Annotated in this window: 52 protein-coding genes (2 of these 52 only partly in view); 24 read left to right on the forward strand and 28 right to left on the reverse strand. The window is 71.2% G+C overall.

Annotation, left to right across the window (positions count from 1 at the left end):
* Together DLJ49_RS09370 and DLJ49_RS09375 are read left to right on the forward strand one after the other, a co-directional pair.
* Positions 1 to 311, forward strand: the 3' portion of a protein-coding gene (locus tag DLJ49_RS09370; protein ID WP_115393274.1) for an ABC transporter permease. 622 nt of this gene lie to the left of the window's left edge; only the last 311 of its 933 coding nucleotides appear in the window; the start codon falls outside the window, past its left edge; its stop codon occupies positions 309 to 311.
* Between the two features lie 29 nt (positions 312 to 340).
* Positions 341 to 1,429 (forward strand): BMP family ABC transporter substrate-binding protein, encoded by a 1,089-nt coding sequence (locus DLJ49_RS09375; RefSeq protein WP_115393275.1) that lies wholly within the window; start codon positions 341 to 343, stop codon positions 1,427 to 1,429.
* A 311-nt stretch (positions 1,430 to 1,740) separates the two neighbouring features.
* On the opposite strand, the gene DLJ49_RS09380 is transcribed toward DLJ49_RS09375, so the two are convergent.
* A complete protein-coding gene (locus DLJ49_RS09380; RefSeq protein WP_115393276.1) occupies positions 1,741 to 2,247 on the reverse strand; it encodes a hypothetical protein in 507 nt (168 codons plus the stop codon).
* A 114-nt stretch (positions 2,248 to 2,361) separates the two neighbouring features.
* Between DLJ49_RS09380 and DLJ49_RS09385 the strand changes: the two genes are divergently transcribed.
* Both DLJ49_RS09385 and DLJ49_RS09390 read left to right on the forward strand, forming a co-directional pair.
* Positions 2,362 to 2,715 carry a carboxymuconolactone decarboxylase family protein gene (locus tag DLJ49_RS09385; protein ID WP_115393277.1) on the forward strand — a complete coding sequence of 118 codons (354 nt, stop codon included), beginning with the start codon at positions 2,362 to 2,364 and terminating at the stop codon, positions 2,713 to 2,715.
* A 170-nt stretch (positions 2,716 to 2,885) separates the two neighbouring features.
* The gene (locus DLJ49_RS09390; RefSeq protein WP_115393278.1) at positions 2,886 to 3,350 is read left to right on the forward strand and encodes a hypothetical protein; all 465 of its coding nucleotides are present in this window, start codon (positions 2,886 to 2,888) and stop codon (positions 3,348 to 3,350) included.
* Positions 3,351 to 3,673: 323 nt separating this feature from the next.
* Here the strand turns inward: DLJ49_RS09390 and DLJ49_RS09395 are convergent, their stop codons facing one another.
* Together DLJ49_RS09395 and DLJ49_RS09400 are read right to left on the reverse strand one after the other, a co-directional pair.
* A complete protein-coding gene (locus DLJ49_RS09395; protein ID WP_115393279.1) occupies positions 3,674 to 6,199 on the reverse strand; it encodes a GcvT family protein in 2,526 nt (841 codons plus the stop codon).
* A 236-nt stretch (positions 6,200 to 6,435) separates the two neighbouring features.
* Positions 6,436 to 7,779 (reverse strand): aspartate aminotransferase family protein, encoded by a 1,344-nt coding sequence (locus tag DLJ49_RS09400; RefSeq protein WP_115393280.1) that lies wholly within the window; start codon positions 7,777 to 7,779, stop codon positions 6,436 to 6,438.
* Positions 7,780 to 8,018: 239 nt separating this feature from the next.
* Between DLJ49_RS09400 and DLJ49_RS09405 the strand changes: the two genes are divergently transcribed.
* The 7 genes from DLJ49_RS09405 (at position 8,019) to DLJ49_RS09435 (ending at position 18,146) form a co-directional block, all read left to right on the forward strand.
* Entirely contained in the window at positions 8,019 to 9,143 is a 1,125-nt protein-coding gene (locus tag DLJ49_RS09405) for a THUMP domain-containing class I SAM-dependent RNA methyltransferase (protein ID WP_115393360.1), read from the forward strand.
* Between the two features lie 152 nt (positions 9,144 to 9,295).
* Positions 9,296 to 10,192 carry a DUF4214 domain-containing protein gene (locus tag DLJ49_RS09410; RefSeq protein ID WP_115393281.1) on the forward strand — a complete coding sequence of 299 codons (897 nt, stop codon included), beginning with the start codon at positions 9,296 to 9,298 and terminating at the stop codon, positions 10,190 to 10,192.
* Positions 10,193 to 10,910: 718 nt separating this feature from the next.
* Positions 10,911 to 12,482, forward strand: coding sequence for a glycosyltransferase (locus tag DLJ49_RS21755; RefSeq protein WP_369932509.1), 1,572 nt, complete (start codon positions 10,911 to 10,913; stop codon positions 12,480 to 12,482).
* Positions 12,479 to 14,551, forward strand: coding sequence for a glycosyltransferase family 2 protein (locus tag DLJ49_RS09420; protein WP_115393283.1), 2,073 nt, complete (start codon positions 12,479 to 12,481; stop codon positions 14,549 to 14,551). Before DLJ49_RS21755 ends, DLJ49_RS09420 begins: the two co-directional genes overlap by 4 nt.
* On the forward strand, positions 14,548 to 15,066 hold the full coding sequence (locus DLJ49_RS09425; RefSeq protein ID WP_115393284.1) for a hypothetical protein: 519 nt from the start codon (positions 14,548 to 14,550) through the stop codon (positions 15,064 to 15,066). Before DLJ49_RS09420 ends, DLJ49_RS09425 begins: the two co-directional genes overlap by 4 nt.
* A complete protein-coding gene (locus DLJ49_RS09430) occupies positions 15,063 to 17,219 on the forward strand; it encodes a hypothetical protein (protein WP_115393285.1) in 2,157 nt (718 codons plus the stop codon). Before DLJ49_RS09425 ends, DLJ49_RS09430 begins: the two co-directional genes overlap by 4 nt.
* Before the next feature lie 12 nt (positions 17,220 to 17,231).
* Positions 17,232 to 18,146, forward strand: a complete 915-nt coding sequence (locus DLJ49_RS09435) for a hypothetical protein (RefSeq protein ID WP_115393286.1) — start codon at positions 17,232 to 17,234, stop codon at positions 18,144 to 18,146.
* Positions 18,147 to 18,552: 406 nt separating this feature from the next.
* On the opposite strand, the gene ccoP is transcribed toward DLJ49_RS09435, so the two are convergent.
* The 4 genes from ccoP to ccoN are packed head-to-tail and all read right to left on the reverse strand — an operon-like array spanning position 18,553 to position 22,025.
* Positions 18,553 to 19,464 (reverse strand): cytochrome-c oxidase, cbb3-type subunit III, encoded by a 912-nt coding sequence (gene ccoP / locus DLJ49_RS09440; protein ID WP_115393287.1) that lies wholly within the window; start codon positions 19,462 to 19,464, stop codon positions 18,553 to 18,555.
* The gene (locus DLJ49_RS09445; RefSeq protein WP_115393288.1) at positions 19,461 to 19,658 is read right to left on the reverse strand and encodes a cbb3-type cytochrome c oxidase subunit 3; all 198 of its coding nucleotides are present in this window, start codon (positions 19,656 to 19,658) and stop codon (positions 19,461 to 19,463) included. The genes ccoP and DLJ49_RS09445 overlap by 4 nt, the downstream gene beginning before the upstream one ends.
* Positions 19,659 to 19,668: 10 nt before the next feature.
* Complete coding sequence (ccoO, locus tag DLJ49_RS09450) at positions 19,669 to 20,403, reverse strand: cytochrome-c oxidase, cbb3-type subunit II (protein WP_115393289.1); 735 nt, start codon at positions 20,401 to 20,403, stop codon at positions 19,669 to 19,671.
* 14 nt (positions 20,404 to 20,417) lie between these two features.
* Entirely contained in the window at positions 20,418 to 22,025 is a 1,608-nt protein-coding gene (gene ccoN / locus DLJ49_RS09455) for a cytochrome-c oxidase, cbb3-type subunit I (protein WP_115393290.1), read from the reverse strand.
* A gap of 217 nt (positions 22,026 to 22,242) precedes the next feature.
* Between ccoN and DLJ49_RS09460 the strand changes: the two genes are divergently transcribed.
* Entirely contained in the window at positions 22,243 to 23,079 is an 837-nt protein-coding gene (locus DLJ49_RS09460; protein ID WP_115393291.1) for a universal stress protein, read from the forward strand.
* A gap of 55 nt (positions 23,080 to 23,134) precedes the next feature.
* On the opposite strand, the gene fnrL is transcribed toward DLJ49_RS09460, so the two are convergent.
* Positions 23,135 to 23,881 (reverse strand): transcriptional regulator FnrL, encoded by a 747-nt coding sequence (gene fnrL, locus DLJ49_RS09465; RefSeq protein WP_115393292.1) that lies wholly within the window; start codon positions 23,879 to 23,881, stop codon positions 23,135 to 23,137.
* 63 nt (positions 23,882 to 23,944) lie between these two features.
* Here fnrL and hemN point away from each other — a divergent pair, with 63 nt between their 5' ends.
* Together hemN and DLJ49_RS22415 are read left to right on the forward strand one after the other, a co-directional pair.
* The gene (gene hemN, locus DLJ49_RS09470) at positions 23,945 to 25,300 is read left to right on the forward strand and encodes an oxygen-independent coproporphyrinogen III oxidase (protein ID WP_115393361.1); all 1,356 of its coding nucleotides are present in this window, start codon (positions 23,945 to 23,947) and stop codon (positions 25,298 to 25,300) included.
* A 266-nt stretch (positions 25,301 to 25,566) separates the two neighbouring features.
* Positions 25,567 to 26,409, forward strand: a complete 843-nt coding sequence (locus DLJ49_RS22415) for a c-type cytochrome (RefSeq protein WP_233488923.1) — start codon at positions 25,567 to 25,569, stop codon at positions 26,407 to 26,409.
* Between the two features lie 426 nt (positions 26,410 to 26,835).
* Here the strand turns inward: DLJ49_RS22415 and DLJ49_RS09480 are convergent, their stop codons facing one another.
* The 3 genes from DLJ49_RS09480 to DLJ49_RS09490 all read right to left on the reverse strand — a co-directional run bounded on the left by DLJ49_RS09480 (position 26,836) and on the right by DLJ49_RS09490 (position 31,060).
* Complete coding sequence (locus DLJ49_RS09480; RefSeq protein ID WP_199533337.1) at positions 26,836 to 29,010, reverse strand: esterase-like activity of phytase family protein; 2,175 nt, start codon at positions 29,008 to 29,010, stop codon at positions 26,836 to 26,838.
* A 144-nt stretch (positions 29,011 to 29,154) separates the two neighbouring features.
* Positions 29,155 to 29,382 (reverse strand): DUF1127 domain-containing protein, encoded by a 228-nt coding sequence (locus DLJ49_RS09485; RefSeq protein ID WP_115393294.1) that lies wholly within the window; start codon positions 29,380 to 29,382, stop codon positions 29,155 to 29,157.
* 193 nt (positions 29,383 to 29,575) lie between these two features.
* On the reverse strand, positions 29,576 to 31,060 hold the full coding sequence (locus DLJ49_RS09490) for an NAD-dependent succinate-semialdehyde dehydrogenase (RefSeq protein ID WP_115393295.1): 1,485 nt from the start codon (positions 31,058 to 31,060) through the stop codon (positions 29,576 to 29,578).
* A 121-nt stretch (positions 31,061 to 31,181) separates the two neighbouring features.
* Between DLJ49_RS09490 and DLJ49_RS09495 the strand changes: the two genes are divergently transcribed.
* Positions 31,182 to 31,967, forward strand: a complete 786-nt coding sequence (locus tag DLJ49_RS09495; RefSeq protein ID WP_115393296.1) for an alpha/beta hydrolase — start codon at positions 31,182 to 31,184, stop codon at positions 31,965 to 31,967.
* Here the strand turns inward: DLJ49_RS09495 and DLJ49_RS09500 are convergent.
* From DLJ49_RS09500 to folK, 7 genes are all read right to left on the reverse strand, one after another.
* Positions 31,964 to 32,983 (reverse strand): P1 family peptidase, encoded by a 1,020-nt coding sequence (locus DLJ49_RS09500; RefSeq protein ID WP_115393297.1) that lies wholly within the window; start codon positions 32,981 to 32,983, stop codon positions 31,964 to 31,966. The two genes, DLJ49_RS09495 and DLJ49_RS09500, sit on opposite strands and share 4 nt — an antisense overlap.
* Positions 32,984 to 32,990: 7 nt before the next feature.
* Complete coding sequence (locus DLJ49_RS09505; RefSeq protein ID WP_115393298.1) at positions 32,991 to 33,329, reverse strand: hypothetical protein; 339 nt, start codon at positions 33,327 to 33,329, stop codon at positions 32,991 to 32,993.
* Positions 33,329 to 34,066 carry a glucose 1-dehydrogenase gene (locus tag DLJ49_RS09510; RefSeq protein WP_115393299.1) on the reverse strand — a complete coding sequence of 246 codons (738 nt, stop codon included), beginning with the start codon at positions 34,064 to 34,066 and terminating at the stop codon, positions 33,329 to 33,331. The genes DLJ49_RS09505 and DLJ49_RS09510 overlap by 1 nt, the downstream gene beginning before the upstream one ends.
* A 120-nt stretch (positions 34,067 to 34,186) precedes the next feature.
* Positions 34,187 to 34,864 (reverse strand): DUF2062 domain-containing protein, encoded by a 678-nt coding sequence (locus DLJ49_RS09515; RefSeq protein WP_115393300.1) that lies wholly within the window; start codon positions 34,862 to 34,864, stop codon positions 34,187 to 34,189.
* A gap of 11 nt (positions 34,865 to 34,875) precedes the next feature.
* On the reverse strand, positions 34,876 to 37,071 hold the full coding sequence (locus DLJ49_RS09520; RefSeq protein ID WP_115393301.1) for a RelA/SpoT family protein: 2,196 nt from the start codon (positions 37,069 to 37,071) through the stop codon (positions 34,876 to 34,878).
* A gap of 50 nt (positions 37,072 to 37,121) precedes the next feature.
* Positions 37,122 to 37,478 carry a DNA-directed RNA polymerase subunit omega gene (gene rpoZ / locus DLJ49_RS09525; protein WP_115393302.1) on the reverse strand — a complete coding sequence of 119 codons (357 nt, stop codon included), beginning with the start codon at positions 37,476 to 37,478 and terminating at the stop codon, positions 37,122 to 37,124.
* 30 nt (positions 37,479 to 37,508) lie between these two features.
* Complete coding sequence (folK, locus tag DLJ49_RS09530) at positions 37,509 to 38,147, reverse strand: 2-amino-4-hydroxy-6-hydroxymethyldihydropteridine diphosphokinase (protein ID WP_115393303.1); 639 nt, start codon at positions 38,145 to 38,147, stop codon at positions 37,509 to 37,511.
* Between the two features lie 97 nt (positions 38,148 to 38,244).
* Between folK and DLJ49_RS09535 the strand changes: the two genes are divergently transcribed.
* Together DLJ49_RS09535 and DLJ49_RS09540 are read left to right on the forward strand one after the other, a co-directional pair.
* Entirely contained in the window at positions 38,245 to 38,847 is a 603-nt protein-coding gene (locus DLJ49_RS09535; protein WP_115393304.1) for a LabA-like NYN domain-containing protein, read from the forward strand.
* Positions 38,848 to 38,883: 36 nt separating this feature from the next.
* Positions 38,884 to 39,405, forward strand: a complete 522-nt coding sequence (locus DLJ49_RS09540) for a YqaA family protein (protein WP_233488925.1) — start codon at positions 38,884 to 38,886, stop codon at positions 39,403 to 39,405.
* Here DLJ49_RS09540 and DLJ49_RS09545 read toward each other — a convergent pair.
* Entirely contained in the window at positions 39,402 to 39,893 is a 492-nt protein-coding gene (locus tag DLJ49_RS09545) for a c-type cytochrome (protein WP_115393305.1), read from the reverse strand. The genes DLJ49_RS09540 and DLJ49_RS09545 overlap by 4 nt on opposite strands.
* 153 nt (positions 39,894 to 40,046) lie before the next feature.
* Between DLJ49_RS09545 and ispH the strand changes: the two genes are divergently transcribed.
* From ispH to rnhA, 4 genes are all read left to right on the forward strand, one after another.
* On the forward strand, positions 40,047 to 41,003 hold the full coding sequence (gene ispH / locus DLJ49_RS09550; RefSeq protein ID WP_115393306.1) for a 4-hydroxy-3-methylbut-2-enyl diphosphate reductase: 957 nt from the start codon (positions 40,047 to 40,049) through the stop codon (positions 41,001 to 41,003).
* Between the two features lie 387 nt (positions 41,004 to 41,390).
* A complete protein-coding gene (locus DLJ49_RS09555) occupies positions 41,391 to 41,852 on the forward strand; it encodes a DUF3429 domain-containing protein (RefSeq protein ID WP_115393307.1) in 462 nt (153 codons plus the stop codon).
* A complete protein-coding gene (locus DLJ49_RS09560) occupies positions 41,849 to 42,445 on the forward strand; it encodes a methyltransferase domain-containing protein (RefSeq protein WP_115393308.1) in 597 nt (198 codons plus the stop codon). Before DLJ49_RS09555 ends, DLJ49_RS09560 begins: the two co-directional genes overlap by 4 nt.
* A 134-nt stretch (positions 42,446 to 42,579) precedes the next feature.
* A complete protein-coding gene (rnhA, locus tag DLJ49_RS09565) occupies positions 42,580 to 43,029 on the forward strand; it encodes a ribonuclease HI (RefSeq protein WP_115393309.1) in 450 nt (149 codons plus the stop codon).
* A 241-nt stretch (positions 43,030 to 43,270) separates the two neighbouring features.
* Here the strand turns inward: rnhA and phbB are convergent, their stop codons facing one another.
* From phbB to DLJ49_RS09580, 3 genes are all read right to left on the reverse strand, one after another.
* Complete coding sequence (phbB, locus tag DLJ49_RS09570; RefSeq protein ID WP_115393310.1) at positions 43,271 to 43,993, reverse strand: acetoacetyl-CoA reductase; 723 nt, start codon at positions 43,991 to 43,993, stop codon at positions 43,271 to 43,273.
* A 97-nt stretch (positions 43,994 to 44,090) separates the two neighbouring features.
* Complete coding sequence (locus DLJ49_RS09575; RefSeq protein ID WP_115393311.1) at positions 44,091 to 45,266, reverse strand: acetyl-CoA C-acetyltransferase; 1,176 nt, start codon at positions 45,264 to 45,266, stop codon at positions 44,091 to 44,093.
* Between the two features lie 271 nt (positions 45,267 to 45,537).
* Positions 45,538 to 46,377, reverse strand: coding sequence for an EAL domain-containing protein (locus DLJ49_RS09580; RefSeq protein ID WP_115393364.1), 840 nt, complete (start codon positions 46,375 to 46,377; stop codon positions 45,538 to 45,540).
* A gap of 117 nt (positions 46,378 to 46,494) precedes the next feature.
* On the opposite strand from DLJ49_RS09580, the gene DLJ49_RS09585 reads away from it, so the two are divergent.
* On the forward strand, positions 46,495 to 47,061 hold the full coding sequence (locus DLJ49_RS09585; RefSeq protein ID WP_115393312.1) for a DNA-3-methyladenine glycosylase I: 567 nt from the start codon (positions 46,495 to 46,497) through the stop codon (positions 47,059 to 47,061).
* Positions 47,062 to 47,169: 108 nt separating this feature from the next.
* On the opposite strand, the gene DLJ49_RS09590 is transcribed toward DLJ49_RS09585, so the two are convergent.
* The gene (locus DLJ49_RS09590; RefSeq protein ID WP_115393313.1) at positions 47,170 to 47,736 is read right to left on the reverse strand and encodes a TlpA family protein disulfide reductase; all 567 of its coding nucleotides are present in this window, start codon (positions 47,734 to 47,736) and stop codon (positions 47,170 to 47,172) included.
* A 33-nt stretch (positions 47,737 to 47,769) separates the two neighbouring features.
* On the opposite strand from DLJ49_RS09590, the gene argH reads away from it, so the two are divergent.
* Both argH and DLJ49_RS22060 read left to right on the forward strand, forming a co-directional pair.
* On the forward strand, positions 47,770 to 49,170 hold the full coding sequence (gene argH / locus DLJ49_RS09595; protein WP_115393314.1) for an argininosuccinate lyase: 1,401 nt from the start codon (positions 47,770 to 47,772) through the stop codon (positions 49,168 to 49,170).
* Positions 49,167 to 49,340, forward strand: coding sequence for a hypothetical protein (locus DLJ49_RS22060; protein ID WP_199533338.1), 174 nt, complete (start codon positions 49,167 to 49,169; stop codon positions 49,338 to 49,340). The genes argH and DLJ49_RS22060 overlap by 4 nt, the downstream gene beginning before the upstream one ends.
* A gap of 18 nt (positions 49,341 to 49,358) precedes the next feature.
* Here the strand turns inward: DLJ49_RS22060 and DLJ49_RS09600 are convergent, their stop codons facing one another.
* The 5 genes from DLJ49_RS09600 to DLJ49_RS09620 all read right to left on the reverse strand — a co-directional run.
* On the reverse strand, positions 49,359 to 50,039 hold the full coding sequence (locus DLJ49_RS09600) for a lysophospholipid acyltransferase family protein (RefSeq protein WP_158547439.1): 681 nt from the start codon (positions 50,037 to 50,039) through the stop codon (positions 49,359 to 49,361).
* A 172-nt stretch (positions 50,040 to 50,211) separates the two neighbouring features.
* Complete coding sequence (locus tag DLJ49_RS09605; RefSeq protein ID WP_115393316.1) at positions 50,212 to 53,664, reverse strand: chromosome segregation SMC family protein; 3,453 nt, start codon at positions 53,662 to 53,664, stop codon at positions 50,212 to 50,214.
* Positions 53,665 to 53,870: 206 nt separating this feature from the next.
* Positions 53,871 to 54,182 (reverse strand): hypothetical protein, encoded by a 312-nt coding sequence (locus DLJ49_RS09610; RefSeq protein ID WP_115393317.1) that lies wholly within the window; start codon positions 54,180 to 54,182, stop codon positions 53,871 to 53,873.
* 147 nt (positions 54,183 to 54,329) lie between these two features.
* Complete coding sequence (locus DLJ49_RS09615; RefSeq protein WP_369932510.1) at positions 54,330 to 55,214, reverse strand: lysophospholipid acyltransferase family protein; 885 nt, start codon at positions 55,212 to 55,214, stop codon at positions 54,330 to 54,332.
* Positions 55,215 to 55,296: 82 nt separating this feature from the next.
* On the reverse strand, positions 55,297 to 55,583 hold the 3' portion of the coding sequence (locus DLJ49_RS09620; RefSeq protein ID WP_115393319.1) for an HPr family phosphocarrier protein. The gene runs 1 nt beyond the window's last position; 287 of the gene's 288 nt are visible here — the last part of the coding sequence; its start codon straddles the right edge of the window (only 2 of its three bases are visible, at positions 55,582 to 55,583); its stop codon occupies positions 55,297 to 55,299.

Consider the following 55,583-nt stretch of genomic DNA (forward strand, 5'->3'; position numbering starts at 1 on the left):
ACATCAGCCTCGTGCGCGTGCCGCAATGGACAGACGGGATGACCGCGGGGGCAGGCTGGATCGCGCTCGCCCTCGTCGTATTCGCCTCGTGGCGGCCGTGGCGGCTTCTGCTCGGCGCCTATCTCTTCGGCGGCCTGACCGTGTTGCAGCTCAACCTGCAGGCGGCGGGCGTCGCGCTGCCCGTCGAGTACTTGTCGATGGCCCCCTACATCCTCACGATCCTCGTGCTCGTGATCATCTCCTCCGGTCGGGGGCGGGCGGCGCTGGGTGCGCCGGCCGCCCTCGGGCGGAGCTTCCACGCGGCCGCCTGAGCCGCCACCAACAGGGAGAGACGACTCCAATGCTACGACGCACCTTCCTCGCCTCCAGCGCGCTCGCCGTCGGCTTCGGCACCGCCCTCGGCACCGCGGCCCTCGCGCAGGACGACCCGTTCAAGGCGGGTTTCATCTATGTCGGACCGATCGGCGACGGCGGCTGGACCTACACCCACAACGAGGGGCGCCTCGCGCTGGAGGAAGAGTTCGGCGACGGCATCGAGACCGTCTACCAGGAAAGCGTGCCCGAGGGCGCCGACGCGATCCGCGCCATGACGCAGATGGCGCTGTCGGGCGCCGACATCATCTTCGCCACCTCCTTCGGCTACATGGATCAGGTGCTCGAGGTGGCCGAGCAGTTCCCCGACGTGAAGTTCGAGCACGCCACCGGATACAAGCAGGCCGACAACGTCGCCACCTACTCCGCCCGCTTCTACGAGGGGCGCGCGGTGCAGGGGCACATCGCCGGCTCGATGACCGACACCAACATCGTGGGCTACATCGCCTCCTACCCGATCCCCGAGGTGATCCGCGGCATCAACTCGGCCTACATCCACGCGACGAAGGTCAACCCCGACGTCGAGTTCCGCGTCGTCTGGGTCTACACGTGGTTCGACCCCGCCAAGGAGGCCGACGCCGCCACCGCGCTGATCGAGCAGGGCGCCGACGTGATCCTGCAGCACACCGACTCGACCGCGCCGCTGGCGGCCGCCGAGGCGGCGGGCGGGGTGATCGGCTTCGGCCAGGCCTCCGACATGGCGGCGTTCAAGCCTTCCCCGCGCGTGTCGTCCATCCTCGATGTCTGGGGCCCCTACTACATCGACCGCGTTCAGGCGGTGATGGACGGCACATGGGAATCGGGCGACACGTGGCACGGCATCGGCGAAGGCATGGTCGGCATCGGCGAGATCACCGACGCGGTGCCGGATGAGGTGCGGCAGGAGGCGCTGGCGCTGAAGGAGAGCATCGCCTCGGGCGAGTATCACCCCTTCACCGGCCCGCTGAACAAGCAGGACGGCACGCCATGGCTGGCCGAGGGCGAGACCGCCGACGACGGCACGCTGCTCGGCATGAACTTCTATGTCGAGGGGCTGACGGGCGACATCCCGGAGTGATCCTTCATCCGGGGTGGCCGCACGGGCGGCCCCCCCGCCACGAGCCGCTGCGGCGGGGCGCCATGGCCCACGCGAGGGGCGGGGCGCGGCCGGTCACCTCGCCGCGCCCGGTCACCTTGCCGCGCCCTGCGCCCTGATCCGGCACGCCCCTCGATGACGAGCCGGCCCCACGCCCCCACAAGCGGGGGGGCCGGTTGCGCGCCGCGTAAACCCCGGTCGCCGCAGAGGCATCGCCCCCGGTCGCGTCGCTCGGTGCCCGGTCGGTGACCGCTCGGTGACCGGCGTTCGGGGGCGGAGCGGGTCCGCCGCCGCTAGAGCGCGCCCAGGCCGAGGGGCAGCACCCATCGCACACCGGGCGCCATCGGCACGCCCTCGGCGCAGGCGGGCGGCGCGGCCGCGCCGGCCTGTCCTCGCTCGGCCGCGAGCGTGCCGGCGAGGCACGACCAGTCGGGCGTCTCTCGCTCCGCTATTCCCGGCCACGCCTCGTGGTTGATGAACACGATCTTGCGCGAGCCACCCGGCGCCAGCCGCACGGCCCGCACGAGCCCCGCATCGCCCGTGCAATCGTCGCCGCAGAGCGCCGCCATGTCGGGGATGTAGCGCAGCCTGTCCCAGTCCGAGACCGAGACCACGGTGAAGGCCGCCGACCCTACGGGCAGGGCCTGCTCCGTCCCCAGCGCGGCGTGGAGCGAGGGGGCCTCGTCGCCGAGGACAGCCACGCCCGAGGGCGGCCCGCCCTGGCCGAGGGCGAGCCAGGCGAGGCCCGCGACCGCCACGATTGCCAGCCCACCGAACACGATCCATGCCAACAGGCGCATTTCGCCCCTCCCCTTCTGCCGCCGCGCCATATCGAGCGGGGCTTGACCTGCGTCAAGGAAGCGTGGCGCGCCCGGGTCCACGGGAGGGGCGACCGCCGAAGCAAGGAGCCCCCGATGGACTGGCCTGCCTCCATGACCGACATGCGCACCCAGCTGCGCGCGCTGAACAAGGCGATCCCCGACGCGACGCGCGAATTCGGCGAGTTGTCGAGCACGGTGAAGCATACCGGCGCCCTCTCGGTGCGAGAGAAGGAGTGGATAGCTCTCGGCATCGCCATCGCGATGCGCTGCGAGCCCTGCATCGGCTTCCATGTAGAAGCGCTGGCCAAGGCCGGGGGCACCCGCGAGGAACTGGCCGACGTCCTCGGCATCGCGTTGCAGATGGGGGGCGGGCCATCGCTGATGTATGCCGCCAAGACACTGGCGGCGTGGGACCAGTTGGTGGCGGAGAAGGCCGCCGCCGAATAGGCCCCTCGCGTATGGTGGTCAGGCGCAGCGGTGCCGCCCGAACGCCCGGAGACTCACCGTTTCAGCCTCTGCCAGCGCCGAAACAGGCCGCGCAGGTGCCGCGTCAGATGGCCGCCCAGGGGTTGTCTCGGCGCGCCCCTGTAACACGCTGATGCGTGAAAGGAGACGCCATGACACGCATCACAGCTCTCGCCTGCGTCGCACTGGCCTGCGGGTCCGCGGCCGCGCAGGCTCAATCGACCGATCTCGAGCGCTTCGAGGCCGCTGCCGAGGCGATGTCGGCGCAGATGTTCGCCCTGATCGCCGAGGAACGCCCCGCCCTGGCCGGCGCCCTGCCCGACACGGACTGGGGCCCCGCCTTCCGCGAGGCAGGCGCCTGCGTGCTCGATCGGATCCGCACAGCGACGTCCGACGACAATGTGGAGCGCATGCTCGGCGAGCTGGAGGGCCTTGCCGGCGCCGATTTCGGCTCGCTGGCCGAGATGCGCGCGGCGAACGACTCCACTGGCCCCGGCCTGCCGCAGGAGCGGATGATGCGGATCAATTCCGAGTGCGGAATGGAAGACGCGATGCGCCGGCGCATGGTCGAGTCGGGCTTTCTGCAAGCGATGCAGCAGTCCCGGCAGGGCGGCTGACGGCAAACACCTTCCACCTGCGACTGCGACAGCCGGATCGCTGGAAGGCTGCAGCGGCCGCGAGGAGCACGCCGCGCGCTCGCTCCGGGCCATGTCGGGCAGCAACCAGCCCGCAGCGACGCCGCACGCCCCGCCCCTCGCGCCCCTGGCCGTCGGCGGCGGGGGGACCGCTGCGGGCGCCGCCCGCAGGGTCGGAGAGCCGCCGGGAAGCCACCCGCCGCGGGCGCGCGGCCAGGGCCGGGTGAGGCGCCACCGCACGACGCGCCAGGCAAGCGATGCGGCGGCGAGCGCGCCCCGCGGGGTGCAAGCGCGCGTCGCCCCCGTTATTCGGCCGCCTGCGCGTGCGTCGGCGCCGTGTCGGCGCGGATGCGCGCGTTCTGCGGGTCGTAGGGACTGTCCTCGGTCACCTCGGCGTCCCACAGACGGTCGAGCATCTTGACCTGCAGGCGCGTGCCCGGCGCGGCGTAGTCGGGGCCGACATATCCCATTCCGATCTGCTTGCCGAAGGCGACCGACCAGCCGCCAGAGGTGAGCCGGCCGACACGGGCATCGCCGAAATAGAGCGCTTCGCGGCCCCACGGGTCGGCATCGTCCGGCCCGTCGATCAGGACGGTGACGCATTTCGAGCGGATGCCCGTCCGCTCCATCGCCGCCTTGCCGCGGAAGTCCTTGGAGAGATCCACGAAGCGCTCGAGGCCGGCCTCAAGCGGGGTCGCGTCGCGCCCGAGCTCGTGGCCGAAGGCGCGGTAGCTCTTTTCCTGCCGGAGCCAGTTCTGCGCCCGGCCCCCGACGAGTTTCAGGCCGTGCGCCTCGCCTGCCGCCATCAGCCGGTCGAACAGGTGATTCTGCATCTCGACGGGGTGGTGCAGTTCCCAGCCCAGCTCGCCGGTATAGGCCACGCGCACGGCCATGACCGGCACCATGCCGAGCTCGATCCGCCGCATCGACAGCCAGGGGAAGCGCTTGTTCGACAACCGCGTGGCGGGGTCGGCATCGACCACCAGATCGCCCAGCAGGTCGCGTGCGCGCGGGCCCGCGACGGCGAAGACGCCCCATTGCGTCGTCACCTCGTGCGCCATCACGAAGGCACCGCCGGCCGCCATGAACTCCTCCGCCGCCTTTTGCAGCTCGTCGCCGTCATAGGCCGCCCAGGCGCCGGCCGAGACGAGGTAGTAGTCGTTCTCGCCCAGCCGGACGATGGTATACTCGGTGCGCGTCGTGCCCGCCTCGGTCAGCGCGTAGGTCAGGTTGATCCGCCCCACCCTGGGCAGCCGGTTGCAGGTGAACCAGTCGAGAAACGCCGTCGCCCCCGGCCCCGTCACCCGGTGCTTGGCGAAGGCCGAGGCGTCGATCATGCCGACGCCCCCGCGAATCGCGTCGGCCTCGGCCTTGGCATACTCCCACCAGCCGCCCCGGCGGAAGCTGCGGGCATCGTGGTCGAAGCTGTCTGGCGCATCCACCGGGCCGAAATAGTTCGGCCGCTCGAAGCCGTTCACCTGCCCGAACTGCGCGCCGCGCGCCTTCATCCGGTCGTAGCATGGCGCGGTGCGCAGCGGCCGGCACGCCTCGCGCTCCTCGTCGGGATGGTGGAGGATGTAGACGTGCGCATACGCCTCCTCGTTCTTGCGGGCGGCGTATTCCGTCGTCATCCACGGCCCGTAACGGCGCGGGTCGAGGCTGGCCATGTCGATCTCGGCTTCGCCCTCGGTCATCATCTGCGCGAGGTAGTGGCCGGTGCCGCCGGCCGCGGTGATCCCGAAGGAAAAGCCCTCGGCCAGCCACATGTTGCGCAGGCCCGGCGCGGGGCCGACGAGCGGGTTGCCGTCGGGCGTGTAGCAGATCGGGCCGTTGTAATCGTCCTTCAGGCCCACCGTCTCCGAACTCGGAATGCGGTGGATCATGCTCATGTATTCCTCCTCGATCCGCTCCAGGTCGAGGGGGAACAGGTCGGCGCGGAAGCTGTCGGGCACGCCATGCTCGAAGCAGGCCGGCGCGCCCTCCTCGTAGGGGCCGAGGATCCAGCCGCCCCGCTCCTCGCGCACGTACCACTTGGCGTCGGCGTCGCGCAGCACGGGGTGCTCTGGGTGATCCTTGCGCCAGGCCACCAGCGCCGGGTCGGGCTCGGTCACGATGTACTGGTGCTCGACCGGGATCGCGGGGATCTTCAGCCCCAGCAGCCGCGCGGTGCGCTGGGCGTGGTTGCCCGTCGCCGTCACGACGTGCTCGGCGGTGATCACCGCGCGTTCCTCGGTCGGCACGAGATTGCCGCCCCGGTCGGCCATCTTCGTGACCGTGACGCGCCACTCGCTGCCCGTCCACTCGTAGGCGTCGACCTGCCACTTCCGCTCGATCGTCACGCCGTGGAGGCGCGCGCCCTTGGCCATCGCCTGCGTCACGTCGGCGGGGTTGATGTAGCCGTCGGTCGGGTGGAAGATCGCGCCCTCGAGATCCTCGGTGCGCACCAGCGGCCAGCGCTCCCTGATCTGCGCCGGGCTCAGCCACTCGTAGGGGATGCCCACGGTCTCGGCGGTGGAGGCGTAGAGCATGTATTCGTCCATGCGCGCCCGGCTCTGCGCCATCCGCAGGTTGCCCACGACGTAGAAGCCGGGGTTGAGGCCGGTCTCTTCCTCCAGCGTCTTGTAGAACTTCACCGAGTAGTCGTGGATGTGGGACGTCGCGTAGGACATGTTGAACAGCGGCAGCAGGCCCGCCGCGTGCCACGTCGAGCCGCTCGTCAACTCGTCGCGCTCCAGGAGCAGCGTGTCCCACCCCGCGCGGCCGAGATGGTAGGCGATCCCCGCCCCCACCGCGCCGCCGCCGACGACCAGAGCCCTCACATGCGTCTTCATCGGTCCACTCCCGTTCCAGGCTGGACGGCAGTGTTACAGGGCAGGCGGCGCGCTCTCCGCGCACAGCCGACGCAAGGAGAGAGAAAAACGACAGCCCGGCAAACGCCCCGGCTGCCCTCGCGGCTTGTGTGGCCGGCGCGATGCAGCCCGTCGCGAAAAGCGCCCGTCGCCACCCGCCAGATGGCCGGGCATGCATCCTTCGCTGCGTTCGCAGCGCGCGACTTCTGTTGCGGGTTTCAGGCGGCCGCTTCCAGCACCTCGGCGACGGCCTGTTCGACGGCGGTGCCGAGGCGGTCGGCGATCTCGTCGATCTCGGTGTCGCTGACGATGAAGGGGGGCGCGAGCAGCACGTGGTCGCCCCGCACCCCGTCGATCGTGCCGCCCATCGGGTAGACCATCAGCCCCGCCCGCATCGCCGCCGCCTTGACCCGCGCGTGCAGCTTGAGCGACGGATCGAAGGGCGCCTTGCTCTCGCGGTCGGCCACCAGTTCCACCCCACGGAACAGGCCGCGGCCGCGGATGTCGCCCACATGGGCGTGCTGGCCGAGCCGGCCGCGCAGCGCGGCGTCGAGCCGCGCGCCGGCCGCGCGCACCCGCGGCAGCATCCGCCCGTCGGTCAGGCGGGCGAGCACGGCGTTGGCCGCCGCCGCCGCCATGGGATGCCCGAGATAGGTATGCCCGTGCTGGAAGAAGCCCGAGCCCTGCGCCACCGCGTCGTAGATCTCGCCGGTGCAGAGCATCGCCCCGACCGGCTGGTAGCCCGCGCCGAGGCCCTTGGCGATGGTCAGGATGTCGGGCGAAACGCCATCTTCCTCGCAGGCGAAGAGATGGCCTGTGCGACCCATGCCGCACATGATCTCGTCGAGGATCAGCAGCACCCCGTGCGCGTCGCAGATCTCGCGGATGCGCTTCAGATAGCCCTCGACCGCCGGCACGGCGCCCGCCGTCGCCCCCACCACCGGCTCGCAGATGAAGGCCATGACCGTCTCGGGGCCGAGGCGCTGGATCTCTTCCTCCAGCGCGTTCGCCGCGCGCAGGCCGTAGGCGGCCGGGCTCTCGCCCGCTTCGCGCTCGCGGTACTCGTAACAGGGCGCGATGTGATACCCCTCGGCCATGAGCGGCGCGAAGGGCTGGCGCCGCCACATGTTGCCGCCCGCGCCGAGCGCGCCCAGCGTATTGCCGTGGTAGCTCTGGCGGCGGGCGATCACCCGGTGCCGCTCCGGCTCGCCGATTTCGAGGAAATACTGGCGCGCGAGCTTGAGCGCGGCCTCGACCGCCTCGGACCCGCCCGAGACGGGATAGACCCGCGCCAGCCCCTCGGGGGCATGGGCGACGAGCGTCTCGGCCATGGCCTCGGCCGCCTCGGTGGTGAAGAAGCCGGTATGGGCCCAGGGCAGCGCCGCCATCTGGTCGGCGATGGCCGCCTTCACGCTCTCGTCGGAATGGCCGAGGCACGAGACGGCCGCGCCGCCGCAGGCGTCGAGGTAGCGCCGCCCCTGGGCGTCGATCAGGTGACAGCCCTCGCCCGAGACGGCCACGGGCAGCTCGGCACGGCAGTGGCGGGGAAAGAGGGCGGACATGGCAGCTCCGGCGGTGCGGGGTGAACGCGTCCGGTTTGGCACGACGCGCGGCCGTCGCCAAGATGCGCGACGTCGCGGGCGCGATGCGCGCCTGGAAACCGCCCGTTTCCGGGGCGTGCGATGCCGGGCAGCATGCCGGGCAGACCGCCCGCCCGCATCCCGCGCGGGATTGCGGCGGCGCGGGCAGCGGGATAACGCGAAGGATGATCGCCCGCCCGCCGCAGCCGACCGATATTGCCATGTCCGCCGCTCTCGACATCTTCATCGTCGCGCCCCCCGGGCTCGAGCCTGTCCTCGCCGAAGAAGCCGCCGAGCGCGGCTTCGCCCCGGCCACGCCGGTGCCGGGCGGAGTTGCCGTGACGGGCGACTGGGCGGAGGTGTGGCGCGCCAACCTGGAGCTGCGGGGCGCGACGCGCGTGCTCGTCCGCGTGGCCGAGTTCCGTGCGCTGCACCTCGCGCAGCTCGACAAGCGGGCCCGCAAGGTCGACTGGGCGGCTCTGCTGCGCGCCGACGTGCCCGTTCGGGTCGAGGCCACCTGCCGCAAGTCGCGCATCTACCATGACGGCGCCGCGGCCACCCGCATCGCCCGCGCCATCGCCGACGGGGCCGGCGCCCCCCTCGCCGCGGATCGCGCGGCCGGGCCGGTCGTCGTCAAGGCGCGGATCGAGGACGACCTCTGCACGATCAGCGTCGATGCCACGGGCGAATCGCTTCACCGGCGCGGGCACAAGCAGCAGGTGGGCAAGGCGCCGCTGCGCGAGACGCTGGCCGCGCTGATCCTGCGGGCGTCGGGCTACCGGGGCGACGAACCCGTGCTCGACCCGATGTGCGGCTCCGGCACCTTCGTCATCGAGGCGGCCGAAATCGCGGCGGGCCTCGCGCCGGGGCGCTCTCGCGGCTTTGCCTTCGAGCAGCTTGCGACCCTCGACGCCGACGCCTGGGCCGCGATGCGCGCCGCCGCGACCGTCCGGGCCGAGCCCCCGTGCGGCATCGCCTTCACCGGGTACGACCGCGACGGCGGCGCCGTCGCTGCCGCCGCCGCCAATGCCGAGCGCGCCGGGGTGGGGGGCCTGTGCACCTTCGCGCGGCACCCCATCGGCGCGCTGGAGCGTCCCGCGGGGCTGCCGGGCCTCGTGGCGGTCAACCCGCCATACGGCACCCGGATCGGTGCGCGGAAGGCGCTCCACGCCCTCTACGACTCGCTTGGCCGCCGTCTCGCCGACGACTTCGGGGGCTGGCGCGTGGCGATGGTGACCGCCGATGCCGGCCTCGCCCGCAGCACCGGCCTGCCGCTAGAGGAGGGGCCGGTCATGCCCCATGGCGGCCTCCGGCTGCGCCTTTACCGGACGGGCCCTCTGCCCTGACGGGCGCGTGCCGGATAGCTGGCATTTTCTGCACCTGCACCGGGTCTGCCCGCCCCCGATAACCACGGCTTAAGGCTTGGCGCTTATCCCGGTCGCCGAGCAGCGCACGGCTGCCGTCCGAAGCCCTGATACCAACCTGCGGAGAGCAGCTCATGGCCTATACCAACCCCACCGTGGCACAGGCACTTCCCTTCCCCGAGGAAGCCGCCGCGGCCATTCGTAAAGCGATTGGAACGGAGTTCACCGTGACGAGCGAAAGCGGCGTCGGCAACGTGACCTATGTCGAGGGCGATACGTTCACCGATCCCGAGGGCGTGTCGTCCGTCATCATGTTCCAGGACACCGGCAACGGCGCCAGCTTCACCGATACGTCGGGAGGCACCCTCGACCGCTTCATCGCCGGCACCAGCGGCGACGACAACTTCACGACCGCCGGTGGGGATGACGAGATCATGCTCGGCGACGGCAACGACACCGTCGATGCCGGCGACGGCACCGACGTCGTGATCGTCAACGGCGCCTATAACCCCGACCGCGTTCAGGTGCAGGACGACGGCAGCATCGTCATCGACAACGGCAACGGCACCCAGGCGGTGGTCCGCAACACCGAGATCCTGCAGTTCGACGACACCAAGGTGGTCGTGGCCACCAACGTCAAGGACGCCGCGATCGCCCTGCTCTACGAAGCGGCCTTCGACCGCCAGATCGACAATGCCGGCTACAAGTTCTGGACGACCGGTGGAAACGACGATCTCGATGTCGCGCAGATCGCCGACTACTTCGCCAAGAGCACCGAGTTCCAGGGCCTGTTCGCGGGCACCTCGAACGAAGAGTTCGTCAACGCGGTCTACCGCAACTTCTTCGACCGCGAGGCCGACGCGGGCGGCTTCGAGTTCTACACGCGGCTGCTCAACGAGGGCGTGATCGACCGTGGCGACTTCCTGGCCGACATCGCCGACAGCGGCGAAGCGCTGCAGCTCTTCGAGGACATCGTGAAGGTCATCGGCTCGAACCCGACCGACAGCTCGGACGACATGGGCACCGCCTGACCGCAGATCCGGCTCGACGCAGCCAGTGCCGCAGAACGCGGCACTCAACGGGAAAGAACGCCTGTCATCCATGGCCAGCATCCACTTCCGGCCGGCGCCCGACGAGGGCGCCTTTCCCCCGGCACAGACTGCGCCGCACGACCTGTCGGACGCCCTCCATATGCCGCGCCTCGCGGACCGGGAGGTGTTCGCTCGCGGCGCAGTCGCTGCCGTTCGCCACGTCCGTGCATCCGACGCGCCTTTCGCGGCCTTCGCCCAACTGCCCGCGGCAGCCCGCTCTCGCCTCGCGAGCAGCCCGGAGGGCTGGGACTGGATCGCCGGTCTGCTCGAGGGCGCCGCGCGTGGCAGCGGGACGCCGCAGACGAAAACAGGGCCGGAGACGCGCGCGGGATCGAACTCCCTGCGGTCCACACCGGCGGCGGCGGAGTGCCCGGCAGGGCTCGAAGCGGCGGCCAACTCTCGCGACCCGAGCCCCTGTGACCCGAGCCCCTGTGCCCCGAGCCCTTTCGACCCGAGCGCAGGACAGGGTGCCACCCGGGATCCGCGCGGCCCGATACCCGGTCTGCTCTTGGCGGAGCGAGCGCTGCAGGCCCGGATCGCCCATGCCCCGGAAGTCGCGGCGAGCTGGTCGCGCTATCTCGATTATCTTGCGCGCACCAACCAGCCGCGCAAGCGCGCCGCGGTCGCCGCGCTGTCGCGCCGCGCGCGCGATCTGTCGATGCCGCATGTTGTGGGCTCCGGCCCCAACTCCCCCGACGCCGACGCCCCTGACGCACCAGAGCCTGATGTGCTCGCGGATGTGACCTCCGGTGTCACCGCGGTGCCGCCCCAGGCGCAGGACGGGCATCGCGCGTCGGCAAGCGCCGCCCACGACGTCCCCGATGCCGCGGCGGCGGGCGCCTCGCGGTGCGCGCCCCCCGCCTCACCGCCCGCGTCCGACTCGACGGGGCCCTCGGCGGCCCCCGCAGAACGCGGCCCCTCAAGGGGCGCCGCCCCCACGCCCGCGCAAGACTCGTCGGCAAAGACCCTGGCCGCATTGCCGGCGCCCTGGCACGGCGTCACCGTCATCGTGCCCGTATACGGAGATCCGCGCAGCCTCGCCGCGTGCCTCGACGCCCTCGCGCAGACGAGCGGGCGCCGACCCTGGCGCGCTCTGCTCATCGACGACGCCTCGCCGGATCCGGCCATCGCCGAGCTGCTCGCCGATCGGTCCGGCGACGGACCGTTTCACCTCAGACGGCTCACGCACAACCGCGGATACATCGGAGCCGTCACGGCCGCGCTCGAACTGGCGACCGAGGGAGATGTCGTGCTGCTCAACAGCGACTGCGTCGTTCCGGGCGGCGACTGGATAGACCGGCTCGCCGCCCATGCCGGCGACGGAGTCGGAACGGTGACCCCCCTGGCGAGCGACGGACAATGCTTCGGCTTTCCGCTCCCGTTCCGCTCCGCGCCGGCCTTTCTCGGCGACCGACTCGCACGGATCGACGCGGCGGCGCGCCACGCCAATGCCGGGCGTTCGGTCAGGATGCTCACGAGCGTCGGCTTCTGCACCTACGTGACGCGCGCCTGCCTCGACGCCACCGGCGGACTCCGCGCCGAGGGCCTGACCGCGGGCTACGGAGAGGAGGTCGATTTCTGCCTGCGCGCGAGCGATGCCGGCCTCGGGCATGTCGCCGCGACAGACTGCTTCGTCACCCATCTCGGCTCGGCCTCTTTCCGAGCGGCCAAGCGCGCCCTCGTTCGCCGCAACGAGGCGGTGCTCGAACGCAGGTTCCCCAGCTATTTCGCCCGCTTCGCCGTCCAGTGCGCGGCCGATCCCCTGCGCCCGGCCCGGGCTCGGATCGAGCGCGCGCTGCTCGAAACCGACGCACGCAAGGGCGGCGTGGCGCTGATCGGCCGCGACGCGGCCGCCCTCGCCGAAAGCCACGCGGCCTGGCAGGCCCTGCAGGCGGGCGAGCCGGTGCGCGTGATCGAGGTCGACGCGCTCGCCGCCCCCGACACGATCGCTCGCCTCAGCTCGCCGGGCCTGCTCTGGCCGCAGAACATCTCCTGGCGCCTGCCCGAGGATGTGCCGCTGCTCACCGCCGATCTGGCCGCGCTCGGCCATCCCCGGCTCCTGGTCGAGCGGGACCTCGCCCCCCTCGCGGCAGGATGGCTCGGGCCGCAGGCGTTCGATCTTCTGCCCGAGCAGCCGGGCGAGACGAGCGCCGCGGCAGGGCCATCGCACCTTCCCGCCGAACTGCGCGCCGCCTGCGACGCAGACGCCTATGCGGGGCTCTACCTGTGACCGAGGCAGGCGAAATCCTGGCCCTCGACACGGGCTACCTCTACGGCTGGGCGACCCTGCCCGGGTCGACCGCTCCGCCCGTGATCGAGGTGCTCGTCGACGGGCTGAGCGCCGCGGTCGCGCCGGCCGATCTCGACGCGGCGGCGCTCGCCCCCCTGCGTTCGTGCAACGGCCTGCCCGCCGGCGCCTTCGCCTTCGCCATCCCTCTGCCGGCCGACCTTGTCAAATGCGCCCGCCGGATCGAGGCGCGCCTGGCGAACACCGCGCTCTGGCTCGATGGCGCACTGACGGTCGGCCTCGCCCCCGCCCTGCGCTGGACGCATGGCCTGCTCGGTCACGTGGCGAGCGACGGCGGCGCCCGGATCACGGGCTGGGCGCTCGACCCGCGGCGGCCGCACGAGCCGCTCGCCCTCTCGGTGCATGTGGACGGGCTGCGAATGGCGACCGTCACCGCCGACCGGCACGACCCCTGGCTCGCCAAACGCGGCATCGGCTCGGGCTTTCACGGCTTCGAGATCGACCTGCCGACACGACTCCTCGACGGCACACCCCATCTCGTGATGCTGGAGGCTGAGGTGGACGGCGGCCCGCCCCTGCCCGTGCCCGGCTCGCCGGTCGAGATCTGCCACCTGCCCGCGCGGCTGGCCGATCTCGTGCCCGAGGGGCCGGCTCGAGCCATCGCGGACTGGTACGATCTCCGCTTCGCGCGCGAGTTGCCGGAGGCCGTCGCGGCCGAGCTCGCCTGCGTCCGTCCACCTGTCGCGCCGCCCGCCGAGGGGGCATTGCGGATCGCGGCGACCACGCCGGGACGCGGCGATGTCGCACGACAGACATTCTCCGCCGAGGCAGACCCGGCAGAGGCCGACATCCTCGTTCGGCTCCACCCCGACCTGCGGCTGACCGACGACGCCTTCGCCGCCCTCGCGCAGGCCTTCGCCGCGCCGGAGACGTGCCTCGTGACGGCCGACCATCTTCGCGGGGAGCCGCCTGTCGTCCACGACGGCGGCGGCACCGATCCGCTCCGCTGGTGGGCGCAGGGTCTGCCGCCGCTCCTGGCGTGGCGGCACACGGCGCGAGGGGCTGCGGCGGACCCGGCCCGCTTCGCGCTCGAGCGTCCCGCGGCCTGCACGCACCTCTCCCTCGCGCTCGGCACGCTCGCGCCCGGCGTGGGCCCCGAGCCGGCAGAGACGCCCCCGCCTCCCTGCCTGGTGCGCCGCCCGTGCGCCGGCGCCGAGCCCCCGCGCCTCGCCCCCGCCGCGGGCGCGGGGGGGCTCGTCTCGATCGTCATACCCACCCGCGACAAGGCCGACCTGCTGGCCGCCTGCGTCGACAGCATCGTCGATGACGTCCAGTCGCACGAGATCGTCATCGTCGACAACGGGTCGGTCGAGCGGGCGACGGAGGCCCTCTACGATAGGCTCCGGGCCGATCCGCGGGTGCGCATCCTGCCCTGGGACAAGCCGTTCAACTTTGCCGACCTCTGCAATGCGGGCGCCAAGGCCGCCCGGGGCGAGACACTGCTCTTTCTCAACAATGACGTGGTCTTTCCCGAACCGGGCTGGATCGGCCCGCTCGCCGCTTGGCTGACGGTGCCGGGCATCGGGGCCGTCGGCACCAAGCTGGTCTGGCCCAACGAGATCGTGCAGCATGGTGGCGTGCGGATCGGCCCGCAGGGCCTGGCCGACCACATCGGCACGACCTGGTGGCGCGACGAGGCGGGGCCAGACGATCTCAACCGCATCCCCCGACTGGTCGACGCGGTAACGGCCGCCTGCCTCGCCATCCCCGCCCGCCTCTTCCACGAGATCGGCGGGTTCGACGGCCACCGCTTTGCCGTCGCCTTCAACGACGTCGAGCTCTGCATCCGCGTGCAGGAGGCGGGGCGCCGCATCGTCTGGACGCCGGAGCCCTGGGCCTGGCACCACGAAAGCGCCTCGCGCGGCGACGACGACCTGCCCCACAAGCGCGCCCGGATGGAGCGGGAGGCGCGCTTCCTGCGGGCTCGGGTCGCCGAGTGGCAGGCCGCACGCCGCGCCGGCGCACCGGACGCATGGAAGGAAGCCGGATGACGATCGCGCTCCGTGATCCGCCCGACCTTGCCCGCCAGACGGCCCTGCGCATCCGCGCCTGGGGCTATTGCGGCAATGCCGGACGGGTCGAGGCGACTTTTCCCGCCACCCTCGCCTTCCCCCGCGCGATCCGCCCCTTGACCGGGATCCTCTGCCGCCCGGTTGCCGGCACCGGTGTCACTCTCTGCGCGCGCGCCGAGGTGCTCGACGTCGGCGTCTCGCCCGCCACCCCCTGGGGCGAGGTCTGGGGGACGCGCCTGCGCCGCCCGATCACGGGGCTCGCGCTGTGGCTGGAGGGCGCCGAGGCGGGGCGGTGGCGGCTCGACTGGGCGTGTTGCTTCCGCTTCCTCGGCCATTCCGACCCGGCCGGTCCGGGCGCATGGCGGACCGGCCTGCACGGGAAAGACCCCCTGATCGCCCTGCGGATCAGCCTGTCGCCGCTCGAGACCGACGGCCGAGCGGGCGACCCGGCAGCCCCGCCCCCCACCGCGACCCATCCGGAGGACGCCCGATGATCAGCCTCTTCGCCCATGCCACGCGGTGGCGGGCCGCGCGCGCGCTCGCCCGTGGCCGGAGCGACTCCGCGCTGCGGCTCTATCGACGGCTCGCCGGCCTCCGCGGCGCGCGCACCGCCGACCGCCTGCGCTGCGCCGGGCTGCTCGAAGAGCAGGGCGACCGCGGCGGTGCCATCCATCTGCTGCAGGTCTGGGTGACCGAGGCGGCCCGGCCTGAGCTGCGACAGCAGCTCGCCGAGATGCTGATGCGCGCGGGTCGCCATGCCGAAAGCGCCGAGCACTGGGCGGCACTCGTCCATGACGGCGCGCTGGCGCCGGAGACGCTGCTGCAGCTCGGCGCCGCCATCGCCGACCAGGGTGCCGTCGGGCGGGCCGAGGGCTTGTTCTCCGACAGCTTCCATGGCTCGGACGACCCCGGGCTGCGCTGCGCCGCTTGGCGCCACTACGCCGCGATGGCGGAGGCGGCGGGTCGCCACGACACCGCGCTCGAGCGCTGGAAGCTGCTTTCGGCCTTCGCGCCGCTGGAGGAGGGGGATTGGCGCCATGTCGGCACGCTCGCCGCGCGGCTCGGCGAGGCCGAGACGGTGCGCGAAGCGGCCGCGCAGCTGGCCGACCCAGACGACCGCGCCGCCCTGCGTCAGCTGCTGGCCGACCGTCAGCAGGACTGGGCAGCGGCACGCCGGGCCACGGCCGACCGCCTCGCGCTGGCCGCGCCGGGCTCCGCCGATGAGGCCGAGCTCTGCCGCAGCCTCGTGCGCTACGCCGTCCGGGCCGGCGACGACCGGGGCGCGGTGCAGGCGTTCCTCGACTTCCGCCGACGTGATCCCGAAGCGGTGGCCGTCGAGGCGACCGTCGTCGTGCAGGCCGCGCAAGCGCTCAGGCGGATGGGCCGGCCGGCCCGGGCCGAGGCCGTGCTGCGGGCCCATCTCGCGGCGCGCAGCGAGGGCGGAGAGGCCGCCGACCCGCGCGCCGACCTGTTGCACGCCGAGCTGCTCATGGCGCGCGGCGCCCGGCTCGAGGCGATTGCCGCCCTCGACCGCGCCGCGCTCGGTGTGCCCGACGCCGCGGCGCCCGCCCCCTCTCCGGCGCCCGCGCGGCCACCGTTGGAGCCGGTACTCGAGGCGCGGCGCATCCGGCTTTGGGCGCATATCGCCTCGGCAGAGGGGGCTCATCGCGAGGCGGCCGAGCTGTTCCGGGCGTCGAACGGCACGGGCCACGCCACCGAGGCGAGCGCGCTGCGCGAGGTCGAGGCCTGGGCCGCGCTCGGCGAGACGCGGGAGCGCTCGCTCGCCCTGCGCCAGGGGCTCGGCCGCTTCCCCGGCTCGCTGGAGCTGGCACGACACGCCGCCCTGTTTGCCGAAGAGGAAGGCGACTGGGAAAGCGCCGCGCAGGCCTGGGGCCATTGCGCCGAGCGCCATCCCGACGAGATACGGGTCGCGCATCGGTTCGCCCTCGCCCTTCTCGAGGCGCGCAGACCCTACCATTTCCTGGCGGTGGTCGAGGCCCTGCCCGAGGCGCAACCTGTCGATGAGGGCCCGCAAGGGGGATCGAAACGCGGGGCACCCGAGGCGGCCGAGAGCGCCACTGGCGCGACCTTCGATGCGCGGCTCGTCGCGGCCTACCTGCGGCTCCTGCGTGAGCAGGGCGAGGGGCACGACGCCGATCTCGCGGCGCTCGCGCAACTGGCAAGCAGCCCGGAGGAACGCGCCGCCGTCGCCCGCTTCGCAGCGCGGGCGGCGCGCGCACCCGTGTCGACCGCGACTTCGCACGCGGCTGCAGGCGCGGCCATGGCGGCGGAAGCCGACGCTGAGACCGGAGCCGATGCGCCAACGGTCCTGGAAAGCGGGCACGAAACGTCCGCAGTATCGCCCGTGCCGGCCGCAGCCGAAGCGCGCCCGGCCACGTCCGGCCGGCTGACGCCGGACCGGGCGCGGGGCGGCCGGGGCAGCGCCGTGCACGGCACGTCACGGTCCACGGCCCATGCCGCGCCGGAAGCGGCCGCTGGCGCTGCCGGACAGGCTGACGCCGCGCAGGCGCGACAGCGGCCAGACAGCCACGCGCGCCCCCGGATGCCGACAGACCGCGAATGGCCCGAAACGCCCCGTCCCCGGGCAGTGCGGGGCGTGCCCGGCACGACGCCCGGTGGCGCCTGAAGACCTCCCGCCATGGCACGCTATCGCCTGACCCTGCATTGCGGCCTTCACAAGACGGGCACGACGGCGCTGCAGAAGGTGCTGCACCGCAATCGCGGCGCCCTCGCCGCGCGCGGCGTCTTCTATCCCTCGCCTCCCGAGGGCGTCGGACACAACCGCTTCTTCCGAGCCGCGCTCGCGCACGAGTTGCAGCATGCGCTGGAGGCGTTTTTCGTCTCCGGCACCGAACGGCTGCTGCTCAGCGCCGAGGATCTCTCGCACCACCTCCTCGACCCTGAACGCACGCGGGCGATCCGCGATACCTTCGCGCGGCTGTTCGACATCGAGATCATCGTCTACCTGCGCCGGCAGGACAGGCTGAAGGAGTCGGTGTATGCCGAGATCGCCAAGCGCCGCTTCACCGGGCCGATCGCAGCCGACACCCACTACATGCTCGACTTCCGCGAACGGCTCGCGCGGCTCGAGGCCGCGTTCGGACGCGACGCGTTGAAGGTGCGCCTCTATCCCGAGGACGCCCCTTGCCCCACACTCCTCCTGGCCGACTTCTGTGCGGCGGCCGGGCTCGACCCCGCAGCGATGGAAACCGACGGCATCCGGCACAACGCCGCCTTCCATCGCCGCAAGACGCTGCTTCTGTCGGAAATGCCGGTGGGCGGAGGGCCGTCAGGACGCGAATTCATCCGGTTCCTCGCGACCTCGGCGGTGCCTGACGACGACGGGATCCGGTTTCTCGGCGCGCCGGACACCCACCGGGCGATCCTCGAAACCTACAGGGCAGGCAACGACGCGGTCGCCGCACGCTATCGCATGCCCGACCCGATACCCACGTTCGAAATGACGGAGGAACACGCGGCCTGGCGCCCCCCCGCCCCGATCACGGAGGCGGAACGCAAGGCCGTGCTGCATGCCTTCGTCGCCGCCGATTGAAGAGAAAGCCGTCGTCGACGCACCGCGCAAGGCTCTTGCAAGAGCCTTGCCACGCGCCTTGCAAGGCGCGTCACCGCGCAGGCGGCGACCCCAGCGCGAGACTGATCCCCGAGAGAAGGAAAAGGAGCCCCGATCCCCCAGGAAACGCGCGAACAGGACGGGGGATCGGGGCGTGTGGTCCGGCACAAACGCCGAACCGCCAGGCTATGGCCGAACCGCGCCTCGCGGGAGGGGAACAGGAGACGACCCTGCCGCTGCCTTCGGTCCGTGGTGTAAGTGCTAGCTGACAGAATCGCTGTAAGCCTTGATATGGATCAACAGCCCCGTCGCGATGCGCAGCCCAAAGCGAAAAGGGCTGCCCCGCATGCGGGGCAGCCCTCCACGGCCAGCCAAGTCCGGCCACGCGTTACTGCATCGTCTCGGCGCTTTCGACGCCGCCGCCGAGACCGTGGACGTACACCGAAACGGCGCGGATCTCTGCCTCGCTCAGGCGCTCCTGCCAGGAGGGCATCACGCCGAAGCGCGAGTTGTAGACCGTCTCGGTCAGGGTCTCCACGTCGCCGCCATAGAGCCAGATCGCGTCGGTCAGGTTCGGCGCACCCTGGAACGGGTCGCCGGTGCCGTCGTCCATGTGGCACGCCGCGCACTGCATGAGGTAGACCTCCTCGCCCGCTGCCGCGAGCGTCTCGTCGTGCTCCTGGTCGGAGATCAGGCGCACATACTGAACCACCTGGGCGATCTCGTCGTCGGTGAGCAGCTGGTCGCGCCCGAAGGCCGGCATCTGACTCCACCGGGCGTCGGGGTCTTCCTCGTTGCGGATACCGTGGGCGATCGTGAGGTGGATGTCCTCGATCGTGCCCCCCCAGAGCCACGCGTCGTCGAGCAGGTTGGGATAGCCCGCCGCCTGCACGCCCGCCGCGCCGGCGCCATGGCACTGGGCGCACCAGGTGCGGAAGACGGCCGCGCCCGCGTTCTGCGCGTAATCGACCAGGGCCGGGTCGGCCGCGATCTCGGTCAGGGGCGTCTCGACGAGCTGCGACCGGATCTCCGTGTTGGCTTCCTCGAAGAGCGCGATGTCGCGCGCCACATCGAGGCGGGTGTCGCCCGCCGCGCGCTGCCCCAGGATGCCCTGCGTCGCCGACGAGACGAGCGGCCAGGCCGGGTAGGCGATGGTGTAGCCCACCGACCAGATGATCGTGGCGTAGAACACCCACAGCCACCAGCGCGGCAGGGGGTTGTTGTACTCCTCGATCCCGTCCCACGAGTGGCCGGTCGTCTCCGGCTCCTTGCGCTCCTGCTTCACGGGTCTCTTGCTCATGTCCGAGCCTCCTTCCGGCTCTCCTCGGCATCGGGGGCCGGGGCTTTCTCGTTGCGGAAGATAAGGTTGGCGCTGTCGCGGTGTTGTTTCGACGATCCAGGGCGCAAGGCCCAGAGGACCGCTCCGCAGAAGAACACGAACATGAACAGCAGCATCCAGCTTCCGGCGAATTCACGCACGGCTTCGTAGGTCATGACCGCCTCCTCACCGCGCCGGATCGGGCGTGAAGGTCGAGAAGTCGACCATCGTGCCGAGCACCTGGAGATAGGCCACCAGCGCGTCCATCTCGGTCACCTGCGGCTGCCCGTCGAAGTTGCGGGTCTGCGCGCCCGGATACCGCTCGACGAGGGCGTCGGTCGCGTCCCAGTCGGCCTCGGGGTTGGCCTGGGCCATGAAGTCGGCGCGGGCGGCCTCCATCATCTCGTCGCTGTAGGGCACGCCGACCATCCGGTGGGTCTGCATCAGGTCGGTGATGTAGCGCCCGTCGAGCTCGCGGTTCATCAGGAAGGCGTAGGGCGGCATGATCGACTCCGGCACCAGCGCCTGCGGGTTGATCAGGTGATCGACATGCCACTGGTCGGAATAGCGGCCGCCGACGCGGGCGAGGTCGGGCCCGGTGCGCTTCGACCCCCACTGGAACGGGTGATCGTACATCGATTCCGCCGCCAATGAGTAGTGCCCGTATCGTTCCACCTCGTCGCGCATGGGCCGCACCATCTGGCTGTGGCAGACGTAGCAGCCCTCGCGGACGTAGACGTCGCGCCCGGCGAGTTCGAGCGGCGAGTAGGGGCGCACCCCGTCGACCTCCTCGATGGTGTTCTCGATGTAGAAGAGCGGCGCGATCTCGACGATGCCGCCGACCGTCACCACCAGGAAGCTGAGCACCAGCAGAAGGGTGGCGTTGGTCTCGATGATCTTGTGCTTGTCGATAAGAGCCATCTGTCAGACCCCCCTCATTCGGCCGGCGCGGCGGCAGGCGAAGCGGCGGCCCGCTTGCGCTCGCCCCGCGTCACGGTGAGCCACAGGTTCCAGCACATGATGAGCGCGCCGGTCAGATAGAGCACCCCGCCGAGCCCGCGCACCACGTACATCGGGAACTTGGCGGCGACGGTGTCGGCGAAGGAGTTGACGAGGTAGCCGTTCTCGTCGACCTCGCGCCACATGAGGCCCTCCATGATGCCGGTGACCCACATCGAGGCGGCGTAGAGCACGATGCCGATGGTGGCGAGCCAGAAGTGCCAGTTGACGGCGGGCAGCGAGTAGAGCTGCGTGCGCCCCCAGAGCTTGGGCACGAGGAAGTAGAGCGCGCCGAAGGTGATCATGCCGTTCCAGCCGAGCGCGCCCGAGTGCACGTGGCCGATCGTCCAGTCGGTGTAGTGCGACAGCGAGTTGACGGCCTTGATCGACATCATCGGGCCCTCGAACGTCGACATGCCGTAGAAGCCCACCGAGATCACCATCATCCGGATGATCGGGTCGGTGCGCAGCTTGTCCCACGCGCCCGAGAGCGTCATCAGGCCGTTGATCATGCCGCCCCAGGAGGGCATCCACAGCATGATCGAGAACACCATGCCGAGCGTCGAGGCCCAGTCGGGCAGCGCGGTGTAGTGCAGGTGGTGCGGACCGGCCCAGATGTAGAGGAAGATCAGCGCCCAGAAGTGGATGATCGACAGCTTGTAGCTGAAGACGGGCCGCTCGGCCTGCTTCGGGATGAAGTAGTACATCATGCCGAGGAAGCCCGCGGTCAGGAAGAAGCCCACGGCGTTGTGGCCGTACCACCACTGCACCATCGCGTCCTGCACGCCGGCGAAGACCTGCACCGACTTCGAGCCGAACATCGACACCGGGATCGAGAGGTTGTTGACGATGTGCAGCATCGCCACCGTCACGATGAAGCTCAGGTAGAACCAGTTCGCGACGTAGATGTGCTTTTCCTTGCGCCGCAGGATCGTGCCGAGGAACACCGCGAGATAGGCCACCCAGACGACGACGAGCCACCAGTCGATGTACCACTCGAACTCGGCGTATTCCTTCGACTGCGTGGCGCCCAGCAGGTAGCCGGTTGCCGCCAGCACGATCGTCAGCTGGTAGCCCCAGAATACGAACCACGCGAGGTTGCCGCCCCAGAGCCGCGCCGCCGAGGTGCGCTGCACCACGTAGAACGACGTCGCGATCAGGGCGTTGCCGCCGAAGGCGAAGATCACCGCCGAGGTGTGCAGCGGCCGCAGCCGGCCGAAATTCATGTAGCCCTGCGCCCACTCGAAGTTGAGCGCCGGAAACGCCAGCTGGAAGGCGATGAAGGTGCCCGCAAGGAAGCCCACCACACCCCAGAAGGCGGTGGCGATGACCCCGTAGCGAATGACGTCGTCCATATAGGCAGTCTGGTCGACCGGCGCCTTGGGCTCGTCGGCCGTGCGCACGGCCCAGAGCATGAGGCCGCCCGCCGTCGCCATCACGATCAGCGCATGGACGAGGTAGGCCGCGTCACGCGCATAATTTGCCGCGATCGCCGCGCAGATCGCGATCACCCCAAATATGCCGATCTTGGCATAATCCCACATGATGTGTCCCTTGTTCGTTTGTTCTCGGCGCCTCGAACCGGAAGGGACTCCTCCCGCCCGCACGCAACTCGACAGGTCGCGGTATGCGGTTGCGTGCCGGGCGGCTGCCTTGATCTAGGTCAACGAAAGCGGGGCCGGCTCTTGCGGCATGTCAAGGCGAATTGACACACCTCGCCCTAGCGTGCGAGCCGGAGGAAAACGCAGGAAGGACCCTCACATGGCATACAAATCGATCCTGACCGTGGTGGTGGGTGGGACCGTCGAAGGGTCTGCGCTCGATGCCGCCGTGGCTATCGCCCAGGCACAGGACGCGCATCTCGAAGTGCTGGCAATGGGCGTCGATACCTCTGCGCCCGGCTACTACTACGCCGGCGCCAACGCGATGGTCGAACAGCAGGCGATCGAGCGCGCCCGTGCCGAGGCGAAGCAGACCGAGGATGCGGTGCGCGAGGCCCTCAAGGGCGCCCCGGTGCGCTGGGCGGTCGTCTCGGGCGTCGCGCAGATCGGGACGATCCAGCAGCTGGTGGGCGGCCATTCCCGCTTCGCGGACCTGGTGGTGCTCGCCCGCCCCTACGGCGAGGGCAAGACCGCAGCCGACGAGGCGACCCTGGAGGCGGCGCTGTTCGCCGGTCACGTTCCGGTGCTCGTGGTCCCGGAGGGCAAGACCGTGACGACACCGGAAAAGATCGTGGTGGCGTGGAACATGTCGTCGGAGGCGATGGCCGCAATCCGGGCTGCGCTGCCGTTGCTGAAGGACGCGCAGTCGACCAACATCGTGATCGTGGACCCGCCGCGGCACTCGGCCGACCGGTCGGACCCCGGCGGCGAACTCAGCCAGATGCTCGCCCGCCACGGCGCCAAGCCCGAGGTCTCGGTCATCGCGCAAACCCTGCCCAAGACCTCTGCCGTGATCGCGCGGCACTGCGACGACCAGCAGGCCGACCTGCTGGTGATGGGGGCCTACGGGCACTCGCGCTTCCGCGAGGCCCTTCTGGGGGGCGCCACGCGCGACACCTTGGAATCGTGCGAGATTCCCGTGCTGATGCACCATTGACGGCGACGGGCGGCCACGTGGCCGCCCGCAACGCGCCCGGCATGGCGCCGAGGCATCAGGCCAGCATGCCACCGTCGGTATCGTCGCCCGTCTCGTCGAGCAGACGGTCGAAATCCGGCACCGAGATGTGCCGCTTCGACGCCAGTTCGATGACCCCGTCGCGCTTGAGCGCCGACATCTGCCGGCTGACCGTCTCGAGCGTCAGGCCCAGATAATCGGCCATCGCCTCGCGCGTGAGCGGCAGGTCGAATTCCAGCCGCCCGCCCGTCTTGGCGAGCTTCAGCGACGCGTCGCGACGGGCGATGATCGACAGGAGCGAGGCGATCTTCTCGCGCGCCGTCTTGCGACCCAGCAGAAGCATCCACTCGCGCGCCGCGTCGAGCTCGTCGAGCGTCATCTCGAGCAGGCGCTGCGAGACGTGCGGCGTCTTTTCCATCATTTCTTCGAACGGCTTGCGGCGGAAGCAGCACATCGTGACATCGGTCGTCGCCGTCACGTCGTAGGCCGCCCGCTCGCGCCCCGGCCGCCCCATGAAGTCGGACGGCAGCAGCAGACCCACCATCTGGGTGCGCCCGTCCTCCAGCGTCTGGGTCAACGTGGCGATGCCGGTGACGACCGAGGCCACGAAATCCATTCGGTCGCCCGTCCAGGCGATTGTCTGGCCGGCCTGGAAGGATCGATAGAACTTCATCTCCTCGAGGCGGGCCAACTCGTCCGACTCGCACCGCGCACATACCGCGCGATGGCGGATCGGGCAGTTGGCGCACTCCATCTGGAAGGATTCGAGCTGCGTGGTGGGCATGGGCCTTTGCTTTCTTGATCCTGGTCAAAGCTGACCGTGTCAGGCTGGCTTAACGGTATGCCCATGACACACCTCTCGCAACTCGCCCGGCTGGGCCTCTTTGACGCGCGGGTGCCTCGATACACGAGTTACCCGACGGCACCACACTTCTCGTCGGATGTCGGCCCCGCCCAGTTCGGCGAGTGGACCGAGGCGATCCCCGAAGGGGCAGAGCTCTCGCTCTACGTGCATATCCCCTTCTGCAGAAGGCTTTGCTGGTTCTGCGCCTGCCGCACGCAGGGCACCTCCTCGGGGGCGCCGGTGGCTGCCTATCTCGAGGTGGTGAAACGCGAGCTGGCGCTCCTGGCCGAGCGCCTGCCGCCTCGGGTTACGTTGTCGCACCTGCACTGGGGCGGCGGCACGCCAACCCTGCTCGACCCGGACATGATCCGCGGCCTGACCGAGTCGATCTTCCGTGCCGTGCCGATGGCCCCGGGCGGCGAGTTCTCGGTCGAGATCGACCCCTCCGAAGTGGACGACGCCCGGCTCGACGCCCTGGCCGAGGCCGGCATGACCCGCGCCTCGATCGGCGTGCAGGATTTCGACCCCGAGATACAGAAGATCATCGGTCGCGAGCAGAGCTTCGAGATCACCGAGGCCGCGGTGAACGGCATCCGCGCCCGCGGCATCCAGAGCCTGAATGCCGACATCCTCTACGGCCTGCCCGACCAGAGCCAGGCCCGCATCACGGATTCGGTGCAGAAGCTGCTGTCGCTCGATCCCGACCGCGTGGCCCTCTATGGCTACGCCCATGTGCCGTGGATGGCGCGGCGGCAGACGCTGATCCCTTCCGACCGGCTGCCCACCCCGGAAGAGAGGCTGCAGCTCTTCGACACCGCACGCCGGCTCTTCATGTGGGACGATTACGACGAGGTCGGAATCGACCATTTCGCCCGGAAGGGCGACTCGATGGCCGTCGCCGCCCGCGACGGCACGCTGCGCCGCAACTTCCAGGGCTACACGGTCGATACCGGCGTCGCGCTGGTGGGGCTCGGCGCCTCGGCGATCTCGCGCTTCCCGCAGGGCTATGCGCAGAACCGGCCCGGAACGGGCGATTACGCCAAGGCGGTCGAGGCCGGCAGCTTCGCCACCAAGCGCGGCCACGCCTTCACGCGAGACGATCTGATGCGCGGCCGGCTGATCGAGCAGATGATGTGCCGCTTCCGCACCGATCGGGTGGAGTTGCAGCGCGACTACGGCGCAGACCCGGCCCTGCTCGACCGGCTCTTTGCGCAGGCGGAGGCGGAATTCGGCGCCTACGTGCACCGGGTGCCCGGCGGGCTCGAGATCCCGCAGGAGGGGCGACCGCTGACGCGCATGATCGCCAGGCTCTTCGATGCCTACGAGCTCGACCGTGCGGGCCACAGCCCCGCGGTCTGAACGCCGGCGCCCCGACCGCCGCAGGCCGGCGGACCACAGGATGACCATGTGCGGCGCGCTGCCCCGGCGGCGCGCCGTGTCGTGCGAGCGCCGCACCGGCGGGTGGCCGTTCCACGTCGCGGAAAGAGGGGCCGCCCCTCTGGACCCCGCGGCGGATGGCCGCTACGAGGCATTCTCGCTATTTGTCGCGCTTTCGGCATGGACATGCGCCGTGCGCGACCGATGTTTCGGCAGGTTTGGCACGGGTCTCCCCGCAGGAGGATAGAGTGGACAGAACTAGCGCAGTGATCCTCGGCTTCGGTCTGCCGGCGATCTTCATCTTCGTCGTGTGGGCGACGGCCGGCTCGATCTACCAGACGACGTCGGTGCCGCCGCCGCGCCCCGCCGCCGAGCAGGTCGATGAGGCGCCGGACGAGATGGCTGCTGCCGGGGCCCCGGCCGAAGAGGCCCCCGCCGAGGACGAAACGGCCGCCGCCGAGGCCCCGGCCGAAGACGCCCCCGCAGAGGAAGAAACGGCCGCTGCCGAGGCCCCGGCCGAAGACGCACCCGCCGAGGAAGAAGCGGCCGCTGCCGAGGCCCCGGCCGAAGAGGCACCCGCAGAGGAAGAAACGGCCGCCGCCGAGGCCCCGGCCGAAGAGGCACCCGCAGAGGAAGAAACGGCCGCCGCCGAGGCCCCGGCCGAAGAGGCACCCGCAGAGGAAGAAATGGCCGCTGCCGAGGCGACCCCTGCCACCGAATCGACGGAGGCGCCCGCCGAGGCCAGCATCGACCTCGCAGCACTGGTCGAAGCGGGCGACGTGCGGGCGGGCTCGCGGGTCTGGCGGCAATGTTCGGCCTGCCACGTGGCCGACCAGGCGCAGAACCGCGTCGGCCCCCATCTCGTCGGCGTGATCGGGCGCGACCGGTCGTCCATCGAAGGGTTCAACTATTCCGACGCGCTGCAGGCGCTGGAGGGCGTCTGGACGCCGGAGGAGATCTCGGCCTACATCACCGACCCGGCCGAATACGCCCCCGGCAACCGGATGAGCTTCCGCGGTCTCGACGATCCCGAGGACCGGGCGAACGTCATCGCCTACCTCGCCGACGTCCAGTTGCAGAACGAGGACTGACCGGCACGCCGCCGGCCCGGCGGCGTGCCCCATCCCGCCCGCCTTCCCCCTCAGTCGACCCGCGGAAGGCGGGTGCGCCCGGCGAGGATGGCGCCGCCGCTTCCCTGCGCTCCCCGCCGGATCTGTCGCGTCTCGCCGCCCATCTGCCGGCCCTAGACCGGAGCAGCGCTTGCCCTGGCCGACCGCCCTGGAACGGGGCGAGGGGCGGGCAGCCATCACGGTGCAGACATGCCCAGGTCGCGGCCGCCGGGCCATGCCCCGCCCCTCCGGCCGACGGGGGCCGGCACATAGGCAGCTGCGGCCGTTCTCCCGAGCACGACGCGGAGCAAGGGGCGCCGCAGGATGCCGGCGCCCGTGGTAGGCGAACGTGGCCGGCGAACGTGCGCAGGAGGCCCCGGGCGATGCACGGGGCCTCCCCCCGCAGCGTCAGTCGAGCGTGCCGATCGTGAAGAGCAGCGTTTCGCCCGAGTGGTCGTCAACCCCGTCATTGTCGGTCGAGACCCAGGCCGTACCGTCCGCGAAGATCGCCAACCCCTCGACCTTGTCCTGCACGTAGCCGTTCGTGCGGCGCAGGTCTGGGATCAGGTCGCGCACGTCCTCCGGCTCGAGCACGGGCACGTCATCAGAGCCCACCGGCACCGGCTGCATCGCGGCGGCGGGCACGCGGGTGATCTTCTTCACCGCGGCGCGATCGGCGATCTGGTTGTCGCGCTCGATGAAATACACCCAGTCGCCATGCGCCACGATTTCCGACAGGCCGATCCAGCCGCTCTCGGGCGCAGCCTTGCGATAGTGCAGCACGCCCCATTCCTCCGACGACAGATCGTAGGACAGGATCTTGACGTGGTTCTCCGGGTCGTCGTCGAACTCGCGCTGGATCGCCACCCACAGGATGTCGCCCGTGCGCGTGATCCCCTCGGCCGCCCAGCGGCGCTGCACCGCCAGCACCTCGTTGGGGAAAGGGATGGTGGCCGCGATCTCGCCCTCGGGCGTGATGTGGTAGATCGCGTGGCCGATGCCGCGCTCGAGCCGCCCCTCGGAGGCGACGTAGAAATTGCCCTCACCGTCGAGCGTGATGCCCTCGAGGTCCATCATCTGCGCGGGTGCCCCGCCGCGGGTGATGCGGGTAACGCCGGTGATCCGGGCGGGCTGCTGCGACAGGTCCACCTCGAAGATCGAGGGCTGCATGGCGTAGAAGCTGTCGTTGACGAAATACAGCGTCTCGCCCTCGCCCGCGACCATGCCAGAGACGGCGCCCCAGCCGACGGGCCTGCCGTCTTCCTCCAGCCCCTCGGAGGTGAGCATCGGGTAGGCGGGCGCGCCCTCGCCCAGCTCGAAGATCATCACGTGGGAGCGGGTGCCGCCGTCCTCGATCAGGTCTTCCTCGTTCGCCACGGCGAGGAGGCCGCGCGACGGGATCGCCACCGCGCCCTCAGGCCCGATACCCGACGGCAGGAGCTGCGCAAGCTGGGGCGAAGCCGGGTCGGTCATGTCATAGACGCCCACGACCGAACCCCGCTCGGACAGCAGGAACAGGATCGGCGTTCCGTCGAAGACACCGAACTCCATCCCCTCGGGCTCGACACCCTTGTTGCCCGAGCGCTCTTCCGGGTAGTGGCCGATCTGCGCGACGGCGTACTCGAAGGACAGGCCCGATTCGTGGACGACGGTGCCGTCCTTGCGGAACACGGTGAACCCGCGCGAGCCCCCGTCCATATCGCCCTCGTTGGCGATCACGAAATGGTCGTTGTCGATCCATTGCAGCGCGTCGGGCTCGCGCGGCACGTCTTCAAGCGTGTCGGTAAAGCGGATCGCGCCCTCCTCCTGCGTGTCGACGCCCTCGAGCGTGACGGCCCCGGCCGAGAAATGGCTCAGCACCTCGCCGGCCGCGTTCAGCACCACGATGTGGTTGTTCTCCTGCAGCGTGACCGCGATCTCGCCCGCGGGCGAGACGTCGACGAATTCGGGCTCGGGGTCTTCGGGGGCCACCTCGGCCAGACCGGTGATGTCGGCGCGCACCTGTTCGTCGCAGCGCATCATGCCTGCATCGTCGAGCGGGATGATCGAGACGTGGCCGCCGGGCACTTGCCCCACGCGGCCGTCGCCCAGATCCTCGTCGCGCTCGTTCTCGACGGCAACGACCACGAACGCGCCGTCGGGCGCCACCGCGGTCGAATCCGGTTGACCGCCGAGATCGCAATCGCCCGCCAGCTCGCCCGTCTCGAGCAAGTAGTGGGCGAGGTGCCCCGAGGGCTCGGTGAAGCTTTCGGAGGTATTGATGCCGACGAACACCGTGCCGCCGAGCACCGAGACGGCCGTCGGCTCGCCATCGAGTTCGATCAAGCCGCCCGGCTGCGGGTTCGCGGGGTCGGAGATGTCGATCATGCCGACCACCTCGAGCGGGCTGTCGGAATAGACGAGCATCATCCCGTCCTCGGTGGCGTCGATGATCTCCGACGAGGTGGTGATGGTGCGGTCTTCGCCCTCGGGGATGTTCATCCAGGTCGGGAACGAGGCGATGCGGTTGAAGCTCGTCTCCTGGGCCAGCGCCCCGCCCGCGGCCAGCGCGAGGATCGAGGTGGCGAGAAGCGTTCGTGTCATGGGGTCCCCCTGTCGTGCATTTGCGCGCGACATGTGACGAGGCTCCACGACAGAAGCGTAACGGTTTTGAAACAGGCGTGTGAAACGCGACCGCCCCCGCCGCCCGGTCGGGCAACGGGGGCGGTCAGGCCGTTTCGGGCAGACTCAGCGGCGGTGCAGGGCGCGCGCGGCAGCCTCCTGCGACAGCGCGCCGATCTCGCTGCGGGCGATGCCAAGATCGGCAAGCTCGCGCTCGCTCAGCGCCGACAGCTCGCGCCAGGTCTGACGGTAGACAGCATTGTAGGCGCGGCGCTCGCGGAGCGCATCGAGAGTGGTGTGCAGCAGGCGGGCGAGGGCGCCGTCTCGCTTGCCGGCGGTGTTGATGAAGGCCATGTCCTGTCCTTTCTCGAGGTCGGGCGGCGCACCGGGGCGCCGCGCGTTTGTCTCCCTGCCCCGAAAGGTGGACGGAATGCTGCGCCTGCACAATGGCCGGCACGGAAATGCTGCCATGCAGCATTCGCAGGGCGGCGGTCACCGGGCCCTAACCTTTTCGTGGTTCGGCCCGGCGCCGGCCCGCGGATCGGCCTCAGACCGACAGACAGACGTATTTCATCTCGAGATACTCCTCGATCCCGTGGCGCGAGCCCTCGCGGCCGAGGCCAGACTGCTTGACCCCGCCGAAGGGCGCGACCTCGGTCGAGATGATGCCGGTGTTGACGCCCACGATCCCGTATTCCAGCGCCTCCGAGACGCGGGTGACACGGCCGAGATCGGTGGCATAGAAATAGGCGGCGAGGCCGAAGATCGTGTCATTGGCCATCGCCACCGCCTCGTCCTCGGTCTCGAAGCGGAAGAGCGGCGCGAGGGGGCCGAACGTCTCTTCCGTGGCGAAGCGCATCTCCTGCGTCGCGCCGGCCACCACCGTCGGCAGGAAGAACCGCTCGCCGTTGCCGTGGCGCGCGCCGCCCGTGAGCACCTGCGCGCCCTTCTCCTGCGCGTCGGCAAGGTGCGCCTCGACCTTGGCCACCGCGTCGTCGTCGATAAGCGGGCCGATCTGGGTGCCCTCCGCCATCCCGTCGCCGACCTTCATGCCCTCCATGCGCTTCGCCAGCTTCTCGGCGAAGGCGTCGTGGATGCCGGCCTGCACGTAGATGCGGTTGGCGCAGACGCAGGTCTGGCCGGCGTTGCGCAGCTTGCACAGGATCGCGCCCTCGACGGCCGCATCGAGATCGGCATCGTCGAAGACGATGAACGGCGCGTTGCCGCCCAGCTCCATCGTCGCCTTCTTCACCGTGTCGGCGGACTGCTTCAGCAGGATGCGGCCGACCTCGGTGGAGCCGGTGAAGGTGATCTTGGCGATCTTCGGGTTCTCGCAGAACTCCTGTCCGATCCCGGGCGCGTTCGACAGGTCCGACGGCAGGATCGACAGCACACCCTCGGGGATGCCCGCCCGTGTGGCCAGCACGCCCAGCGCCAGCGCCGAGAGCGGCGTCTGCTCGGCCGGCCGCACGAGGAAGGCGCAGCCGGCGGCGAGCGCCGGAGCGGCCTTGCGCGTGATCATCGCGTTGGGGAAGTTCCACGGCGTGATCGCGGCAGCGATGCCGATGGGCTGGCGCAGCACGTGAATGCGCTTGTCGGGCTGGTGGCCGGGGATGATCTCGCCGTAGACGCGCTTGGCCTCCTCGGCGAACCACTCGACAAACGAGGCGCCATAGGCGATCTCGCCCTTCGCCTCGGCCAGCGGCTTGCCCTGCTCGGCCGTGAGGATCACCGCAAGATCGTCGGCCGCCTCGGTGATCAGGTCGAACCAGCGGCGCAGCACGGTCGCGCGCTCCTTGGCGGTACGTGCGGCCCACTGCTTCTGAGCCGGGACCGCGGCATCGACCGCGCGGGCCACGTCGGCGCGCGACAGGTGCGCCACCTCGGCGATGCGCGCGCCGTTGGCGGGGTTGGTCACGGCGAAGGTCGCGCCGTCGGCGGCATCCTCCCACCTCCCGGCACTGTAGGCTTTCGTGGCGAGGAGGTCGGGGTCGGAGAGGCGGGCCCTGAGATCGTCGAACGTGTCGAGCATGGTGTGTCTCCCTGGTTCTGGCGGTCCGGGCGGCGGCGTCGGGTCGCGCGCGGGCCTCGCGCCCTCTGGCGCCCGGTCTCGCACCCTGCTTATCTGACGTCAGACAGGCATGCGAGGGGCGATGGCCGACCCGACCGACTACGACAACGCGGATTTCATCCCCGACGGGCCGGGCTATTTCGCACGATGGGAGGCGGCGGCCGCCGCCTTCCGCGCAGGGCACCCGGAGGCCCGGCTGAGCCTGCCCTACGGCGCCCATGCGCGCGAGCGGTTCGACCTGTTCATGCCCGCAAGGGCGCCATCGGGGCTCGTCGTGTTCGTGCATGGCGGCTTCTGGCGCATGGGCGACCGCTCGATGTGGTCGCATCTCTGCGCCGGGCCGCTCGCCCGCGGCTGGGCCTGCGCCCTGCCCTCCTACCCGCTCTGCCCCGAGGCCCGGATCGCCGACATCACCCGCGCGATCGCCCGCGCCGTGCCCGCGATGGCGGCCGAGGTGGGGGGGCCGATCCTGCTCGCAGGCCATTCGGCCGGCGGACATCTCGTGCTGCGCATGGTCTGCCCCGACGCCGGCCTGCCGCTGCATGTCGCGCAGCGCATCGCGGGGGTGCTGGCGATCTCGCCACTGAGCGATCTCGCGCCCCTCATCGAGATGCCGATGAACGCCGACCTGCGGATCGACGCGGCCGAGGCGGCGGCCGAGAGCCCCCTGCACCAGCCCGCGCCGGGCCTGCCGGTCGAGGTGCTGGTGGGCGCGGCCGAGCGCCCCGCCTTCATCGACCAGGCGCTCTGGATGGGAGATGCCTGGCCCATGGCCGAGGTGACCCTCGCCCCCCGCCGCCACCATTTCGACGTGATCGAGGCGCTCGAAGACGGCGACAGCCCCCTCCTGCGCCGCTGGCTGCCCTAGCCCGGGCCGAAGCGCTCCGACCATGTGGGCTTCGTGTCGCCCGTCGCGGGCGTGGCAGCGTAAACGCCTCGGGCGACGGCGCGGGCGAGGCAGCACGCGGCCGCGTGCCCGATCAACAGCGGTTCTGCCACGGGGTCGGCCAGCGGGCGCGCGCCGGTGGCGACGGCGAAGACGAGGTCGCCGTCGAAGGGCGTGTGCGCGGGCACGATGGAGCGGGCGAGCCCGTCATGGGCAGCCACCGCCATGCGCGCGGCCTGGGCCTTGGTCAGCGCGGCATCGGTTGCGACGATGGCCAGGGTGGTCGCCTCGCGGGCGCCGCCTCCTGTGCTGTCGGCGTCGAAGCCCTTGATCGCGGGGCGCCGCGACGGGTCGGGCGGCGCCCCGGGGCCCATCCCGCCGAACTCGTCGCCGAACTCGAACGGCGCGGCCCAGAAGCGGCCCGCCTCGTCGATCGTGACCGAGCCGACGCAGTTGACGGCCGCCAGCGCGCCGACGGTGACGCCGCTCTCCAGCACCGCGGAGGCCGAGCCGAGACCGCCCTTGAGCGTGGCGGTGACGCAGCCCGCCCCCGCCCCGGCGCTGCCCAGCGCGAAGTCGTCCGCCGCCGCGGAACAGGCCTCGCGCCCGAGCGCCGCATAGGGGCTCTCGCCCCAATCCTTGTCGCCGCCATTGGCGAGATCGAAGAGGATCGCCGCCGGCACGATCGGCACCCGCACCGGCCCGGCGGGAAAGCCCCGCCCCTCGGCACGAAGGGCGGCCGTCACGCCGCCGGCCGCGTCGAGCCCGAACGCCGAGCCGCCCGCGAGGACCAGCGCGTCGACCTTCTCCACCAGCCGGTCGGGCGCGAGCAGGTCGGTCTCGCGCGTGCCGGGGGCGCCGCCCATGACGTGCACGGCACCGGTGAAGGGCCTGTCGGCGGTGAGCACCGTCACCCCGGTCCTGATGCGGTCGTTCCCGGCATTGCCCACCCGCAGGCCGGCGACATCGGTGATCAGGTTGCGGGGGCCGGGCCTCATGCTGTCCTCATTCGGGGACGATCCCGCCCGGGCCGGGGCGGTGGCGGACGCCGCGATGCACGCCGAGCCCCGTCAGACGGTCGGACCGGTCGGGCAGCAGGCGCCCCTCGGGCACCGCCTCGGGGAAGATCAGAACGCAGGTGGTGTGCAGGCCCAGCGCATCCTCCAGCGCCTGCGCCAGATCGGTCTCGAAATGATGGGCGAGCCGGGCGCGCGGATCGCCCATGATGACCTCGACCTCGGCGAGATCGAGCCCCGGCATCGCATCCTCGAGATGGGCGAAAACCAGCGGCTGACTGTCGAACGTGCCGGCATAGACGGCGATGCGGGTGGCCTCGGTCGCCATCAGATGCACCGCCCCCCGTCGACCTCGAGCACCGTCCCGGTGATCATCGACGCGCCGTCCGAGCACAGGAAGGTTGCCGCCGACCCCATGTCCTGCGGGGTGGAGAAGCGTCCCATCGGGATGGTCGCCAGGAACTTCGCCCGCATCTCCGGCGTGTCCTTGCCGAGAAAGGAGGCCAGCAGCGGCGTCTCTCCCGCGACGGGAGCGAGGGCGTTGACGCGAATTCCCGCCGGGGCAAGTTCCACCGCCATCGCCTTGGTCGCAGTGATCATCCAGCCCTTCGACGCGTTGTACCAGTTGAGTCGCGGCCGGGGGGAGAGGCCGGCCGTGGACGCGACGTTGAGGATCGCGCCCCGGCCCCGCGCCTTCATCGCCGGGACGACGGCACGGGCGGTCAGGTAGACCGACTTGGCGTTGACGGCGAAGACACGGTCGAACTCGTCCTCGCTCACGTCCTCGAGCGGGGCGGGCGCGTGGGTGATACCGGCATTGTTCACGAGGATGTCGAGCGCGCCGAGCGCCTCCTCGGCGGCGCGCAGCATCGCGTCGACAGACGCGCCCTGCGAGACGTCGGCCTCGAGCCCGACGCCGCCGATCTCGCCCGCCACCTCCCGCGCCGCGCCGGCGCGGATATCGGCCACCGCGACGCGGGCGCCGGCCCCAGCGAAGGCGCGTGCGATCCCCGCGCCGAAGCCCGACCCGCCGCCGGTGACGAGGGCCACCTTGTTCTCCAGCATCCTCCATCCTCCTCGGAGGGGAGCAAATCCCTTGAGAAAGGGATTTGCAAATCCGTTTCCAACGGATTTCTCCCGCGCGGCTGCGTCGGTGGGGCGCAACCTCGACGGACGCGCGGCCGGTCAGCCGGCGCTGTCGGGGCGGGCCTTGGCCTGTGCCTTCTGTGCCTGGGCGGCCGCGCGCGCCTGACCGATCTCGGCCAGCTTGGCCTGGATGCGGCCGCGGCGGCGGTTCTGGTATGCGGTGATGACGGGCAGCGACAGCGAATAGATGATTGTGGCCGTGATCAGGCCGGGGATGAGCCCCCCCACCGTGTAAGGCAGGAACACGTCCCGGTAGAAATCGGCCAACCCGCCCCAATGCGCCACCTCGGGGGTGAAGAGCGCCTTGGCGTTGTGCCACAGATCCTCGAAGGCGCCCGAAAACTTCTCGCCCAGCCGCCCTTCGCCCGCCGCCGAGAACTCGCCGTAGAGCATCCAGTTGCCGAGCCGCAGGCTGACGGCGGCGATGACCGGAAAGGTGATCGGGTTACCGAAGAAGGTGGCCAGCAGCGCCGCCACCACGTTCCCCCGGATCAGCCAGGCGAGGCTGGCCGAGACGAGAAAGTGCAGCCCGTAGAGCGGCGTGAACGAGATGAACACGCCCGACCAGATGCCGCGGCCGATCCGCTGAGGGCTGTCGGGCAGTCGCCGCAGCCGGTGCTTGACATATTGTGCCGCGCGGCCCCAGCCGCCGCGCGGCCAGAACGTCTCTACCGTGGCTCGCGCCCAGCTTCGCCTCTTGCGCCGCTTGAAGACCACACGCGCCCCCTTCAGCCCGGCATCACCGGAGCCGCCGCGACAGGACCGACACCCGAGACGCCGCCAGCGGGCGCCGTGCCGGCGTCCTCGCGAGGCGCGGCCTCTGGCCCCGATCGGCGCAGGCGCGCCAGCTCGGCCACGTCGTTGTCGGCTTCAAGGGCCGTCATGACCATGTGCAGATGCTCCACATCCCGCAACTCAACATCCACACGAAGTCGGTAAAAATCCGGCTTCCTGTCGACGAACTCGAGATCGGAGATGTTGGCTTTCTGCTCGCCGATCAAGGTGCAGATGCGCCCCAGGACGCCGGCGTCGTTCGACAGCACGATGCCCAGCGACACGGTGTAGACGGCCGGATGCAGGCCCGAATGCCAGTGCAGGTCGATCCAGCGGTCGGGCTGATCCTCGACGGCGACGAGCTGGGGGCAGTCGATGGCATGCACGACAACGCCCTGCCCGCGATAGGTGATGCCCACGATCCGCTCGCCCGGCAGCGGCTGGCAGCAGGTGCCGCGACGGGGGTGCTGCTCGGGCGCGAGGCCGAGCACGGCGCGCGAGGGCGCGACCTCTTCCCCCTTTCGGGAGAGGTCGGGGTAGAGCGTGTCGACCACGTCGCGCGCGCTCATCTCGGCGGAGCCGAGGCGGGCGAGCAACTCCCCGGCGTGGGGCAGGCCGAGCTGCCTGGCGGCCGTCGCCAGCGCCTTGTCGGTCGCCTTCTTGCCGACATGCTCGAAGGCGACGCGGGCAAGCTCGCGACCGAGCTTGATGTAGCGCTCGCGGTTTTCCTCGCGCAGCGACCTGCGGATCGCGGCCTTTGCGCGGCCCGTCACCACGATCTCGAGCCAGGTCGACTGGGGCCTTTGCCCCTCGGCGGTGATGATCTCCACCGACTGCCCGTTTTTCAGCCGGGTCCAGAGCGGCACGCGCACCCCGTCGACCTTGGCGCCGACGCAGGAATCGCCGATCCGGGTGTGGATGCCGTAGGCGTAGTCGAGCGGGGTGGCCCCCTTGGGCAGTTTCACCACGTCGCCCTTGGGCGTGAAGCAGAACACCTGGTCGGAATACATCTCGAGCTTGACGTGCTCGAGAAACTCCTCGCCCTCTGCCTCGACGAACCGCTCCTTGAGCTGGCTGATCCACTGGGCCGGGTCGACGGCGAAGCGATTCTCGGCGCGCACCCCGTCTCGATACGACCAGTGGGCGGCGACGCCCGCCTCGGCCACCTCGTGCATCTCGCGGGTGCGGATCTGCACCTCCACCCGCTTGCCGTCGCGGCCCGAGACGGTTGTATGGATCGAACGGTAGCCGTTCGATTTGGGCTGGCTGATATAGTCCTTGAACCGGCCCGGCACGGCCTTCCAGCGCTGATGGATGGCACCGAGCACGCCGTAGCATTCCTGCTCGGTGCCCGTGATGACGCGGAAGCCGTAGATGTCGGACAGGCGGGAGAAGCTGAGCTGCTTTTCCTGCATCTTGCGCCAGATCGAGTAGGGCTTCTTGGCGCGGCCGAACACCTCGGCCTCGATCCCCACCTTGGCGAGTTCGTGGCGGATGTCGTTGGTGATCTTCTCGATCACGTCGCCCGTTTCGCGCTGGAGCGTGACGAAGCGGCGGATGATCGAGCGACGCCCGTCGGGGTTGAGCACCTGGAAGGCGAGATCCTCGAGCTCGTCGCGCATCCACTGCATGCCCATCCGGCCGGCGAGGGGCGCGTAGATGTCCATCGTCTCGCGGCTCTTCTGCTTCTGCTTCTCGGGCCGCTGCCAGCGGATCGTGCGCATGTTGTGCAGCCGGTCGGCCAGCTTGACCAGGATCACGCGAAGATCCTCGGACATGGCCATGAAGAGCTTGCGGAAGTTCTCGGCCTGCTTGCTCTCGGACGAGGTCAGCTGAAGATTGGTGAGCTTGGTCACCCCGTCGACCAGCCGCGCGATCTCGTCGCCGAACTCGCGGGCGATGTCGGTGTAGCGGGCGCGCGTGTCCTCGACCGTGTCGTGCAGGAGGGCGGTGACGATGGTGTCGTCGTCGAGCCGCATGTCTGCAAGGATCGCGGCCACGGCGACCGGGTGCGTGAAATAGGGCTCGCCGGAGTGGCGGGTCTGGCCCTCGTGCATCCTGTCGCCGTAGGCATAGGCCCGGCGAATGAGGTCGCCGTCGCTGCGCGGGTTGTAGGCGGCGATGCGCGCGGCAAGATCGTCGGCAGACAGATGCGTCGTTGTCGCCGCCTCGGGGGCGCGGATTTCGGCCGAGTAGGGCGTTACTTCGGCTCCTGCGCTTCCATGAGTTGCCTCAGGAGCATCTCTTCCGACATGTCGTCGTCGTCCGGCTTGTCGGCGCTCTCGGACCCCATGAGCAGCGCCATCGAGTCTTCCTCCGGCTCGTCGACCTCGATCTGGGTCTGCAGGCTTTCGATCATGCGCTCGCGCATCGTGTCGGCCTGCTGCGTCTCTTCGGCTATCTCGCGCAGGGCGACGACGGGGTTCTTGTCATTGTCGCGGTCGACGGTGATCGGGCTGCCCGAGCTGATCTCGCGGGCGCGGTGGGCGGCGAGCATCACGAGCTCGAACCGGTTGGGAACCTTGTCGACGCAATCTTCGACGGTGACGCGGGCCATAGAATCCTCCGGAGGTGCGGAAACGGTGACCTAGCGCGCCGCCCCCTGCTTTGCAAGGGCGCGCGGCGAGGCAAGCGGGCGGATCGCGGCGCGCTCGGCCTCCGGCAAGGCGTCACGCAGCGCCGCGGCCGTCTGGCCCGTCACCGGGTGGCGCCAGCCGGGCGAAATCTCGGCCAGCGGCACCAGCACGAAGGCACGCGCCTGCAGGCGCGGATGGGGCAGGATAAGCCGGTCGGGCGTGCGGATCCGCTGCTCTTCCGCCGGCAGCCCGGCCCAGAAGGCCCAGACCGAGCGGTCGGGCGCTACAGCGCCGCCGTGGTCGAGCAGGTCGAGATCGAGGGTCCGCGCGCCCCAGCGCGCGCTCCGCTGACGCTCGTAGCGGCCCTCGAGAGCGTGAAGTTCCGCCATGAGCGCGCGGGCCGAGAGCGGAGTGGCGAGCCGAACCACGGCATTGGCATAATCAGGGCCGGCGCCGGCGGGCACGCAGGGCGTGGCATAGACATGACTCGCCGCCACGACCCGTGCGGGCAGCGCCGTCAGGGCGGTGATCGCCTCGGCCACCGTGTCTGCCGGTTCGCCGCCCGCGAGCGGCAGATTCGCGCCGAGAGCGACATGAGCCGAGGTCTCGGCCTCTGTAACGGCGTCATGACAACTTGCAGTTTCCCGCACGGCGCCCCATCCTTTGGCATGTCGCGAGGCCCCTGCCCCCGCCACCACTCATTTCGCACAAATGGGGCCCGCCGCGACTCAAGGAAAGGGGTTTTCCATGTTTTACCGCGACGAGCGTCTCGCGCTCTTCATTGACGGGTCGAACCTCTACGCTGCCGCCAAGGCCCTGGGATTCGACATCGACTACAAGCTCTTGAGGCAGGAGTTCATGCGGCGAGGCAAGCTCCTGCGCGCCTTCTATTACACCGCCCTGCTGGAGAGCGAGGAATACTCGCCGATCCGGCCGCTGGTCGACTGGCTGCACTACAACGGCTTCGCCATGGTGACGAAGCCCGCGAAGGAATACACCGACAGCCAGGGGCGGCGGAAGGTGAAGGGCAACATGGACATCGAGCTGGCCGTCGACGCCATGGAACTCGCCCCCCGCCTCGATCACATCGTGCTTTTCTCGGGCGATGGCGATTTCAAGCCGCTGGTGGAGAGCCTGCAGCGCCAGGGCGTGCGCGTGTCGATCTGCTCGACCATTCGCAGCCAGCCGCCGATGATCGCCGACGAGCTTCGCCGGCAGGCCGACAACTTCATCGAGCTCGACGACCTGCGCGAGGTGATCGGCCGCCCCCCGCGCGAACACCGGGAGCCGCGCGAGCACCGCGCTGAGGTCTCGGACCGCGTGGACGAGAAAGAGCAGGAAACGTCGTGACCTGACGCAGCGGCCGCCTGCGCTAGCTGCCGCTCCGTGACGACCGGAAGTGCCGCCGCCGACCTGATCGTGCTCTTCGCCGCCGCCTTCGGCGCGGCGACCATCCTGCCGTTCCAGTCGGAGATCGTGTTCGGCGCGGTGCAGGCCGAGGGGGCGATCGCGCTCTGGCTGGTCGTGGTCGTGGCGAGCGTGGGCAATACGCTGGGCTCGGTCGTCAACTACCTGATGGGTCTCTGGGCCGAGCGCTTCCGCGACCGGCGGTGGTTTCCCGCCACCCCTGCCCAGCTCGACCGGGCGCAGCGCTGGTATGCAAGGTGGGGTGTCTGGTCGCTTCTGCTCTCATGGGCGCCCTTCGCCGATGCGCTGACCGTCGCCGCGGGCGTCATGCGCACGCCGTGGTGGCTGTTCCTCGCCCTGGTGAGCGTCGCCAAGACGGGGCGCTACCTGATCCTCGCGGGCCTGCTCTCCGGGGTGCTGCCCGGGCCCGAGGGGGCGCCCGTCGCGCCCGGAGGGCATGCGGCGCCCGAGGCGGCGCCCGCCGAGCGCCCGCCCGACTAGTTCGAGAATGTTACCGAATCGGCATTGATCCTGTTGTGGATCTCGATCACCTCGTCGGGCCAGGTGCTCTTGATGAAGGCGAGCGCGGCGAGGATCTCGCTCTCGGTCAGCACGTCGGCGAAGCCCATCATGTTCGAACGGTAGCCGCGGCCCACCACCGCCTCTGTCCCGCGCTTGGTGATGTCGATCAGCAGCGCGTCGGCGTGGTGCCAGGTGTGGCCCGTCTCGTCATGCGGGGGGGCCGGCAGCAGGCCGGCCGCATCCCGGCTGCGCCAGTCGGGCACCTGCCCCTCGAGGTCGGCGCCGTGGCAGGCCGCGCAGTGGTCGGCATAGATCGTCTCGCCCAGGGCGACGGCCTGCGCATCCTCGTAGGGAATGAGCTGGCCGAGACGGCTCTCCTGCCCGTCGCTCACCGCCCAGGCGGCGAGGCCGGCAACCCCGGCGACCGCGACGACGGCGATGGTGGCGATGGTGGCGATCCTGCGCATGACGGCTCCTTCCGCAGTATCGCTTGATACGCCTGACCGACGGCGGATGGAGTCACGCTCGCGTGAGCGGGCCGCAGCGCCGCTCCGACGCAGCCCGCCCGGGTGGACGCGCCCGCGCGCCTTCTCTACCTTGCCCACAAAGGAGTTCGCCGCATGTCAAAGCCGCCCCTCGCCCTCTACCTCGCTGCGCCGCGCGGCTTCTGCGCCGGCGTCGACCGCGCGATCAAGATCGTGGAGATGGCGCTCGAGAAGTGGGGCGCGCCGGTCTATGTCCGGCACGAGATCGTGCATAACCGCTTCGTGGTCGACGGCCTGCGCGACCAGGGCGCGGTCTTCGTGGAAGAGCTCGACGAATGCCCGCCCGACCGGCCGGTGATCTTCTCTGCCCACGGGGTGCCCAAGGCGGTGCCGGCCGAGGCCGCGCGGCGCGAGATGATCTATGTCGATGCGACGTGCCCGCTGGTGTCGAAGGTGCATATCGAGGCCGCGCGGCACCACGAGAACGGCCTCCAGATCGTGATGATCGGCCATGCCGGCCACCCCGAGACGGTCGGCACGATGGGCCAGCTGCCCGAGGGCGAGGTGCTGCTGGTCGAGACCCCCGAGGACGTGGCGACGCTTCAGGTTCGCGACCCCGCGCGGCTCGCCTTCGTCACGCAGACGACGCTGTCGATCGACGACACGGGCGAGGTGGTCGAGGCGCTCTCGGCCCGCTTTCCCGACATCGTCGGCCCCCACAAGGAAGACATCTGCTACGCCACCACCAACCGGCAGGAGGCGGTCAAGGCGATGGCCCCGAAGATCGACGCGATGCTTGTCGTGGGCGCGCCCAACTCGTCGAACTCGAAGCGGCTGGTGGAGGTGGGCGCGAAGGCCGGCTGCCGCTACGCCCAGCTCGTGCAACGGGCGTCCGACATCGACTGGCGCGCGCTCGAGGGGATCGCCTCGGTGGGCATCACCGCGGGCGCCTCGGCACCAGAGGTGCTCGTGAACGAGGTGATCGACGCCTTCCGCGAGCGCTACGAGGTGACGGTCGAGATGGTCGAGACGGCGCAGGAGAACGTGGAGTTCAAGGTGCCGCGCGTGTTGCGCGACCCCGTGATCGCCTGACCGGCCCCGGCGGCCGCACCCAAGCGCCGCCCCGTTTCGCCGCCCCCCTTACGCCGCCCCGCCCCCCGGCATCCGGGGCGCTCCCGCCTCCACTCGATGCCGTTTGGCATCTCGCTCCGTTGGGCCGGCGCCGCGCGCACGCGCGGCGTGCCCGCGCCCGTCGTCACCGTGCGCCTTCGCACGGTCCGGGCGAACGGGGGGCAGCGGGGATCTCGCCCTCACCGGAACGCGCGTGCACCTCCTCGGCGCCTGCGACCCGGCGTGACGGCGTTCGGCGGGCCACCCCTGCCCTGCAGGGCGGGCGAGACCGGGGCAACCTGCGGATGCAGGCGACCGCGGGGCGCGGCGCCCCTTCCCCTCGGCGCGGGAGGCGCTAGAACGCGGGCCATGCTGAAGGTCTCCGACGTCCCCCGCTCCGCCCTCTGGCTCGGCCTCGCCGGGCTGCTGCCCTTCCTGTGGGGCGTGGCGACCATCCATGTCGACCTGCTCTACGGGTTCGGACAGCGCAATCTCGGCGGGCGCTACGTGGCACCCTTCGTGCTGCTGAATTACGGGCAGGTGATCCTCGCCTTCATGTCGGGCGTGATCTGGGGCTTCGCCGCACGGGCCGAGGGCGAGGTGCAGGCGCTGGGCTTCGGCCTGTCGGTGATCCCGGCGCTCTGGGCCTTCTTCTTCGTGGGGGGCGGGCCGGTCTCGGCGGCGATCTACCTGATCGCGGGCTTCATCGGCGTTCTCATGATCGACTGGTTCTTCTGGCGGAACGGCCTCGCGCCCGCGTGGTGGATGGCGCTGCGCATCCCTCTCACGGCGGTGGTGTGCCTCTGCCTCGCCGCGGTGGCCTTCGGATGAGCGGCGACCGCGAGACGCTCGCGATCTACGACGGGCGCGCAGCGGAGTATGCCGACCGTGCCGGGGCGCCGGAGCCGTCGGCCCGGCTCTCCGCCTTCATCGCCGCACTGCCAGGGGGCGGGCGGGCCCTCGATCTCGGCTGCGGGCCCGGCGCGGCCGCCGCGGCGATGGCCGGGGCCGGGCTCGAGGTCGATGCGCTCGACGCCTCCGCCGGCATGGTGGCGCTGGCCCGCGAGCGCCACGGCGTCGCCGCGCGGCTCGGCACGTTCGAGGAGGTCGACACCGCGCGCGCCTATCACGGCGTCTGGGCCAACTTCTCGCTCCTCCACGCACCGCGCGGGGAGATGCCCCGCCACCTCGCGCGCCTGTCGGATGCGCTGGTGCCGGGGGGCCTTCTGCATGTCGGGCTGAAAACCGGTGAGGGCGAGAAGCGCGACAGCCTGGGGCGGCTCTATACCTATTACACTGAGGCAGAGATGGCGGGGCTGCTCGAGGCGGCAGGGTTCACGGTGGTCGATCGCGCGGCGGGGCGGGACCGCGGCTTCGACGGGGAAGAGGCCGACTGGTTCGTCCTCTGGGCGCGCACGGGCTGAGACGACTTGCCCCCGGACGCCCGCTCGCCTAACCGCCCGCGCATGGATCAGATGCACCCTCCCGACCGAGGCGCGCACCGCACGCCGCACCCGCGGGCCATGGCGGCCTGGCGCCCTGGCGTCGGGGCCCGCCCGTGACCCGGCTCTACGCCTTCACCGACGGGGCGTGCTCGGGCAATCCCGGCCCGGGCGGCTGGGGCGCGCTCCTTCAGGCGAAGGACGGCGACCGGGTGGTGAGGGAGCGCGAACTGTCGGGCGGCGAAGCGGCGACAACGAACAACCGGATGGAGCTGCTGGCCGCGATCACCGCGCTGGAGAGTCTGACGCGGCCCTCGTCCATCACCGTCGTCACCGACAGCGCCTACGTGAAGAACGGCGTCACCGCGTGGCTGCACGGCTGGAAGCGGAACGGCTGGAAGACCGCCGCGAAGAAGCCGGTGAAGAACGAGGACCTTTGGCGCCGGCTCGACGACGCGCAGGCCCGCCACGAGGTGACGTGGGAATGGGTCAAGGGCCATGCCGGCCACCCCGAGAACGAGCGGGCCGACGAACTCGCCCGCGCCGGAATGGCCCCGTTCAAGTAACGGCGCCACAGCGCGCTCCCGACACCGCTGCGTGGCTTGCGGCGCATCGCGCCGTTGGGGCCGGTTGCCCGCGTGCCTGCGGCGCCCCCGGAGTGCGCTGGCGGGAAAATGCCTCGGGCCAAGCAACGCCGGTCGCGGCACGCCCGGGTCGCGGCGTGGGGCGCGCCCGGGTGGCTCGCGTGGGCGGGGGGGCGGCCGGGCGCACCCCACCCGGCAAAGCCGCCCGGCCGCGCGTCGCCGCTCAGGCGAAGAACTGGGCGCCGTTGGCCGAGATGACCGAGCCGTTGATGAAGCTCGAGTCGTCCGAGGCGAGAAAGGACACGCAGCGAGCGATCTCGTCGGGCTCGCCGAGGCGGCCGGCAGGGATCATGCCGATGATCTTCTCGCGCACCGACTCGGGCACGGCCATCACCATCTCGGTGGCGATGTATCCCGGGCAGATCGCGTTGGCGGTGATCCCCTTGGCCGCCCCCTCCTGCGCGAGCGAGCGCACGATCCCGAGATCGCCCGCCTTGGTCGCGGCGTAGTTCACCTGGCCGAACTGGCCCTTCTGCCCGTTGATCGACGAGATCACGATCACCCGCCCGAAGCCGCGCTCGCGCATGCCCGGCCAGACCGGGTGGATCGTGTTGAAGACGCCGGTCAGGTTGGTGTCGATCACCTCCTGCCACTGCTCGGGCGTCATCTTGTGGAACGGCGCGTCGCGGGTGATGCCGGCATTCGCCACGACCACGTCGATCGGCCCCATGTCGGCCTCGACCTGCGCGATCCCGTTCTTCGACGAGTCGTAATCGCCCACGTTCCACTTGTAGGTCTTGATGCCGGTGGCCTCGGTGAACGCCTTGGCCTTCTCGTCGTTGCCGGCATAGGTCGCCGCCACGTCGTAGCCCCCGGCCTTCAGCGCCTTCGAGATCGCCTCGCCGATGCCGCGGGTGCCGCCGGTGACCAGTGCAACACGTCCCATGTCTGTCCCTTTCTGGAGTTCGCTCGCGTTCGATCGCTATAGAAACGCGAACGCCTGCGCAATTATCTTGCGCAGGCGTTCGCCCGTCCGTGTGGGCTCAGGGCCGTTCGACGCACATCGCCACGCCCATGCCCCCGCCGATGCACAGCGTGGCCAGCCCGCGCTTCGCGCCGCGGCGCTTCATCTCGAACAGCAGGGTGTTGAGCACGCGCGCGCCCGAGGCGCCGATCGGGTGGCCGATGGCGATGGCGCCACCGTTCACGTTCACGCGGTCGGGATCCCAGCCCATGTCCTTGTTGACCGCACAGGCCTGCGCGGCAAAGGCCTCGTTGGCCTCGACCAGGTCGAGATCCTCGACCTTCCAGCCCGCCTTCTCCAGCGCCTTGCGGCTGGCGTGGATCGGACCCACACCCATGATCGCCGGGTCGAGGCCGGCCGTTGCGTAACTCGCGATGCGCGCGAGCGGCTCGATCCCGCGCTTCTCTGCCTCGTCGGCCGACATCAGCAGCGCACCGGCCGCGCCGTCGTTCAGGCCGCTCGCGTTGGCGGCCGTCACCGAACCATCCTTCGTGAAGGCGGGCCGCAGCTTCTGCATCCCCTCCATCGTGGCGCCGTGGCGGATGTACTCGTCCTTGTCGACCACGATGTCGCCCTTGCGGGTCTTGACGGTGAAGGGCACCACCTCGTCGTCGAACTTCCCGGCCTTCTGCGCGGCCTCGGCCTTGTTCTGGGAGGCCAGCGCGAACTCGTCCTGCTGCTCGCGGCTGATCTGCCACTTCTCGGCGACGTTCTCGGCCGTGTTGCCCATGTGATAGCCGTTGAAGGCATCCCACAGGCCGTCCCTGATCATGGTATCGACGTATTTCAGGTCGCCCATCTTCTGGCCCTGCCGGATGGTCGCCGCGTGGGGCGCCATCGACATGCTCTCCTGCCCGCCGGCGGCAACGATGTGGCTGTCGCCCAGCATGATGTGCTGGGCGCCGAGGGCGACGGCGCGCAGGCCCGACCCGCAGACCTGGTTGATGCCCCAGGCCGCGCTCTCCTGCGGCAGGCCCGCGTTGATATGCGCCTGGCGCGCCGGGTTCTGGCCCTGCGCGGCGGTCAGCACCTGGCCAAGGATCGTCTCCGACACCTCGGCCTTGTCGATGCCCGCCCGCTCCACCAGGGCCTCCAGCATCGCGGCGCCGAGGTCGTGCGCGGGCGTATTCGCGAAGGAACCGAGAAAGCTGCCGACGGGCGTGCGCGCGGCAGAGGCGATGACGACGTTGGTCATGGGTGCTCCTCTCCATGTGGCCCGGAGAGGGGGGCCCGGTGGCCCGGGGCGACCGGACGAGATCCGCCCCCACCGGATTCGGCACCCATGGGTAGGGGCGCGACCCGTGGGGCGCAAGGGATAGCATGTCCCACCCCGTCGGGGGCGCTTCGCCTGGTATGGCCGTCGGGGGTGGCCCGCAGTCCGGCGCGTCAGAAGGCGCGGCGCGGCACAGCGGCCCTGCCCGCCCCCGGGCGCGCACGCCAGTGGCGGACGGACGGTGGCGACCCGCTCAGCCCGCCGCGCGCGCGCGGCGGGCCGCGGCGGGGCGCAGCGCGGGGGCGCCGAGATGGTAGCCCTGCAGACAATCGACGCCGAGGGCGGCGATCACCTCCGCATCCGCGGGCCGCTCGACCCCCTCTGCCACAACCAGCATGTCGAAATGGCGGGCGATCGAGATCAGCGCCTGGCAGAGCACCCGGTTGTCGGGATTGTCGGCCACACCCAAGACGAACTCGGCAGCGATCTTGAGAATGTCGAAGTCGAGGTCGCGCAGATAGCGGAACGACGTGTAGCCCTGCCCGAAATCGTCCAGCGCGAAGGCCACACCCTTCATGTGGAGATCCGCCATGAAAGCCTGGGTGACTTCGGGGAGCAGGATGGCCGAGCTCTCCGTGATCTCGACGATCAGCCGCTCGAGAACGGTCGGGTGGGCCGCCTCGACCCTCTCGAGGATGCGCCGCCAGGGCGCGTAGCCGATCGACCGGGCCGACATGTTGACCGACAGCCGCATGTCGGGCGCCTCGACCAGCGCGGCGAGGCCCGTCTCGAGCGCGACGCAGTCGAGAAGACGGCCCGTCTCGTGCGCCTCGCAGGCGCCGATGAACTCGCGCGCGGGGATCACCCGGCCCGTATCGTCGATCACGCGCAGGAGCCCCTCGTGGAAGGCGACGCGCCCCGCATCCGGTGCGGCGACCACGGGCTGGAAGGCGAGCGCAACGTCGCGCCGCTCCAGCGCGCGGCGCACCATCGACAGGATGTCGCCGTCGCGCAGGGCCAGCGCGGCATCCAGGGGGCTCGGGTCGGGCCATGTCGGGGCCGCCCCGTCCGCCAGCCAGTCATCGCCACGCATCGGCCCGCCCCGGGCCCCGGTCGGATCGCCTTGCCGCATAGCGCCCTCCATGACTTGCGTGCAGGCTACGGCGCGGGCTTTAACCGTCGGTGAACTGCCGGAGGGGAGCGTCAGGGCGTGGCACGCTGCGGCTGGGTCGGACACGACCCGATCTACATCACCTACCATGACGAGGAATGGGGCGTGCCCGAGTCCGACGCGCGCGCCCTGTTCGAGAAGCTCGCGCTCGAAGGCTTCCAGGCCGGACTGTCGTGGATCACCATCCTGAGAAAGCGCGAGACCTTCCGCCACGCCTTCGCCGGTTTCGACCCCGAGGTGCTTGCGGGCTGGGGCGAGGCCGAGGTGACCCGGCTGCTCGCCGACCCCGGCATCGTGCGTCACCGCGGCAAGATCGAGGCGACCCTCGGCAATGCCCGCGCATGGTGCGCAATCGAGGCGCGGGAAGGCTTTTCCACCTTCCTGTGGGAGCGGGTGGGCGGCACCCCGATCCGGAACGGCTGGCGCTCGGACGACGAGGTCCCGGCCGAGACGCCGCTGTCGCGCGCCATCTCGAAGGACCTGCGCGCCGAGGGCTTCCGCTTCGTCGGTCCGACCATCGTCTACGCCTTCATGCAGGCGGTGGGCATGGTCAACGACCACGTGGTGAGCTGCCCGCGCCATGCCGACCTGAGCGCGCCGGACTGATCGGCGAAAACGGCCTTCGAAGGCCGTTGCCCCAAGCCGCTTGGAAGCGGCTTGCCACGCGGCGGCGCCGCCGCGTGGCCACGGCGTTTCGAAACGCCGTCTCCGCGCTCAGCTACCCACGTCCGACGCCAGTGCCTCGAGGATCGCCACCGCGCTCTCGCTGTCCCAGTGCGCGTCTCCCCGCAGCCGCGCCACTTCGCGCCCCTCCGGATCGACGATCACCGTGATCGGCAGTCCCAGCACCGCCATGGCGCGCGCGAGCTCCTGGCTGGGGTCGCGGTATTGCGGCAGCGTCTCCACGCCGATCTCGTCGAAGAACCGCGCGATGCCCTGCACGGAGTTCCGCCCCGTCGCCACCGTCACCACCTCGACGGGCTGCCCTGCCAACGCCGCCTGCAGGTTGGCGAGCGTCGGCATCTCGACCCGGCAGGGCGCGCACCACGTCGCCCAGAAGTTCAGCACGACCCACTGGCCGCGGTAGGCGGCCAGCGACACCTCGGCCCCAGCCGCGTCGACCACGTCGATGTCGGGCAGGGCCTGCGGCTCGGAAAAGACGAGCTTCTTCATGTCGCCCTCGCGCAGCGCCTCGACGCCCGACCAGTCCTGCGCCGCCGCCGGGGCGCTGGCCAAGCCCGCCATTGCCAGATAGATCGCTGCCGCCAGACCATGCTTCATGCCGTCTCTCCCTCTGTCCAGCCGGAGCCGCCCATGACCGACAATCCGGACCGCGCCGCCAATTCCATGTGGGGCGGCCGCTTCGCCGCCGGCCCCGACGCGATCATGGAGGCGATCAACGCCTCGATCGGCTTCGACCGCCGCCTCGCCCGCGAAGATGTCGAGGGCTCGCGCGCCCACGCCGCCATGCTCGCCGCGACAGGTATAATCACGGAAGAGGAGTCCGGCGCCATCCGCGAGGGCCTTCTCACGGTCTTGTCAGAAATCGAGCGCGGCGAGTTCGCCTTCTCCGCCGCGCTCGAGGACATCCACATGAACGTCGAGTCCCGCCTGCGCGAGTTGATCGGGCCGGCCGCCGGGCGGCTTCACACCGCCCGCTCGCGCAACGACCAGGTGGCGACCGACTTCCGCCTCTGGGTGCGCGACCGCTGCGACGCCGCCGTGCAGGGGCTCGCGGCGCTGCAGCGCGCGCTGCTGGCCCAGGCCGAGGCCGGCGCCGAGTGGCCGATGCCGGGCTTCACCCACCTCCAGGTCGCCCAGCCGGTCACCTGGGGCCACCACATGCTCGCCTATGTCGAGATGCTCGGCCGCGATTCGGGCCGGTTCGCCGATGCCCGGCGGCGGATGAACGAATGCCCCCTCGGCGCCGCCGCTCTCGCCGGCACGTCCTTTCCCGTCGACCGGCAGATGACGGCTGAGGCGCTGGGGTTCGACCGCCCGGCCGCCAACTCGCTCGACGCGGTGTCCGACCGCGACTTCGCGCTCGAATACCTCGCTGCCGCGACGATCTGCGCCATGCACCTGTCGCGGCTTGCCGAGGAACTGGTGGTCTGGTCCTCCGCCCAGTTCCGCTTCGTCACGATGTCCGACCGCTGGTCGACCGGCTCGTCGATCATGCCGCAGAAGAAGAACCCCGACGCCGCCGAGTTGATCCGCGCCAAGATCGGCCGCATCCTCGGCGCCAACATCGCCCTGCTGACCGTGATGAAGGGGCTGCCGCTGGCCTATTCCAAGGACATGCAGGAGGACAAGGAGCAGGTGTTCGACGCCGCCGATTCGCTCGACCTCGCGCTCGCGGCGATGACCGGCATGGTGGCCGACATGACCGCGAACCGCGCCGCGCTCGAGGCTGCTGCCGCCACCGGCTTTTCCACCGCGACCGACCTCGCCGACTGGCTGGTGCGGGTGGCGGGCCTGCCCTTCCGCGACGCGCACCACGTCACCGGCGCCCTCGTGGCGAAAGCCGAGGCGGCGGGCTGCGACCTGCCCGACCTGCCGCTGGCCGAGATGCAGGCCGCCCACCCCGCGATCACCGAAGACGTCTACAGCGTGCTCGGCGTCGCCAACTCCGTCGCCTCGCGCACCAGCTACGGCGGCACGGCGCCGGCGCGGGTGCGCGAGCAGATCGCCCGCTGGAAGGAGATCCTCGCATGACGCGACTCGCCGCCTTCGCCGCTCTCCTCGCCCTCCTCGCCGGCTGCGGGGTCGACGGCCCGCCGCGCCCGCCGGCCGACGACCCCGACCCCCGGCCGGAACCAGGCCTCGCGATCTCGGGCACCGCAAGCTTCGGCGTCACCGGGGGCAGCACCCGCATCCGCAACTGACGGCGGGCGGCGCCCGCCTCAGCAGATCGGGCCCGCATGCCCCATCCGCCGGTCGGCCGCCCCGGTCACCGCGTCGAGTTCGGCCTCGAGCCGCGCGCGCTCGGCCTGCAGCGTCACCTCCGTCGCACGCTTGTCCACGGTGCCGAAGCGGCGATAGAGCAGGCAGGCCCGCCCGCCGGCGCGGGGCACCACGAGCCTGTCCCAGCTGTCCATCTGCCAGAAGCGCGTGGCGGAGAAGCCAACCAGCCAGACAGGCGCGCCGGTCAGCCGCGCCCAGTCGAGCGGCACGGTCTTCGCCGTGCGCGCGGGGCCGAGCGGGCCGTCCACCGCCACCCCGATCGACATGCCGCCCCGCATCTCGCGCGCGAGCGCCAGGCTCTCGCCCCGGTTCGGCCGGCGGTCGTGCATCGCCCGCGTCGCCAGCCCGAAGCGCCGCAGCGCCTGCCCGGCGAGCCGGCCGGGATATTGCTGCGAGGTGAGCGTGGTGAGCGGCCCCCACCCGGTGTCCCAGAACCGCGCCGCGCACATCAGCCGCCCGTGCCAGAGCGCGAGGATGACAGGCCCCGCCTTTGCCTCTTCCGCCAACGCCTCGCGGCCCTCGACCAGCCAGTCCGTCCGTCCGAAGGCGCGCCGCAGATGCGCGGCGATCAGGGCCGCCGGAAGGGCCTGGCCCGCGGGGCTCGCCGCAGCCGCTGCCACCTTCTTTCGCATTGCCGTCACCGCCCGCGCCACCACCCGTCCTGCCCTCTGGCGACCATGGTCCCTCTCCTAGAGCGACGTCGCCAGCGGCGAAAGGCCCGCCCGCCGCCCGGGCCGGGGCGCGCAAGGGTGGGCGGGTGGGGCGCGGCCCGGCCCGGGCGGCGGGCGGGCCTCAGGCGACCATCTGCTCGGCGCGTTTCAGGTCGACCGACACGAGCTGGCTCACCCCCTGCTCCTGCATCGTCACGCCGAAGAGGCGATCCATCCGGCTCATCGTGATCGCATGGTGGGTGATGATCAGGAAGCGCGTCTCGGTCCGCCGCGTCATCTCGTCGAGCAGGTCGCAGAACCGCGTCACGTTGGCGTCGTCGAGCGGCGCGTCGACCTCGTCGAGCACGCAGATCGGCGCGGGGTTGGCGAGGAACACGGCGAAGATCAGCGCCAGCGCCGTCAGTGTCTGCTCGCCCCCCGACAGGAGCGACAGCGACGACAGCTTCTTGCCCGGCGGCTGGCACATGATCTCGAGGCCCGCCTCGAGCGGGTCGTCGCTTTCCACCAGTTCCAGCCGGGCCGAGCCGCCGCCGAAGAGATGCGTGAACAGGTGGCGGAAATTCTCGTCGACCTGCTCGAAGGCGGTGAGCAGCCGCTCGCGCCCCTCGCGATTGAGGCTGGCGATGCCGGATCGCAGGGCGCGGATCGCCTCTTCCAGATCGGCCTTCTCGGCGGCGAGCGAGTCGCGCTCGGCCTCGACCTCGCGTGCGTCTTCCTCGGCGCGCAGGTTCACCGCGCCCAGCGCGTCGCGGGCGCGTCGCAGGCGCAGGATCTCGGCCTCGATCGCGTGGGTGTCGGGCAGCTGTTCGGGATCGGCGTCGAGCGTCTCGAGCAGCGCCTCGGGCGTTGTCTCGAGCTCCTCCCGGATCGCATCGGCAGCGGCCGCCAGCGCAGCCTCGGCCGCCTCGGCGCGGGCCTGGGCGGCCGCGCGCCCCTCGCGCGCCTCGCCCGCCGCACGCTCGGTCTCGCGCGCGGCGCGCTCGGCCTCTCGGAACGCCGTCTCGCCGGCGGCGCGTGCATCTGCCGCCGTCTGTCGCCGCGCCTCGGCCTTGTCGATCTCGTCCGCAAGCCGCTCCAGCCGCTCTTCGATGGCGGCGGGGCGATCGCGCGCCTCGCGCAGCTCGTCCTCGGCCTGCGCCTCGCGGCGGGCGAAATCGGCGGCGCGCGTCTCGGCGTTCGACAGCCGCTCGCGCCATTTGTCGATCTCGCGCCCAACCTCGGCCCGGCGGCGGGCGCGGGCCTCGCCCGTGCGCCGGATCTCTTCCTCGGCGGCGCGGGCGGCGACCATGTCGGCGCGGCATCCCTCGGCCGCCGCGCGCGCGTCCTCCGCCCGGGCGCGGGCCGCCCCCAGATCGGGGAGCTCTGCGCGGGCGGCCTCTGCCTCGGCCAGGCGTTCGGCGGCCTCCTCGGCCTCCTGCGCGTGGCGCGCGGTGGCGAGTTCGGCCGCCACGAGCTTCGTCTCGGCCATCGCGCGGGCGTTCTCGGCACGCGACAGCGCGCGCGAGGCGTCGGCCGCGCGTGCATCGGCCGCGCGGCGGGCCTCTCTCGCGGCCCGGTCGGCCTCGCCCGCCGCCGCGAGGGCCTGCGCGGCCTCTGCGTGGGCTGCCTCGGTCTCGGCCGCGCGCCCCTCGGCCGCGTCCAGATCGGCCCGCAGAGCGGCGAGCCGGTTGACCTGCTGGAGCCGGAGCGCCGCAGCCGTCGGCGCATCCTCGGCCGCGGCGCGGAACCCGTCCCACCGCCACAGGTCGCCCTCGCGGCTGACCAGCCTCTGGCCCGGCTTCAGCATGGGCTGCAGGCGCGCGCCGTCGTCGCACCTGACCAGCCCCACTTCGCCGATGCGGCGCAGCAGAACGTCGGGCACGTCGACATGGGCGGCAAGCGGCTCGGCGCCAGCGGGCAGCCCCTGCGGCGCGTCATAGGGCGGCAGGCCCGCCCAGCCCGAGCCGCCTTCGCCTGCGATCGGCGCGCGGAGATCGTCGGCGAGCGCCGCGCCCAGCGCCTGCTCGAAGCCCGGTGCGACCGTCACCGAATCGATCACCTGCGCGCCGTCCGAGGCCTCGCGCTCCACGAGCCGGGCCAGGGCTCCCGCCTCGGCGCGAATCGCCTGCGCCTCGCCCTCGGCGGCGGCATGGGCGGCGCGGGCCTCGGCCTCGCGCGCCGCGGCCTCCGCGCGGGCGGCGTCGGCCTCGGCCAGCCGCTCCTCTGCCGCCTCGGCCTGCGCCTGCGCCTCGTCCTGCCCGGCGGTCGCCTGCTCCGCCGCCTCCGCCGCCGAGTCGAGCGCGCGCCTTGCGTCCTCGCCAACGCCGCGCGCCCGGGCCGCCTCTCCGCGCGCCTTCTCGAGCGCCGCCCGGGCGTCGGACTCGGCCCGCTCGGCATTCTGATGCCAGGCGGCGAGGCGCGCGGCATCCTCGGTCTCGCGGCCCAGATCGGCCTCGCGGGCCGAGAGGTTCGCCGCCGCGATGCGCGCCGCCTCGGCCGCCGCCTCGGCCTTGTCCTCGTGGCCCTCGAGCGCCGCGTCGAGCTCTTCCCCCTCGGCCAGAAGCCGCTCGAGGCTCTCGCCCGCGTCGCGGTTGAGCCCCGCTTCGCGCTCGCGGTCATGCGCGAGCTGCGCGACTCGCTTTTCCAGCGCCGCGATGGCCGCCTCGGCGCGGCGCGCCTCGCCCTGCTGATCCTTGCGCTCGACCTCGAGGCGCTGCAGCACTGCGGCGGCGATCGCCTCCTCCTCGCGCAGCGCCGGCATCCGCCCGTCGGCCTCTTCCCGCGCCGCCTCGGCGGCGCGCGCGGCGCGCTCCGCCTCGGAGGCCCGGCGCACCAGATCGGCCAGCTCGGCCGCCGTTGTCGTCACCGCGTCGCGCGCCTCGGCCCAGCGGCGGTAGAGCAGCAGGCCCTCGGCCCGCCGCAGGTCGCCCCCGATGGCGCGGTAACGCTGCGCCTGCTTCGCCTGACGGGCCAGAGCCGCGAGCTGCGCGTTGAGCGAATCGAGCAGGTCGTCGACGCGCGAGAGGTTCTGCTCGGCCCCGTTCAGCTTGAGCTCGGCCTCGTGGCGCCGGGCATAGAGGCCCGAGATGCCCGCCGCCTCCTCCAGGATGCGGCGGCGCGACTTCGGCTTGGCGTTGATCAACTCCGAGATCTGGCCCTGCCGCACCAGCGCCGGCGAATGCGCCCCCGTCGAGGCGTCGGCGAAGAGCATCTGCACGTCGCGCGCCCGCACGTCGCGTGCGTTGGCCTTGTAGGCGCTGCCCGCGTCGCGGGTGATCCGGCGGACGATCTCGATCTGGTCGGCGTCGTTGAAGCCCTGCGGCGCGCGCCGCTCGGCGTTGTCGATGATCAGCGACACCTCGGCAAAGTTGCGCGCGGGCCGGCGGCCGGAGCCGGCGAAGATCACGTCTTCCATGCCGCCGCCGCGCATGGCGGTGGGCCGGTTCTCGCCCATCACCCAGCGCAGCGCCTCCAGCAGGTTCGACTTGCCGCAGCCGTTGGGGCCGACCACGCCCGTCAGACCCTCGGCGATCACGAGGTCGGTGGGATCGACGAAGCTCTTGAAGCCGTTCAGCCGAAGCCGCGTGAAGCGCATCCGCCGGTATCCCTGCCCAGGTCCGCCTGTCCGGGGCCCCGCCGGGGCCCGCCGTGCCATGCTGCCGCCTGCCTGCGGCGCCCGGGTGCGGATCACACCGCCCCGAGTCTCGTTGACCACAGAGTGCGGGCGCAAGGCTGCCCGAGTCAAGCGGGCATCACCGGATATGCCTGTCAGGTCCGGGCTATCCACAAGATATGTCCCTCTCAGCAGGCGAGCCGCGCCTCTATCACGGACGAATCGCCCCTCAGCGAGCCGGGCACCACGCGGCATCCCGAGGCCCGCTCCATCGCGATCCCGGCGCGGGGCACGATCTCGCGCCCCCGGCTGCCTGCGCGCAGGTCGAAGTTCGTGCGCACCGCCTGCGCCTCGCGCCCCGCGACACGGACGGAGAAGGTCGAGCCCGCCACCTCGACGCGCGTGGCCGGAACACCGGCGAAAGACGACAGCGGCGAGGGGCTGTCGCACCCCGGCAGAAGCAGGGCGGCGACAGCGAGAGAGAGGACCACCGGGCGCATGCCCCAGACTGGCAATGGCATGGTTAACGATTGGTGAACGCAGGCCCGTCGCCCTCGCCCGGGCGGCCCGCGCCGCGCGGGCGGCGCGCGGGTGGGCGGGTGGGGCGCGTCGGCCGCGCGGCGCGGGCCGCCCGGGCGAGGGCCCGGTCAGGCCCCGCGCAGCCCCAGCGTGCGCTCGCGTAGCCACGCGACGAAGCCGCGCGGGTTCTGCGCCCAGGCCTCGACCTCGCCGCGCTCGATCGCGGGGCCCACGACGGGCGCCTGCGGCCGGTTCAGCGCGTGGACCACCTCGTAGAGCAGCAGCCCCTGCCGCAGCGTCGACGACACGCGGTTGGCCATCTGGTACCAGCGCGAATTCTGGCCGGGGAAGTAGACGGGCACCACCCGCGCGCCCGAGCGCTGGATCATCTTGGCGGTGAAGGGGTTCCACTCGCGCTCGACGGCCGCGCCGAACATCGTCTCCGACGCCGCCACCACGCCCGAGGGGAACAGCACGATGGCGCCGCCCTCGCGCAGATGATCCATCGCGCGCTTGCGCATCTCGAGGTTCTGCTGCAGCGCGTCTTCCTCGTGGGCGAAGGGCACCGGGATCATGAAGCGGTCGATCTCGGCCACCCCCGTCAGGAGCGAGCGGGTCAGGATCTTGTAATCCTGCCGCACCCGGCCCACCAGCTCGGCCAGCACCATCCCGTCGACCAGACCGTGCGGGTGGTTGGCGACCACGACCAGCGGCCCGCGTTCGGGGATGCGCGCGATCTGCTCGGGCGGGGTGTGAAGCTCGACTCCCATGACGTCGAGCGCCTGCTTCCAGAAGGCCTGGCCCTCGGGCACCCCCATCGCCTCGAATTTCCGGATCAGCCGCAGCAGCCGCATCTTGCCGGTGAGAAGCTCCATCGTCTGGATGGTCCGCACCTGCCACGGATTGGTGAAGGTATGCGCGTAGGACAGCCGCCGGCGGTCGTAGGGCCTGTCCTTCAGGGTCGTGCCGTCGCCCTGCCCCTTCAGGGGCGCGGTCGACGCGCCATGCATCATCATCCCTCGGTGCTGGGTGCTTTCGACCAAACCGCAGCGCTCCCCGTCCGTCCTGCGCCCTCTGCTGCGCCCCTCGGCAGCCCTACATGTCCTCGCCGAAGCGAGCGGAGACGAGCGCGGCGAGCGCGTCGGCCAACGCGCCGGCCTCGCCCCCGCGGGTCTCGATCTCAATAGTCGTTCCCTTCGAGGCTGCCAACATCAAAAGCCCCATGATGCTGTCGCCCGAGGCCTCCATGCCGTCGCGGCGGACGGTCGCGACGGCATCGAACCGCTCGACGGTCTCGACGAACTTCGCCGCCGCCCGGGCGTGCAGACCCTTCTCGTTGACGATCTCCACCTCGCGGCTTGCGCCCGGTGCCGGTCCGTCCA

The organism is Rhodovulum sp. 12E13, from assembly GCF_003340565.1.
Taxonomy (GTDB): domain Bacteria; phylum Pseudomonadota; class Alphaproteobacteria; order Rhodobacterales; family Rhodobacteraceae; genus HLUCCA09.

Bases quoted from the DNA above. Each gene is read 5' to 3' on its own strand.
- DLJ49_RS09535 (WP_115393304.1), top strand. From the start codon at position 38,245: ATGTTTTACCGCGACGAGCGTCTCGCGCTCTTCATTGACGGGTCGAAC.
- ccoP (WP_115393287.1), bottom strand. From the start codon at position 19,464: ATGAGCAAGAGACCCGTGAAGCAGGAGCGCAAGGAGCCGGAGACGACC.
- DLJ49_RS09485 (WP_115393294.1), bottom strand. From the start codon at position 29,382: ATGGCCTTCATCAACACCGCCGGCAAGCGAGACGGCGCCCTCGCCCGC.
- DLJ49_RS09400 (WP_115393280.1), bottom strand. From the start codon at position 7,779: ATGTCCGCCCTCTTTCCCCGCCACTGCCGTGCCGAGCTGCCCGTGGCC.
- DLJ49_RS21755 (WP_369932509.1), top strand. From the start codon at position 10,911: ATGCCGCATGTTGTGGGCTCCGGCCCCAACTCCCCCGACGCCGACGCC.
- ispH (WP_115393306.1), top strand. From the start codon at position 40,047: ATGTCAAAGCCGCCCCTCGCCCTCTACCTCGCTGCGCCGCGCGGCTTC.
- DLJ49_RS09390 (WP_115393278.1), top strand. From the start codon at position 2,886: ATGACACGCATCACAGCTCTCGCCTGCGTCGCACTGGCCTGCGGGTCC.
- argH (WP_115393314.1), top strand. From the start codon at position 47,770: ATGACCGACAATCCGGACCGCGCCGCCAATTCCATGTGGGGCGGCCGC.
- DLJ49_RS09610 (WP_115393317.1), bottom strand. From the start codon at position 54,182: ATGCGCCCGGTGGTCCTCTCTCTCGCTGTCGCCGCCCTGCTTCTGCCG.
- DLJ49_RS09545 (WP_115393305.1), bottom strand. From the start codon at position 39,893: ATGCGCAGGATCGCCACCATCGCCACCATCGCCGTCGTCGCGGTCGCC.
- DLJ49_RS09510 (WP_115393299.1), bottom strand. From the start codon at position 34,066: ATGCTGGAGAACAAGGTGGCCCTCGTCACCGGCGGCGGGTCGGGCTTC.
- DLJ49_RS09615 (WP_369932510.1), bottom strand. From the start codon at position 55,214: ATGATGCATGGCGCGTCGACCGCGCCCCTGAAGGGGCAGGGCGACGGC.
- DLJ49_RS09445 (WP_115393288.1), bottom strand. From the start codon at position 19,658: ATGACCTACGAAGCCGTGCGTGAATTCGCCGGAAGCTGGATGCTGCTG.
- DLJ49_RS09375 (WP_115393275.1), top strand. From the start codon at position 341: ATGCTACGACGCACCTTCCTCGCCTCCAGCGCGCTCGCCGTCGGCTTC.
- DLJ49_RS09490 (WP_115393295.1), bottom strand. From the start codon at position 31,060: ATGCTCGACACGTTCGACGATCTCAGGGCCCGCCTCTCCGACCCCGAC.
- DLJ49_RS09500 (WP_115393297.1), bottom strand. From the start codon at position 32,983: ATGAGGCCCGGCCCCCGCAACCTGATCACCGATGTCGCCGGCCTGCGG.
- DLJ49_RS09425 (WP_115393284.1), top strand. From the start codon at position 14,548: ATGACGATCGCGCTCCGTGATCCGCCCGACCTTGCCCGCCAGACGGCC.
- DLJ49_RS09380 (WP_115393276.1), bottom strand. From the start codon at position 2,247: ATGCGCCTGTTGGCATGGATCGTGTTCGGTGGGCTGGCAATCGTGGCG.
- ccoN (WP_115393290.1), bottom strand. From the start codon at position 22,025: ATGTGGGATTATGCCAAGATCGGCATATTTGGGGTGATCGCGATCTGC.
- DLJ49_RS09395 (WP_115393279.1), bottom strand. From the start codon at position 6,199: ATGAAGACGCATGTGAGGGCTCTGGTCGTCGGCGGCGGCGCGGTGGGG.
- DLJ49_RS09430 (WP_115393285.1), top strand. From the start codon at position 15,063: ATGATCAGCCTCTTCGCCCATGCCACGCGGTGGCGGGCCGCGCGCGCG.
- DLJ49_RS09480 (WP_199533337.1), bottom strand. From the start codon at position 29,010: ATGACACGAACGCTTCTCGCCACCTCGATCCTCGCGCTGGCCGCGGGC.
- DLJ49_RS09590 (WP_115393313.1), bottom strand. From the start codon at position 47,736: ATGAAGCATGGTCTGGCGGCAGCGATCTATCTGGCAATGGCGGGCTTG.
- fnrL (WP_115393292.1), bottom strand. From the start codon at position 23,881: ATGCCCACCACGCAGCTCGAATCCTTCCAGATGGAGTGCGCCAACTGC.
- hemN (WP_115393361.1), top strand. From the start codon at position 23,945: ATGACACACCTCTCGCAACTCGCCCGGCTGGGCCTCTTTGACGCGCGG.
- DLJ49_RS09435 (WP_115393286.1), top strand. From the start codon at position 17,232: ATGGCACGCTATCGCCTGACCCTGCATTGCGGCCTTCACAAGACGGGC.
- DLJ49_RS09605 (WP_115393316.1), bottom strand. From the start codon at position 53,664: ATGCGCTTCACGCGGCTTCGGCTGAACGGCTTCAAGAGCTTCGTCGAT.
- DLJ49_RS09460 (WP_115393291.1), top strand. From the start codon at position 22,243: ATGGCATACAAATCGATCCTGACCGTGGTGGTGGGTGGGACCGTCGAA.
- DLJ49_RS09410 (WP_115393281.1), top strand. From the start codon at position 9,296: ATGGCCTATACCAACCCCACCGTGGCACAGGCACTTCCCTTCCCCGAG.
- DLJ49_RS22060 (WP_199533338.1), top strand. From the start codon at position 49,167: ATGACGCGACTCGCCGCCTTCGCCGCTCTCCTCGCCCTCCTCGCCGGC.
- DLJ49_RS09575 (WP_115393311.1), bottom strand. From the start codon at position 45,266: ATGACCAACGTCGTCATCGCCTCTGCCGCGCGCACGCCCGTCGGCAGC.
- DLJ49_RS09580 (WP_115393364.1), bottom strand. From the start codon at position 46,377: ATGCGTGGCGATGACTGGCTGGCGGACGGGGCGGCCCCGACATGGCCC.
- DLJ49_RS09405 (WP_115393360.1), top strand. From the start codon at position 8,019: ATGTCCGCCGCTCTCGACATCTTCATCGTCGCGCCCCCCGGGCTCGAG.
- DLJ49_RS09505 (WP_115393298.1), bottom strand. From the start codon at position 33,329: ATGGCGACCGAGGCCACCCGCATCGCCGTCTATGCCGGCACGTTCGAC.
- ccoO (WP_115393289.1), bottom strand. From the start codon at position 20,403: ATGGCTCTTATCGACAAGCACAAGATCATCGAGACCAACGCCACCCTT.
- DLJ49_RS09495 (WP_115393296.1), top strand. From the start codon at position 31,182: ATGGCCGACCCGACCGACTACGACAACGCGGATTTCATCCCCGACGGG.
- phbB (WP_115393310.1), bottom strand. From the start codon at position 43,993: ATGGGACGTGTTGCACTGGTCACCGGCGGCACCCGCGGCATCGGCGAG.
- DLJ49_RS09560 (WP_115393308.1), top strand. From the start codon at position 41,849: ATGAGCGGCGACCGCGAGACGCTCGCGATCTACGACGGGCGCGCAGCG.
- DLJ49_RS09555 (WP_115393307.1), top strand. From the start codon at position 41,391: ATGCTGAAGGTCTCCGACGTCCCCCGCTCCGCCCTCTGGCTCGGCCTC.
- rpoZ (WP_115393302.1), bottom strand. From the start codon at position 37,478: ATGGCCCGCGTCACCGTCGAAGATTGCGTCGACAAGGTTCCCAACCGG.
- DLJ49_RS09385 (WP_115393277.1), top strand. From the start codon at position 2,362: ATGGACTGGCCTGCCTCCATGACCGACATGCGCACCCAGCTGCGCGCG.